The sequence below is a fragment of the Streptomyces sp. NPDC056161 genome, assembly GCF_042268025.1.
Classification (GTDB): domain Bacteria; phylum Actinomycetota; class Actinomycetes; order Streptomycetales; family Streptomycetaceae; genus Streptomyces.
Map to the genome: position 1 here is coordinate 57058 of NZ_JBHJUV010000032.1, position 55508 is coordinate 112565.

General features: G+C 72.6%; 42 protein-coding genes. 35 read left to right on the forward strand and 7 right to left on the reverse strand.

Annotated features, from left to right (window positions below):
• Window positions 1–110: 110 nt before the first annotated feature.
• On the reverse strand, window positions 111–311 hold the full coding sequence (locus ACFC09_RS27300) for a hypothetical protein (protein ID WP_376532972.1): 201 nt from the start codon (window positions 309–311) through the stop codon (window positions 111–113).
• Between the two features lie 198 nt (window positions 312–509).
• On the opposite strand from ACFC09_RS27300, the gene ACFC09_RS27305 reads away from it, so the two are divergent.
• From ACFC09_RS27305 to ACFC09_RS27315, 3 genes are all read left to right on the forward strand, one after another.
• Complete coding sequence (locus ACFC09_RS27305) at window positions 510–1757, forward strand: sensor histidine kinase (protein WP_376533015.1); 1248 nt, start codon at window positions 510–512, stop codon at window positions 1755–1757.
• 168 nt (window positions 1758–1925) lie between these two features.
• Window positions 1926–2636, forward strand: a complete 711-nt coding sequence (locus ACFC09_RS27310) for a response regulator (protein ID WP_376532973.1) — start codon at window positions 1926–1928, stop codon at window positions 2634–2636.
• A 232-nt stretch (window positions 2637–2868) separates the two neighbouring features.
• Complete coding sequence (locus tag ACFC09_RS27315; protein WP_376532974.1) at window positions 2869–4053, forward strand: cytochrome P450; 1185 nt, start codon at window positions 2869–2871, stop codon at window positions 4051–4053.
• A gap of 291 nt (window positions 4054–4344) precedes the next feature.
• On the opposite strand, the gene ACFC09_RS27320 is transcribed toward ACFC09_RS27315, so the two are convergent.
• Complete coding sequence (locus tag ACFC09_RS27320) at window positions 4345–5385, reverse strand: Gfo/Idh/MocA family oxidoreductase (RefSeq protein WP_376532975.1); 1041 nt, start codon at window positions 5383–5385, stop codon at window positions 4345–4347.
• Window positions 5386–5501: 116 nt separating this feature from the next.
• On the opposite strand from ACFC09_RS27320, the gene ACFC09_RS27325 reads away from it, so the two are divergent.
• The 14 genes from ACFC09_RS27325 (at window position 5502) to ACFC09_RS27390 (ending at window position 22692) form a co-directional block, all read left to right on the forward strand.
• Window positions 5502–6251, forward strand: coding sequence for a GntR family transcriptional regulator (locus tag ACFC09_RS27325; protein ID WP_376533016.1), 750 nt, complete (start codon window positions 5502–5504; stop codon window positions 6249–6251).
• Between the two features lie 99 nt (window positions 6252–6350).
• A complete protein-coding gene (locus ACFC09_RS27330) occupies window positions 6351–7487 on the forward strand; it encodes an ROK family glucokinase (RefSeq protein ID WP_376532976.1) in 1137 nt (378 codons plus the stop codon).
• Complete coding sequence (locus ACFC09_RS27335) at window positions 7484–8065, forward strand: sugar kinase (protein WP_376532977.1); 582 nt, start codon at window positions 7484–7486, stop codon at window positions 8063–8065. Before ACFC09_RS27330 ends, ACFC09_RS27335 begins: the two co-directional genes overlap by 4 nt.
• A 176-nt stretch (window positions 8066–8241) precedes the next feature.
• Window positions 8242–11241 carry a DEAD/DEAH box helicase gene (locus ACFC09_RS27340; RefSeq protein ID WP_376532978.1) on the forward strand — a complete coding sequence of 1000 codons (3000 nt, stop codon included), beginning with the start codon at window positions 8242–8244 and terminating at the stop codon, window positions 11239–11241.
• Between the two features lie 1004 nt (window positions 11242–12245).
• Window positions 12246–14225: an SWIM zinc finger family protein gene (locus ACFC09_RS27345; protein WP_376533017.1), complete on the forward strand. Its 1980-nt coding sequence runs from the start codon at window positions 12246–12248 to the stop codon at window positions 14223–14225.
• A gap of 547 nt (window positions 14226–14772) precedes the next feature.
• Window positions 14773–16179 (forward strand): sulfite oxidase, encoded by a 1407-nt coding sequence (locus ACFC09_RS27350; RefSeq protein WP_376532979.1) that lies wholly within the window; start codon window positions 14773–14775, stop codon window positions 16177–16179.
• Window positions 16180–16265: 86 nt separating this feature from the next.
• Window positions 16266–17564, forward strand: a complete 1299-nt coding sequence (pcaC, locus tag ACFC09_RS27355; protein WP_376532980.1) for a 4-carboxymuconolactone decarboxylase — start codon at window positions 16266–16268, stop codon at window positions 17562–17564.
• A gap of 34 nt (window positions 17565–17598) precedes the next feature.
• Window positions 17599–18234, forward strand: a complete 636-nt coding sequence (locus tag ACFC09_RS27360) for an MBL fold metallo-hydrolase (RefSeq protein ID WP_376532981.1) — start codon at window positions 17599–17601, stop codon at window positions 18232–18234.
• A gap of 43 nt (window positions 18235–18277) precedes the next feature.
• Window positions 18278–19057 carry an exodeoxyribonuclease III gene (locus tag ACFC09_RS27365; protein WP_376532982.1) on the forward strand — a complete coding sequence of 260 codons (780 nt, stop codon included), beginning with the start codon at window positions 18278–18280 and terminating at the stop codon, window positions 19055–19057.
• A 58-nt stretch (window positions 19058–19115) separates the two neighbouring features.
• The gene (locus ACFC09_RS27370) at window positions 19116–19535 is read left to right on the forward strand and encodes a DUF6278 family protein (RefSeq protein ID WP_376532983.1); all 420 of its coding nucleotides are present in this window, start codon (window positions 19116–19118) and stop codon (window positions 19533–19535) included.
• Between the two features lie 123 nt (window positions 19536–19658).
• On the forward strand, window positions 19659–20195 hold the full coding sequence (locus tag ACFC09_RS27375) for a hypothetical protein (RefSeq protein ID WP_376532984.1): 537 nt from the start codon (window positions 19659–19661) through the stop codon (window positions 20193–20195).
• Window positions 20196–20213: 18 nt separating this feature from the next.
• Complete coding sequence (locus ACFC09_RS27380) at window positions 20214–21161, forward strand: glutamate ABC transporter substrate-binding protein (protein ID WP_376532985.1); 948 nt, start codon at window positions 20214–20216, stop codon at window positions 21159–21161.
• An 11-nt stretch (window positions 21162–21172) separates the two neighbouring features.
• Window positions 21173–21817 (forward strand): amino acid ABC transporter permease, encoded by a 645-nt coding sequence (locus ACFC09_RS27385; protein ID WP_376532986.1) that lies wholly within the window; start codon window positions 21173–21175, stop codon window positions 21815–21817.
• Window positions 21814–22692 (forward strand): amino acid ABC transporter permease, encoded by an 879-nt coding sequence (locus ACFC09_RS27390; protein WP_376532987.1) that lies wholly within the window; start codon window positions 21814–21816, stop codon window positions 22690–22692. Before ACFC09_RS27385 ends, ACFC09_RS27390 begins: the two co-directional genes overlap by 4 nt.
• 216 nt (window positions 22693–22908) lie before the next feature.
• Here ACFC09_RS27390 and ACFC09_RS27395 read toward each other — a convergent pair whose 3' ends face one another.
• Window positions 22909–23664, reverse strand: a complete 756-nt coding sequence (locus ACFC09_RS27395; protein WP_376532988.1) for a hypothetical protein — start codon at window positions 23662–23664, stop codon at window positions 22909–22911.
• A 105-nt stretch (window positions 23665–23769) separates the two neighbouring features.
• On the opposite strand from ACFC09_RS27395, the gene ggt reads away from it, so the two are divergent.
• From ggt to ACFC09_RS27460, 13 genes are all read left to right on the forward strand, one after another.
• A complete protein-coding gene (ggt, locus tag ACFC09_RS27400; RefSeq protein ID WP_376532989.1) occupies window positions 23770–25569 on the forward strand; it encodes a gamma-glutamyltransferase in 1800 nt (599 codons plus the stop codon).
• A 186-nt stretch (window positions 25570–25755) separates the two neighbouring features.
• The gene (locus ACFC09_RS27405; protein WP_376532990.1) at window positions 25756–26007 is read left to right on the forward strand and encodes a helix-turn-helix domain-containing protein; all 252 of its coding nucleotides are present in this window, start codon (window positions 25756–25758) and stop codon (window positions 26005–26007) included.
• A gap of 149 nt (window positions 26008–26156) precedes the next feature.
• Window positions 26157–27968, forward strand: a complete 1812-nt coding sequence (locus ACFC09_RS27410; protein WP_376532991.1) for a hypothetical protein — start codon at window positions 26157–26159, stop codon at window positions 27966–27968.
• Window positions 27969–28126: 158 nt separating this feature from the next.
• Window positions 28127–28969 (forward strand): nitrilase-related carbon-nitrogen hydrolase, encoded by an 843-nt coding sequence (locus tag ACFC09_RS27415; protein WP_376532992.1) that lies wholly within the window; start codon window positions 28127–28129, stop codon window positions 28967–28969.
• Complete coding sequence (locus ACFC09_RS27420) at window positions 28966–30249, forward strand: aspartate aminotransferase family protein (RefSeq protein WP_376532993.1); 1284 nt, start codon at window positions 28966–28968, stop codon at window positions 30247–30249. The genes ACFC09_RS27415 and ACFC09_RS27420 overlap by 4 nt, the downstream gene beginning before the upstream one ends.
• A gap of 110 nt (window positions 30250–30359) precedes the next feature.
• Window positions 30360–31922, forward strand: a complete 1563-nt coding sequence (locus tag ACFC09_RS27425; RefSeq protein ID WP_376532994.1) for a PucR family transcriptional regulator — start codon at window positions 30360–30362, stop codon at window positions 31920–31922.
• 155 nt (window positions 31923–32077) lie between these two features.
• Entirely contained in the window at window positions 32078–32920 is an 843-nt protein-coding gene (locus ACFC09_RS27430) for a nitrilase-related carbon-nitrogen hydrolase (protein WP_376532995.1), read from the forward strand.
• A gap of 223 nt (window positions 32921–33143) precedes the next feature.
• On the forward strand, window positions 33144–34547 hold the full coding sequence (gene hydA, locus ACFC09_RS27435; RefSeq protein WP_376532996.1) for a dihydropyrimidinase: 1404 nt from the start codon (window positions 33144–33146) through the stop codon (window positions 34545–34547).
• An 11-nt stretch (window positions 34548–34558) separates the two neighbouring features.
• Window positions 34559–35578, forward strand: coding sequence for a TIGR03842 family LLM class F420-dependent oxidoreductase (locus ACFC09_RS27440; RefSeq protein WP_376532997.1), 1020 nt, complete (start codon window positions 34559–34561; stop codon window positions 35576–35578).
• Between the two features lie 101 nt (window positions 35579–35679).
• Window positions 35680–37206: an NCS1 family nucleobase:cation symporter-1 gene (locus tag ACFC09_RS27445; RefSeq protein WP_376532998.1), complete on the forward strand. Its 1527-nt coding sequence runs from the start codon at window positions 35680–35682 to the stop codon at window positions 37204–37206.
• A 206-nt stretch (window positions 37207–37412) separates the two neighbouring features.
• Window positions 37413–38744, forward strand: coding sequence for a crotonyl-CoA carboxylase/reductase (gene ccrA, locus ACFC09_RS27450; RefSeq protein WP_376532999.1), 1332 nt, complete (start codon window positions 37413–37415; stop codon window positions 38742–38744).
• Between the two features lies 1 nt (window position 38745).
• Entirely contained in the window at window positions 38746–39744 is a 999-nt protein-coding gene (locus ACFC09_RS27455; protein WP_376533000.1) for a 3-oxoacyl-ACP synthase III family protein, read from the forward strand.
• Window positions 39741–40628 carry a 3-hydroxybutyryl-CoA dehydrogenase gene (locus ACFC09_RS27460; protein ID WP_376533001.1) on the forward strand — a complete coding sequence of 296 codons (888 nt, stop codon included), beginning with the start codon at window positions 39741–39743 and terminating at the stop codon, window positions 40626–40628. The genes ACFC09_RS27455 and ACFC09_RS27460 overlap by 4 nt, the downstream gene beginning before the upstream one ends.
• Before the next feature lie 303 nt (window positions 40629–40931).
• Here ACFC09_RS27460 and ACFC09_RS27465 read toward each other — a convergent pair whose 3' ends face one another.
• Together ACFC09_RS27465 and ACFC09_RS27470 are read right to left on the reverse strand one after the other, a co-directional pair.
• Window positions 40932–43610 (reverse strand): BTAD domain-containing putative transcriptional regulator, encoded by a 2679-nt coding sequence (locus ACFC09_RS27465; protein WP_376533002.1) that lies wholly within the window; start codon window positions 43608–43610, stop codon window positions 40932–40934.
• A 234-nt stretch (window positions 43611–43844) separates the two neighbouring features.
• On the reverse strand, window positions 43845–44732 hold the full coding sequence (locus tag ACFC09_RS27470; protein ID WP_376533003.1) for an ROK family protein: 888 nt from the start codon (window positions 44730–44732) through the stop codon (window positions 43845–43847).
• Between the two features lie 295 nt (window positions 44733–45027).
• Here ACFC09_RS27470 and ACFC09_RS27475 point away from each other — a divergent pair, with 295 nt between their 5' ends.
• Window positions 45028–46449 (forward strand): FAD-binding oxidoreductase, encoded by a 1422-nt coding sequence (locus ACFC09_RS27475; RefSeq protein ID WP_376533004.1) that lies wholly within the window; start codon window positions 45028–45030, stop codon window positions 46447–46449.
• A 64-nt stretch (window positions 46450–46513) separates the two neighbouring features.
• Here ACFC09_RS27475 and ACFC09_RS27480 read toward each other — a convergent pair whose 3' ends face one another.
• On the reverse strand, window positions 46514–46948 hold the full coding sequence (locus ACFC09_RS27480) for a type II 3-dehydroquinate dehydratase (RefSeq protein ID WP_376533005.1): 435 nt from the start codon (window positions 46946–46948) through the stop codon (window positions 46514–46516).
• A gap of 265 nt (window positions 46949–47213) precedes the next feature.
• On the opposite strand from ACFC09_RS27480, the gene ACFC09_RS27485 reads away from it, so the two are divergent.
• From ACFC09_RS27485 to ACFC09_RS27495, 3 genes are read left to right on the forward strand one after another with little or no spacing between them, the layout of a single operon-like run.
• Window positions 47214–48380 (forward strand): DegT/DnrJ/EryC1/StrS family aminotransferase, encoded by a 1167-nt coding sequence (locus ACFC09_RS27485; RefSeq protein WP_376533006.1) that lies wholly within the window; start codon window positions 47214–47216, stop codon window positions 48378–48380.
• Entirely contained in the window at window positions 48377–49516 is a 1140-nt protein-coding gene (locus tag ACFC09_RS27490; protein WP_376533007.1) for a Gfo/Idh/MocA family protein, read from the forward strand. Before ACFC09_RS27485 ends, ACFC09_RS27490 begins: the two co-directional genes overlap by 4 nt.
• 38 nt (window positions 49517–49554) lie before the next feature.
• Window positions 49555–50253, forward strand: coding sequence for an HAD-IA family hydrolase (locus ACFC09_RS27495; protein WP_376533008.1), 699 nt, complete (start codon window positions 49555–49557; stop codon window positions 50251–50253).
• Window positions 50254–50340: 87 nt separating this feature from the next.
• Here ACFC09_RS27495 and ACFC09_RS27500 read toward each other — a convergent pair whose 3' ends face one another.
• Window positions 50341–51192, reverse strand: coding sequence for a lantibiotic dehydratase C-terminal domain-containing protein (locus tag ACFC09_RS27500; protein ID WP_376533009.1), 852 nt, complete (start codon window positions 51190–51192; stop codon window positions 50341–50343).
• 236 nt (window positions 51193–51428) lie between these two features.
• Between ACFC09_RS27500 and ACFC09_RS27505 the strand changes: the two genes are divergently transcribed.
• Window positions 51429–55508 (forward strand): beta-ketoacyl synthase N-terminal-like domain-containing protein (locus ACFC09_RS27505; protein ID WP_376533010.1); only part of this gene is annotated, 4080 nt, incomplete at its 3' end.

The window sequence follows — 55508 nt, forward strand, 5'->3', positions numbered from 1 at the left end:
CTCAACCGGATCCCGCTCCCGCCCCGGTTCAACCGGATCCCGTTCCTGTCGCGGTTCAACCGGATCCCGTTCCCGTCACGGTTCAACCGGAGCCGCCTCTCCGTCACGGTTCAACCGGATCCCCGGCTCTCCGCCGCGGCGAACAGGGCGACCGCGAGCACGATCAGCGCGATGCTGGCGTAGACCTCGTACCCGTCGAGGAAACCCACCCGCTGGAGGAGTCCGACGTGCCAGTCGGTGAACTCGTGCACCAGCCCCATGACCCCCTGCGCCAGGGCGAGGAATCCGATCAGCTCCAGAAACTGCTTCATGCCACGACCCTCGCGCCCGGCCCGCCGCGGCGCATCGGCCGGGGGGCGCTCCGCACCCGCCGCAAGTCGGCGGTGTCCGCCACCGGGACCGCCGAAAGTATCCGCCGCCCCGACTTTGGTCGCCGGTACCGTGCTCCAAGCGGTCGCCGCCGCCGAACCTGCGTAGATTTGTCGACCGTGAGTGGTACGACGCAGGAGATGGAGCCGCAGCGGGCGGCGCACGGTTTCGCGGGCCGACGGTGGCTGTTCCCGTCGGCCGTGATCCATGAGCTGGACCCGGACGCCGGGCAGGCCGGGCGGCGCCCGCGCCGGACCGCACGCGACTGGCTCGTCGACTTCTCCTGCTTCCTGCTGGCGGTCTTCCTCGGCCTGGCGGGCGCCGAGTCCCTGCGCAACGAGGTCGACCTGCCCCACTCGCTCGCCGTCCTCGACCAGTCGCTGGGCGCCCTGGCCTGCGCCGCAGTCTGGCTGCGCCGCCGGTGGCCGGTCGCGCTCGCCGCCGCCATGGTCCCGGTCAGCCTGCTGTCCACCACGGCGGGCGGCGCCGGCATGGTCGCCCTGTTCACGCTCGCCGTGCACCGGCCCTTCCGGTACGTGGCCTGGATCGGCGCCGCCAACCTCGTCCTGGTCCCGGTCTTCTACTGGCTGCGTCCCGACCCCGAGCTGCCCTATATGGGCGTCGTCGTGTTCGCCACGCTGCTCACCGTCTCCGTCATCGGCTGGGGCATGGTGGCCCGCTCCAAACGCCGGCTCATGCTGAGCCTGCGGGATCGGGCGCGGCGCGCCGAGGCGGAGGCCCGGCTGCGCGCCGAGCGGGCGCAGCGGCTCGCCCGCGAGGCCATCGCGCGGGAGATGCACGACGTGCTCGCCCACCGGCTCACCCTGCTCAGCGTGCACGCGGGCGCCCTGGAGTTCCGGCCCGACGCGCCCCGCGAGGAGGTCGAGCGGGCGGCCGGGGTGATCCGGGAGAGCGCCCACGAGGCACTTCAGGACCTGCGCGAGATCATCGGTGTGCTGCGGACCGGCGACTCCGACGACACCGGGCGCCCGCAGCCGACGCTGGTCACGCTGGAGGCCCTGGTCGCGGAGTCCCGGGCGGCGGGCGCCAAGGTCGGTCTGGACAGCCGGGTCACCGAGCCCGCCGCCGTCCCCGCGTCCATCGGGCGTACCGCCTACCGCATCGCCCAGGAGGGGCTGACCAATGCCCGCAAGCACGCCCCCGGTACCGAGGTCACGGTGACCCTCACCGGCGCCCCCGGGGAGGGACTGACCCTCTCGGTGCGCAACTCCGCCCCCGACGGCGACGTACCGCACGTTCCCGGCTCCGGCCAGGGGCTGATCGGGCTCACCGAACGGGCGACACTGGCCGGCGGCCGCCTCGATCACGGCGCCACCGGGGACGGCGGCTTCGAGGTGCGGTCGTGGCTGCCGTGGGCCGCCGCCTGAGACGTCCCCGGCACCGGGCCCGCCGTGGGCCCGGCGGGCCGCACGTCCGTGAGTCCGCGGGCCGCCGTACACCCATGGGGCCCGTAGGGGCCGTACATCCATGAGGCCCGTAGGGGCCATACGCCCGTGCGGCCGTGGGGGCCGTACACCCGTGATTACGTAGGGGCCATGACTGCGATCAGACTGCTCCTCGTCGACGACGACCCGCTCGTGCGGGCGGGCCTGGCCCTCATGATGGGCGGCGCCGATGACATCGAGATCGTCGGCACCGCCGCCGACGGGAGCGAGGTCGAGGCGCTGGTCGACCGCACCCGTCCGGACGTCGTCCTGATGGACATCCGCATGCCGTCGGTGGACGGGCTCACGGCCACGGAGCGGCTGCGCGATCGCGAGGACGCGCCCCAGGTCGTCGTCCTCACCACCTTCCACGCCGACGAACAGGTGCTGCACGCCCTGCGCGCGGGCGCCGCGGGCTTCGTCCTCAAGGACACCCCGCCCGCCGAGATCGTCGACGCCGTACGCCGGGTCGCGGGCGGCGACCCCGTCCTGTCACCCGCCGTCACCCGCCAGTTGATGGCGCACGCGGCCGGAGCCGCCGCCGAAACCCGCCGCTCACGCGCGCGTGAGCGGCTCGCCGCGCTCAACGACCGCGAACGGGAGGTCGCCGTCGCGGTCGGCCGGGGTCTCGCCAACGCCGAGATCGCCGCCACGCTCTTCATGAGCGTCGCCACCGTCAAGACCCACGTCTCCCGCATCCTCGCCAAGCTCGGCCTCAACAACCGCGTACAGATCGCTCTCCTCGCCTACGACGCGGGACTCCTGGACGACGACACGAACGACACGAGCGACCCGGACGGTGTGAACGGCGTGAACAGCTGAACGGCACGGGCGGCATGAACCGCTCGGGTCGGCTCGGATCAGAGCGGATCGGGGCGGACCAGTGCGGATCGGGGTGGGTCGGGGCGGAGCACGGGTGAAGGGGACGCGGCCGAAGAGGGCCGGCTGCGGTCCGCTGGGCACTTGACGGGGTCGGTGCGCGTTGTCGGGGTGACGGGACGTGCCCGGAACGTGTGCCGGTGGTCACGGGGAGCCGTCCGGAAGGGGGAAAGGCATGGCGGGAGTCATCGATCTGGGGGAGTTCGGGGAGCAACTGCGGACCGACCCGCATCCGGTGTACGCGCGGCTGAGGGAGCGGGGGCCGGTCCACCGGGTGCGGTTGCCGGCGCGCGAGGGGCACCACGTGATGTGGATCGTCGTGGGGCACGAGGAGGCGCGCGCGGCCCTCGCGGACCCCCGGCTGGCCAAGGACGGCAGCAGGATCGGCATGACCTTCCTCGACGAGGAGATGATCGGCAAGTACCTGCTGGTCGCCGACCCGCCCCTGCACACCCGGCTGCGCGGGCTCGTCACCCGCGCGTTCACGATGCGCCGCGTGGAGGAACTGCGGCCCAGGATCCAGGAGATCACCGAGCGACTGCTCGACGAGATGCTGCCACGCGGCCGCGCCGACCTCGTCGACGCCCTCGCCTTCCCGCTGCCCATCACCGTCATCTGCGAACTGCTCGGCGTCCCCGAACTGGACCGCGCCGAGTTCCGGAAGATGTCCACGGAGGCCGTCGCGCCCACCAGCGCGCAGACCGAGTACGACGCCATCGTCCGGCTCGCCGCCTACCTCACGGAGCTGATCGAGGACAAGCGGCGCGCCGGACCGAGCGACGATCTGCTCAGCGACCTGATCCGCACCACCGCCGAGGACGGCGACCGGCTCTCCCCACAGGAACTGCGCGGCATGGCCTTCCTGTTGCTGGTCGCCGGACACGAGACCACCGTCAATCTCATCACCAACGGCATACGCGCCCTGCTCACCCACCCCGCCCAACTCGCCGCCCTGCGCGCCGACATGACCCTCCTGGACGGCATGGTCGAGGAGACACTGCGGTACGAGGGACCGGTGGAGAACGCGACGTTCCGGTATGCGGCCGAGCCCCTGGAGATCGGCGGCACGCCCATCGCCCGGGGCGAGCCCGTGATGATCGGCCTCACCGCGGCCGACCGGGACCCGGGCCGCTACCCCGACCCGGACCGCTTCGACATCCGCCGCGACACCCGGGGCCACCTGGCCTTCGGCCATGGCATCCACTACTGCCTGGGCGCACCCCTGGCCCGCCTGGAGGCTCGTACGGCGATCGGCTCCCTGCTCGCCCGCGCCCCCGGCCTGACCCTGGACGGCCTGCCCGGCGACTGGCTGCCCGGCATGCTGATGCGCGGGACGCGCAGCCTGCCGGTGCGCTGGTGAGCCGGCTCCGCCGGTCGGGCGGCTCCGCCGGTGGTAGGGGTCCGCTGATGGTGCGGCTCCGCCGGTGGTGGCGCGGGGGTGCGCTGGTGGTGCGTGTTCGCCAGTGGCACGGTACGGCGGTCCGCTGAGGGCGGCGAGGCTGTTGCCCCGGCCCCTGCCCCGGCCCCGGCCCCCAGCCCTGGCTCCGGCCCCCCGGCCCCGGCCCCGGCTTCCCGGCTCTGGCCCCGGCTCCGGCTTCCCGGCTCTGGCCCCGGCTCCGGCTTCCCGGCTCCGGCTCCGGCCCCGGGCCCGTCACCCGGCGGCCGGCGAGGGCCCGTCCGGGGCTGCTTCCTCGCCCTGGATCTCCGCCAGCCGCACCGGCCGGTGCTCCCGGCGGGACACCTCGCACGCCTCGGCGATGCGCAGGGCCTGCAACGCCTCACGGCCGTCGCAGGGATTGGGCCGCTCGCCGCGCACCACCTCGACGAAGGCGCGCAGCTCGGCCTCGTAGGCGGGGCCGAACCGTTCCAGGAACCCCGGCCAGGGCTTGTCCGCGGGTGGCGGGCCGGTCGGTTCGGTCGAGGCGATCGGTGTGCGGTCGTCCAGTCCGACCACGACGGTGTCCCGCTCCCCGGCCAGCTCCATGCGGACGTCGTAGCCCGCGCCGTTCAGCCGGGTCGCCGTCGCCGTGGCCAGCGTGCTGTCCTCCAGGGTGAGCACGGCCGCACCCGTGTCGACGTCACCGGCCTCGCGGAACATCGCGGGACCGGCGTCCGACCCGGTCGCGTACACGTCGACCACCTCGCGCCCGGTCACCCAGCGCAGCGCGTCGAAGTCGTGGATCAGGGTGTCCCGGAACAGCCCGCCGGACAGCGGCAGCCACTCGGGCGGGGGAGGGGACTGGTCGCAGGTCATGGCGCGCACCGTGTGCAGCCGCCCGAGCCGCCGGGACCGTACCGCCTCGCGCGCGCCGGCGTATCCCGCGTCGAACCGTCGCTGGAACCCCATCTGCAGGACCGTGCCGGCCGCGTCGACCTCGGCGAGCGCGTGCAGGGTACCCGGCAGATCGAGAGCTATGGGCTTCTCGCAGAAGACAGGGAGCGCGGAGCGTGCCGCGCGGCCGATTAAGTCGGCGTGGGCCGCCGTCGCCGCGGTGATGACCACGGCGTCCACTCCCCAGGTGAAGATCTCGTCCACCCCGGGCGCCGCCGTCTCCCCGAGGCGGTGCGCCAGTTCCTGGGCCCGCGCCGGGTCCGCGTCCGTGAGGATCAGCGAACCGACCTCGCGGTGGCGGCTGAGCGTGTTCGCATGGATGGTGCCGATGCGGCCCGTACCGATGATCCCGATGCGCATGGAAACAAGGTGAGGGCCATCGCGGACCCTGTCAATCACCATGTCCGGACAATCGGACCTCACGACTTCCCGTCAACCGGCCCCGGAGCTACGCTCAGGCCGTGCCGAAACCAGATGTGGATCCGACCGCCGCCCTCGATCTCAGCGTGGACCGCAGCTCGCCGGTCCCCCTGTACTTCCAGTTGTCCCAGCAACTGGAGGCCGCGATCGAACACGGAGCGCTCACGCCCGGCAGCCTGCTCGGCAACGAGATCGAGCTGGCCGGGCGGCTCGGCCTGTCCCGGCCCACCGTCCGCCAGGCCATCCAGTCCCTGGTCGACAAGGGGCTGCTGGTCCGCCGCCGCGGGGTCGGTACCCAGGTCGTGCACAGCCAGGTCAAGCGCCCACTGGAGCTGAGCAGCCTCTACGACGACCTGGAGGCGGCCGGTCAGCGGCCCGCGACCTCGGTCGTCGTCAACACGGTCGTCGCGGCGTCCGCGGCGGTGGCGGCCGCGCTGGACGTGGCCGAGGGCAGCGACGTGCACCGCATCGAGCGGCTGCGGCTGGCGCACGGCGAGCCGATGGCGTACCTGGTCAACCATCTGCCGCCCGGCCTGCTCGACCTGGACACCGCGCAACTGGAGGCCACCGGCCTGTACCGGCTGATGCGTGCCGCCGGGATCACCCTGCACAGCGCCCGGCAGTCCATCGGGGCCCGCGGCGCCAGGGCGGCCGAGGCCGAGCGGCTGGGCGAGGCCGAGGGCGCCCCGCTGCTCACCATGCAGCGCACCACCTTCGACGACACCGGCCGCGCGGTCGAGTTCGGCGACCACATCTACCGGCCGTCGCGCTATTCCTTCGAGTTCCAGTTGCTCGTACGGTCCTGAGCGGTCGGCCGGTCCACCGGATCCGTCATCATGTCCGGACAATACGACCGCCGGGCCGCGACCCCACTCACCCCCCACGGTGAGGCAGAATCGGCCGTGATGAGCACCTACCGCGATCTCACGGCCCCCATCGGATCCCGCAGAGCCCCCGTCCTGCGTACGGTCGGCACGCGGGAACGCCGGTCCCACCTGACCGCCCCCCGAGTCCCCACCGTGGGCATCGACATCGGCGGTACGAAGGTCATGGCGGGCGTCGTCGACGCCGACGGCAACATCCTGGAGCGGCTGCGCACCGAGACCCCGGACAAGTCGAAGAGTCCCAGGGTCGTCGAGGACACCATCGTCGAACTGGTCCTGGACCTGTCCGACCGGCACGACGTGCACGCGGTGGGCATCGGCGCGGCCGGCTGGGTCGACGCCGACCGCAACCGCGTGCTGTTCGCCCCCCACCTGTCCTGGCGCAACGAGCCGCTGCGCGACCGGCTGGCCGGCCGGCTCGCCGTGCCCGTCCTGGTCGACAACGACGCCAACGCCGCCGCCTGGGCGGAGTGGCGGTTCGGCGCCGGGCGCGGCGAGGACCATCTCGTGATGATCACGCTGGGTACCGGTATCGGCGGCGCGATCCTGGAGGACGGCCAGGTCAAGCGGGGTAAGTACGGGGTCGCGGGCGAGTTCGGCCATATGCAGGTCGTGCCCGGTGGGCACCGCTGCCCGTGCGGCAACCGTGGCTGCTGGGAGCAGTACAGCTCGGGCAACGCGCTGGTCCGCGAGGCCAGGGAACTGGCCGCCGCCGACTCCCCGGTGGCGTACGGGATCATCGAGCACGTCAAGGGCAGCATCGGCGACATCACCGGCCCGCTGATCACCGAGCTGGCTCGTGACGGCGACGCGATGTGCATCGAACTGCTCCAGGACATCGGCCAGTGGCTGGGCGTCGGCATCGCCAACCTGGCGGCGGCCCTCGACCCGTCCTGCTTCGTGATCGGCGGGGGTGTCTCGGCCGCCGACGACCTGCTGATCGGCCCCGCGCGGGACGCCTTCAAACGCCACCTCACCGGCCGCGGCTACCGCCCCGAGGCGCGCATCACCCGCGCCCAGCTCGGCCCCGAGGCCGGCATGGTCGGCGCCGCCGACCTGGCCCGGCTGGTCGCCCGCCGCTTCCGCCGGGCCAAGCGGCGCCGGGTGGAGCGCTACGAGCGGTACGTGGCGGCCCGCCGCCCCCGGGACACCGCATGACCGTCTCGCTGCCGCACCAGTCCGAGCCGTCCGAGACACCGGCCCGGCCCGTCGAGAGCCCCGGCCGCAAGGCCCGCCGCCGGGCCCTGACCCTGCTGATCATCGTGCTGCTCATCGGCGTCCCGGCCGGGTACCTGATGATCTCCGCCGACCAGAGCCGGGACAGCGGCAAGGACAAGGAGGCCAAGTACTCGGCGACCGGCCTCACCGAGGGCTGGCCGTCGAAGGTGCAGCGCCGCCTCTACCAGGTGAACGTCCCGCACCCGGCCGACCGGATCGCCTACTACGAGACCAACAACTGGAAGACCAGCCGCCTCTACGTCCAGTTCCGCACCACCGTCGCCGGCCTCGACAGCTTCCTGGAGGCCATGGGCGTGCGGCAGGACGGCCTCAAGGCGAACGACATCGCCATCGCCGACCGGGACCAGAAGATCACCGGCTGGGACTTCACCGGCCCCGGCCCGTGGTCGGGATTCAGCCTCAGGAAGAAGAACCCGGCGCCCAGCCAGGACGTGGTCGTGAACATGTCCGACCCGAAGTTCCCGATGGTGTACGTCGTCGCGCTCACGGTGCCCTGACCGGTCCACCGGATCTGACAGATCCGCGTTTCCGACCGATCCCCGACCCTCACCGACCTGATCCGACCTGATCCGATCTGATCCGGTGCGGGCCGGTCGCCGGGGCCGATTGTCAGACCCCGCCCGTACAGTCGAAGACGTTCGTTCCGACGCACGCGCGGGAGGTGGCAGAACGTATGAGCGGCACGGCTACGACGGCCGGGCGCACGGGGCGACCCCGGGAGACCGAGGGCCCGGTCCCGGTGCGCCTCGCCGCGATCTACCTTCCCGCGCCGCTTCCGCGCGACGGCCGGATCGCCTTCTGGGATCCCGACGGCGGTCCCTTGCCGGCCGTCGGCGACGCGGAACCGCCGCTCACCCCGGAGGAGGAGCCACCTCGGCCCGCCCCCGCCGCCACCGGCGCACCACCGCCACCCGCCGCCACCGTCGCACCACCGCCCCCGTCGGCGCGACCGCGGCCGGTCCCGGACCACGAGCGGCCGCCGGGCGTACGCCGCGACGAGCTGACGGTGGTCCGCCCGCACGGCGCGAGCGTGCGCCGCAGGACCGTGCCCGCGCTGTCGCTGCCGCTCGTCACCGCTCTCCCGCTGCTCGTACGGGCCCGGCGGCACCCGGCCGCCCACCCGGCGACTGCCTGCTGGGGCGCGGCGGCCCTGCACGCGCTGCGGCTGGCGGCCCGCGGCCGACTGCTGCCCGGCCTGACCCGAGCCGGACACGACGCGTGGCGGGCCGGCCCCCTGGAGCCCGACGACATCGCCCACCTGCGTGCCGTGGCGGCCGCACTCCCCGCCGAGGGCCACGCCGTACCGCTGTCCGGCCCGGGTCCGCTCAGGCTGCCCGAGCCGGAGGCACTGGTGCGCTCCTTCCTGGACGCGGTCGCGGACACCCTGCCCCGCACCCCGGCCGCCCCGTACACCGTCGGCGGGCCCTTCGCCGCCCGCGCGCCCCACCTCCTGCCCGACGCCCACGACTGGGCCGCGGAGGTCGCCGCGGGCATGGACACGGGCGTACGGATCTCGCTCCGCCTCGACCTGTCGGCGTACGACCTGTTCGACGAGACCGCGGGCGGTGCCGGGGCACGCGCCGCGGGTGTCGCGATCGTCCAGGTGCACAGCCTCGCCGATCCCACCCTGGTGGCCGACGCCGCCGCCCTGTGGGCGGGGGAGGCCGACGCGGCGTTCGGGCCACGCGCGCGCGTGGACGCGGCCCTCGCCGTCCGCCGGGCGGCGCGTGTGTGGCCGCCGCTGGACCGGCTCGCCGAACAGGACGTGCCCGACGTGCTCGCCCTGTCCGAGGCGGAACTGGGCGATCTGCTCGGTGTGGCCGCCACCCGCCTCACCGCGGCCGGAGTCGCCGTGCACTGGCCCAGGGACCTGGCGCACGACCTGTCGGCGACCGCGGTGGTACGCACCGCGCCCGGCTCGGCGACCGACGGCACCGGCTTCTTCGAGAGCGAGGAACTGCACCAGTTCCGCTGGCAGTTGGCCCTCGGCGATGATCCGCTCAGCGAGGCCGAGATGGACGCGCTCGCCGAGGCGCACCGGCCCCTCGTCCGGCTGCGCGACCGCTGGGTGCTCGTCGACCCCGCGCTGGTCCGCAAGGCCCGCAAGCGCGAACTGGGCCTGCTCGACCCCGTCGACGCCCTGTCCGTGGCGCTCACCGGCGTCGCGGAAGTCGACGGCGAGAGCGTCGAAGCGGTGCCGGTCGGTGCGTTGGCCGCACTCCGCGACCGGCTCACGGCCGGGATCCGCCCCGCCCGGCCGCCCGCCGGGCTGCACGCCACCCTCCGCGAGTACCAGCTCCGCGGACTGGCCTGGCTCGACCTGATGACCTCGCTCGGCCTCGGCGGCTGCCTCGCCGACGACATGGGCCTCGGCAAGACGATCACGGTCATCGCACTGCACCTGAAGCGGGCCCGCCAGGAACCCACCCTGGTGGTCTGCCCGGCGTCGCTGCTCGGCAACTGGCAGCGGGAGATCGCCCGGTTCGCGCCCGGCGTCCCGGTCCGCCGCTTCCATGGCCCGGACCGTACCCTCGACGACCTGGCCGACGGCTTCGTCCTCACCACGTACGGCACCCTGCGCTCGACCGCCCCCCACTTGGCCGAGCAGCCGTGGGGCATGGTCGTCGCGGACGAGGCACAGCACGTCAAGAACCCGTACTCGGCCACGGCCAAGGCCCTGCGGACGCTTCCGACCCCGGCGCGTGTCGCCCTCACCGGGACACCGGTCGAGAACAACCTCTCCGAACTGTGGGCGCTGCTCGACTGGACGACCCCCGGACTCCTCGGACCGCTGAAATCCTTCCGTGCCCGGCACGCGCGCGCCGTGGAGAACGGCGAGGACCCGCAAGCGGCGGACCGGCTGGCCCGCCTGGTCCGGCCCTTCCTGCTGCGTCGCAAGAAGTCCGACCCGGGCATCGTCCCGGAACTGCCGCCCAAGACGGAGACGGACCACCCGGTACCGCTCACCCGCGAACAGGCCGCGCTGTACGAGGCGGTGGTGCGCGAGTCGATGCTGGAGATCGAGACGGCGGAGAACATCACCCGCCGGGGCCTGGTCCTCAAGCTGCTCGGCGCGCTCAAGCAGATCTGCGACCATCCCGCGCTGTATCTCAAGGAGCCGCCGCACGGACCCGGCATGGCGGCCCGCTCCGGCAAACTGGCCCTGCTCGACGAGCTGTTGGACACCGTGCTCGCCGAGGACGGCTCGGGCCTCGTCTTCACGCAGTACGTCGGCATGGCCCGGCTGATCACCGCCCATCTGACCGCCCGCGCGGTCCCCGTGGACCTGCTGCACGGCGGCACACCGGTACCGGAGCGCGAACGCATGGTGGACCGCTTCCAGAGCGGGGCGACCCCGGTCCTCGTACTGTCCCTCAAGGCCGCCGGGACGGGCCTGAACCTCACCCGTGCCGGCCATGTCGTCCACTTCGACCGCTGGTGGAACCCGGCCGTCGAGGAACAGGCCACCGACCGCGCCTACCGCATCGGGCAGACCCAGCCGGTGCAGGTCCACCGCCTGGTCACCGAGGGCACGGTGGAGGACCGCATCGCCCGGATGCTGGAGTCCAAGCGCGCGCTGGCCGACGCGATCCTCGGCTCGGGAGAGTCGGCCCTCACGGAGCTGTCGGACCGTGAGCTGTCGGATCTGGTGTCACTGCGGAGGACGTCATGACGGCCCGGGACTCCGGGGAGGCCAGGGCGGAGCGCCCGGCCGACATCGCCCGGCGCGCACTGCGGGCCGCCCGCGAACGGGCGGGCGCCCAACGGGAAGGCACGGCGCCGATCCGTTCGCGGGCGGAGAAACGGGCTCACGACGTGACTTCGGACACGACGGACGAGCGGCTGGGAGGTGAGGTTTCCGGGGCGTCCGGGGACCGGTCGCCTGGTGGGGGTTCGGACAGGTCCGGGGAGCGGGTGCGCGATGCGGTGTCGGGTGCGGCGGAGACGCAACCGCGAGGGGCGGAGCCGGAGGCGCCGGAGCTGCCAGGGGCGCCGGGATCGCCAGGGACGCCGGGGTTGCCCGGGGCGCAACCGCCGGGGAACGGGCCGGAGTCGGCGGAGGAACCGCTGCGGGAGCCGGTGCGGGACGCCGGGGGCGGAATGCCCTGGGATACGGCGCTGAACGCCGTGGGGGGAATGTCGCGGGGTCGGAAGTGGGCCCCTGCTGCGGCGGGATTCCCGCGGAGTACGGAACGGGAAACCGGGGAGGAACTGCCGCGAGGTACGGCTTCGGGTGCTCATGAGGCGCCCTCGGCAGCCGAGGCGGAGGGCGAGGATCCGCCGGTACGGCGAGCGAGGCCCGGCGACGCGGCACGGGCCGCACTACGGTCGGCCGCCATCGCCGGGCGCGCTGGGCGCGGGGCCCGCCGGACGGCCGCGGACTCCGCTGCCCCTGGTCCGGCAGCTCGGCAGGACGGTCCCGACGGGCCGCGGCCCAAGACGGACGACACATCGGCCAACGCATCGGACAACGCATCGGACAACCTGGCCGGGGCCCCCGCCGACCGAGCCGCTCCACAGACCGCGCCACCGGCCGACGGCGTCGTCCCCACCGTTCCCACCGTCCCCACCGTCCCCACCGTCCCCACCACCACTGTCCCGACCGCCCCCACCGACGCCCGCCCTGGGGCTGGCTCCGGCTCCGGCAGCCGACCCGGCGATGTCGCCCGAGAGGCACTGCGCGCGGCCCGCCGGAAGACACAGAGGACCGGCGAGGAACGCCGGTCCGTCATCCCACCGCGCGCCGCCCACCGCGCTCCGGCACCCCGGGGCACCGGGGCGGCAGCATCGGGGACCACTTCCGGCGTCCCATCGGCGGGTGCCGGGTCCGGGGCTGCCCCGGGTGGAGCCGGCCGGGACGTGCGGCAGTTGCTTGCGGAAGCGCTCCGCCGGCCGCCCTCGGCGGTCGCGGCGGCCAGGGCCGAGCCCGTGGCCCAGGCCGAGACCCGCCCCGACAGCCGTACCGACGCCGGTACCGATGCCGATACCGAGTGGGTCACCACCCCTGCCGACCGGGGAGCTTGGCCCTGGCAGCACCGCGCCGCACAGGCCGGCCCGCATCCGGACGCACAGGCCGGCCCGCGTCCGGAGGTTCAGTCCGAGACCAACTCGCATCCGGCGGTACAGCCGGACGTACGGACCGACTTGCGTCCCGCCGCACATGACGGCCGGCGTTCGGACGCCCGGGTCGGCCGGACCCCGCACACACCCGCCGTCCCGCGTCGGGACGCGTCGGGAACCGGCCCGGTCCATGAAGGGCCACCGGCGGACAGCCTCGATTCCGATTCCGATTCCGGCTCCGATTCCGGCTCCGGCTCCGGCTCCGGCTCCGGCTCCAATTCAGGTTCGGGTTCCGGATCTGTTCCGTCGCGTGGGCCCTGGACCATGGGCGCCCCGCACCGGGACGGCGAACTGCGCCGTACTTTTCCGCCGTTTCCCGGTCGGTCGGCCACCGGCGGCGCCGAGAAGCCCTTCGCCGCGACCTGGTGGGGCAACGCCTGGGTGTCCGCCCTGGAACAGGGCGCGCTGGACGCCAAGCGGCTGGCACGCGGACGCGGATACGCCGAGCAGGGGCAGGTGGACGCGATCACCGTCACACCGGGGCTGGTGCTGGCGTACGTACGCGGCAGCCGCCCGCGGCCCTACCTGGTGCAGGTGCGGCTGCGTACGTTCGACGACGCCGACTGGGAGCGGTTCCTGGACGCCGCCGCCGAACGGCCCGGCCGCATCGCCGCGCTGCTCGACCGGCAGCTGCCCGAGTCGCTGGCCGACAGCGGCGCCGCGTTGCTGCCCGGCCCCGGCGACCTGGATCCGCGGTGCAACTGCCCCGACTCCGGCCACCCCTGCAAGCACGCCGCCGCCCTCTGCTACCAGACGGCCCGGCTGCTCGACGCCGACCCCTTCGTCCTGCTCCTGCTGCGCGGCCGGGGCGAGCGCCGGCTCCTCGACGCGCTGTCCCGCCGCAGCGCCACCGCCGAGGCCCGCGCCGCGCAGCACCGGCGACCGGAACCGCTGCCCGGTGTACGGGCCGCCGAGGCACTTGCCGCACGCGAACTCCCGCCGCTTCCAGTCCCGTTGCCCCCGCCCGCGCACCCCGAACAGCCCCCGGTGTACCCGGCGGCACCGGGCGGCCCCGACCCGTTCGCCCTGGACCAGTTGGCGACGGACGCCGCCGCCCGCGCGCACCTGCTGCTGTCCACCGGCCGGGACCCGGTCGGCGAACTGACCCTGTGGCAGGACGCGGTGCGCCTGGCCGCCGCGCGCCCCGGTTCCGGCCTGACCGCCGCCACCCGGGCGCTCTACTCCTCCCTGGCAGCAGCCGCGGACCGCACCCCGGCCGACCTGGCGCGGGCGGTCGCCGCCTGGCGGCAGGGCGGACTCGACGGGCTCGCCGTCCTGGAGGAGCCCTGGGACCCACCGGCGGGCCGCTTCGACCGGGCCCGCCCCCTGCTGCTCGCGGCCGACCTCCCCGCGTTCCGTCCCTGGCGCAACCACCTCACCCACCCCCGGGGGCACGTTCAACTCCGCCTCGGCCGCGACGGCTTGTGGTACGCCTACGAATCGGAACCGGGCCGCGAGGACTGGTGGCCCCGTGGCACTTCGGACCCGGACCCGGTCGGCGCGTTGACCGGTTTGGACTCGCTGGGCGACAGCTGACCGTGCGGAGGCCGGGTGCCGCAGGCGAGGCGGTGGTTCCCGGGTCGGTCGGCGGGCGGCGCCGTTCCGACTTGCTTCCGCCGTCATTCCGCCGGATTCCCTGCCCGCGCTGCCCGTCCCCTCGTACCATGGCCCCATGATCAGCAGCCGACGCCGCCCAGCCGCCCCGCGGTTCCGCGCGTTCGCGTTCCCTCGCTGTTGTTGTTGATCGTCATCGACTGACGGCCTCTCACCACCGGCCCTCCCACTTCCGGCTCGGCCGGCCATTCCGGCCCGCACCGGTCCGCCTCGCGGCACCGGGGCCGGCACCGGGGCCCGGTCACCGCGTCCCCGCAGCTCGTGCCCCGTGCCCCGTGCCCCGCGGCTCGTGACCCCTGGCACATGGCTTCGGCTTCCGGTTCGAGGGCCACCGCCTGCGTACCGCCGTCCGCGCCCCCCATACACACACCGTCCGTCCGCGCACCGTCCGTCCGCGCATCACCCGCCCGCACTCCCGGCACACACCCTCCACCCGCGCACCGCCCCGTCCGAAAGGCAGGCCCGCACGATGCGCACCTCCGAATCCGTCTCCGAATCCGCCCCAGAATCCACCCCAGAATTCGCCCCCGAATCAACCCGATCCACCGCTGCCCACACCGCCGACCGTGCCTCCGGCCGTACCCGCCACTCCACCGGCGAATCCGCCTACGACCGGCTTCGCCTGCGGCAATGGCTGGCCGGTGCGGCCCGCGCGGACGGGGTCTCCCGGCGGGACATGCTCAGGCTCCTGGCGGCAGCCGCCCTCGGAGCCGCCGCCACCCCAGCCTTCGCCACCCCAGCCCTCGGCGCATCCACCCCCGACGTGCCCACCCCCGTCATGCCCGTTCCGGCCGCCGGTGGCATCGTCAAGGCCCTCCCCGACGAGTGGTTCACGGTGCGCGGCACCAACGCCGAGACCAGGTTCGCCTCCCTCTCCGGTACCGGCTACCACACCCCGGTCGACCACTTCTTCGTCCGCAACCACACCGTCACCCCCGTCCTGGACGCCGCCGACTGGACCCTCACCGTCCGGGGCGACGGCCTCGTCCACGACCGGACCGTCGAGTTCTCCCTCGACGACCTCAAACGTCTGCCCGCCGTCACCCGCACCGCATTCGTGGAGTGCGCGGGCAACGGGCGCAGCTTCTTCACCAGTCAGCAGGGCGAGATCGTGTCCGGCACGGCCTGGACGCTCGGCGCGATCGGCACCGCCCGCTGGACCGGCGTCCGGCTGGCCGACGTCCTGCGCCGGGCCGGGCTCGGCGCCCACGCGGTCGACGTCATGCCCCGCGGCCTCGACCCCGACTACGTCACGGCCGACGGCACCGACCTCGGCCGGGTGCGCCGCCCCCTGCCGCTGTCCAAGGCCCTGGACGACGTACTGCTCGCCTACGAGATGAACGGCGAGCCGCTGCCGTACGACCACGGCCACCCGGTACGCGTCGTGGTGCCCTCCTGGGCGGGCATCGCCTCGATCAAGTGGGTCGGCGACATCGAGGTGTCGGCACAGCCGCTCTACTCGCCGTGGAACACCGACTTCTACCGGCTGTTCGGCGACGCCTATCCGCAGGGCGGCAGCGCGCCGCTGACCCGGCAGACGGTCAAGAGCGCCTGGGAACTGGACTGGGGCGCGAGCCTCGACGCCACCGGACACCGGCTCACCGGCCGCTCCTGGTCCGGCGCCGGGGGCGTCGTCCGGGTCGACGTCAGCACCGACGGCGGCACGACCTGGCGGCGGGCCCGGCTGCACGACGCGCCGCGCCGGGCGGGCTGGGTCCGCTGGTCCACCGACTGGCGTCCGCCGGCCCCGGGCGGGTACGTCCTGCTGGCCCGCGCCACCGACGCCGCGGGCCGCACTCAGCCCGACATCACCACGCCGAACACACAGGGTTACCTCTTCGATGCAATAGTTCGCCATCCGGTGAATGTTGCGTGATAATTCTCCGATGATCTTAGGGAACCCGGTGTGGAGAGTGGGGGGCCAGGGACCCGATGGAGGGAACCGGCGGTTAGCGTGGAACGGTGAGTGAGACGACGACCCCTGCCCTCCAGTACCGCTTCGACGGCCCCGAAGATGCTCCGGTCCTCATCCTCGGCCCCTCGCTCGGCACGACTTGGCACATGTGGGATCGCCAGGTCCCCGAACTGACCAGACAGTGGCGTGTCTTCCGGTTCGACCTGCCGGGGCACGGCGGCGCGCCCGCCCATCCGGCCGGCTCCGTCACCGAACTGTCCGACCGGCTGCTCGCCACGCTCGACGCGCTCGGCGTGCAGCGCTTCGGCTACGCGGGCTGTGCGCTGGGCGGTGCGATCGGCATGGAACTGGCCCTGCGCCACCCGGAGCGGGTCGCCTCGCTCGCGCTGGTCGCCACCTCGCCGAGGTTCGGCACGCCCGACGAGTTCCGGCAGCGCGGCGTGATCGTGCGGACGAACGGGCTCGACCCGATCGCCCGCGTCTCGCCCGACCGCTGGTTCACCGGCGGTTTCGCCGCCGCGCAGCCCGCGATCACCGAGTGGGCCGTGCAGATGGTGCGCACCACCGACCCGGGCTGCTACATCGCCGCCTGCGAGGCGCTGGCCACCTTCGACGTACGTCCTGAGCTGGGCCGCGTCGGAGTGCCCACGCTGGTGCTGGTCGGCTCGGACGACCAGGTCACCGGCCCGGCCGAGGCGCGCACCCTGGTCGCCGGGATACCGGACGCCCGGCTCGCGGTGGTTCCCGGCGCCTCCCACCTGGTCCCGGTGGAGCAGCCGGGCGCCGTCACCGACCTGCTGGTGCGGCACTTCTCCAGTGCCTGGCAGCCGGCCTTCGACTCGACGACCGGCCAGATGGCCGCCATCGTGGCGCCCCCCGTCAAGCCGGTCCTGGTCGCCGCCCCGCCGCAGACCGCGCCCATAGCCGAGATAGCCCCGCCCGTCGTACCCGCCCAGCCGGCCGGGCGGCCCGACTCGTACGAGACGGGTCTCAAGGTCCGCCGTGAGGTGCTGGGCGACGCCCATGTCGACCGGGCGCTGGCGCAGTCCGACGACTTCTCCGGGGACTTCCAGGAGTTCATCACCCGGTACGCGTGGGGCGAGATCTGGAACCGGCCCGGACTCGACCGCCGCTCGCGCAGCTGCGTCACGCTCACCGCGCTGGTCGCGGGCGGTCATCTGGAGGAGCTGGCCTTTCACACCAGGGCGGCGCTGCGCAACGGCCTGACCCCAGACGAGATAAAGGAAGTGCTGCTACAGGCGGGCGTGTACTGCGGCGTACCCGCGGCGAACAGCGCGTTCAGGGTGGCCCAGCGGGTCATCCGGGAAGAGACCACGCCGGAGTGAGCGCACGGCACGGGGGAGGGGGAGGATGGGCTGCATGAAGCTCACGAAGAAGTCCCACTCCTGCGTCCGGCTGGAGCAGGACGGGCGGACGCTCGTCCTCGATCCCGGTGGTTTCAGCGAGGCCGACGCCGCTGTCGGCGCGGACGCGATCCTGATCACGCACGAGCACCCGGACCACTTCGACGAGGGACGGCTGCGGGCCGCCATGGAGGCGAACCCGGCGGCCGAGGTCTGGACCCTGAAATCGGTCGCCGACCAGATCGCGGCGGCTTTCCCGGGCCGGGTGCACACGGTCGGCCACGGTGACGCGTTCACCGCCGCGGGCTTCGACGTCCAGGTCCACGGCGAATGGCACGCGGTGATCCACCCGGACATCCCGCGGATCACCAACGTCGGCTACCTGATCGACGGCGGCCGAGTCTTCCACCCCGGTGACGCGCTCACCGTTCCCGACCGCCCCGTCGAGACGCTGATGCTCCCGGTGATGGCTCCCTGGAACAAGATCTCCGAGGTCATCGACTACGTCCGCGAGGTCGGACCGCAGCGCGCCTACGACATCCACGACGCCCTGCTCACGGACCTCGCCCGGCCGATCTACGACCGGCAGATCGGCGCCCTCGGCGGCTCGGACCACCAGCGGCTCGCGGCCGGAGCCAGCGCCGAGGTCTGAGCGCGGGCGGGCGTTGTCAGTGCCGCCGGGTAGGTTGTGAAGCATGCGCATCGCGACCTGGAACGTGAACTCGATCACCGCCCGCCTGCCGAGGCTGCTGGCCTGGCTGGAGAGCAGTGGCACGGACGTGCTGTGCCTCCAGGAGGCCAAGGTCGCCGAGGACCAGTTCCCCCGGGACCAGTTGCGCGAGCTGGGCTACGAGGCGGCGGTCAACGCGACCGGCCGGTGGAACGGCGTGGCGGTGCTCTCCCGCGTCGGCCTGGCGGACGTCGTCAAGGGCCTGCCCGGCGACCCCGGCTACGAGGGCGCGGTGGAGCCCCGGGCGATCTCCGCGACCTGCGGCCCGGTCCGCGTCTGCTCGGTGTACGTGCCCAACGGCCGCGAGGTCGACCACCCGCACTACACCTACAAGCTCCAGTGGTTCGAGGCGCTGCGGGCCGCCGTCGCCGGCGACGCGTCGGGTGGCCGGCCGTTCGCGGTCCTCGGTGACTACAACGTGGCGCCGGCCGACGAGGACGTCTATGACGTGGCCGCCTTCGAGGGACTCACCCACGTCACCCCGGCCGAGCGCGCCGCCCTGGCCGCGCTGCGCGAGACGGGCCTGTCGGACGTCGTCCCCCGCCCCCTCAAGTACGACCGGCCCTACACCTACTGGGACTACCGCCAGCTCGCCTTCCCCAAGAACCGGGGCATGCGCATCGACCTGGTCTACGGCAACGGGCCGTTCACCGAAGCCGTCAAGGACGCGTACGTCGACCGCGAGGAGCGCAAGGGCAAGGGCGCCTCGGACCACGCCCCGGTGGTGGCGGACCTGGACGTCTAGGACGACACCCGCGCCCGCCCTGTGGTGCCCCCGACCCGGTCGGTGCCACGCTGGGCGTATGAACATCCCCTTCCTGGGCAATCGGCACAGAAGAAGCGCTGCCCCGGTGCTGCCCCTCGATCCCGAGGGTCTCGCCGAGTTGCTGTCCGAGTGCGATCTGCTGCGCTCCCAGGCGTTGCGGGAGGAGGTCCGGCTCGACGACTCCGTGGCCTCGCTGGAAGCGCTCGACCAGGTGCTGCCCCGCTGGCGCGACGACCCGGAGGCCCTGCCCTGGCTGGGCAATGACGCGGGGCTGTATCTGGGCACGGTCCTCGTGCGCACCGTGCCCGGCGCGCACTGGGTGATCCGGCCCGGCGGGCAGCCCGTCGTCCGGCTCGCGTCCGGGCGCGAGTTCGATGTCGTCGCGGACGGCCAGGAGTGGGCGGCGAGCGGCGTTCCCGAGCTGTCGCAGCTGTACGCGGAGGTCGCCGAAGCCTGAATGAGGGAGATGAAGCACAGTAAATACGGCTAATGTCCGAAAGTGCGTGTCGTGTATTAAGTCCACCTTTGTCTGGATAGTTTTCGGCAACCACGACACAGCTGAGAGTGAGTAGGGCTGCGTATGGCCGTCGATCCCTTGATCGAGCTGAGTGACGTCAACAGGTACTACGGCGAGCCGCATGTGCTGCGGGACATCGGCCTCACCGTCGGCAAGGGAGAGGTGGTCGTCGTCCTCGGCCCGTCGGGATCCGGGACATCGACGCCGGGCAGGACGGTCGACCGGCTGGACGACGCCCGTTCGGGAACGGCCGGACCCGACGGCCGCCCGCGGCCCGCGACGGACCGGACACCGGCGCGGCCGGGCAGGGAGCGGTCGGGCAGGGGCCGGCAGGGCAGGGCGCGCGGGCACCGGCGGGAGGAGGCCGACCACCGTTCCCCCGAACCCCTTCAGTCCCCTGAACCCCACGCCCGAGCCGCCCGAGCCGCCCGAGCCGCCCGAGCCGCCCGAGCCGCCCGAGCCGCCCGAGCCGGGCGGCCGGTCCGGCCCGGCATCAGGACCGACGGCCGCGTCGCCGAGGACCGCGTCCCGGAGGAGGGCTCCACCAGCCCGGACAGCGGCCAGGCCAGGGACTCCCTGCCCAAGATCCTCACGCACTGAGCCGGGGGAGTGCCACCCATGTTCCGTACCAGACGTGTGCACCTGGGCCGTGTCGCGACGCGACATCCGCACCTCACCCTGGCCCTGGCCGCGCTCGCCGCGCTGCTCGCCGCCGGGTGCGGCAAGGCCGGCAGCCCGCCCGGCAAGGGCCCCGCGGCCTCGGCGCTTCCCCGCTACCAGGTGGCCCGGGGCTTCCGGCTCCCCGACTCCCCGACCTGGACCAGGGCCAAGCAGCGCGGCCACGTCGTCGTCGGGGCCAAGGAGGACCAGCCCTACCTCGGCGAGCGGGACCCGGCGACCGGAACCTACTCCGGCTTCGACATCGAGATCGCCCGCATGATGTCCGCCTCGCTCGGTCTGCCGCCGGAATCGATCGACTTCAGGACCATCGCCTCCGCCAACCGCGAAACCGCCCTGCGGAACGGCCAGATCGACTACTACGTCGGCACCTACACCATCAACGCGGGCCGCAAGAAGCTGGTCGGCTTCGCCGGGCCCTACTTCCTGGCCGGGCAGTCGCTGCTGGTCCGCAGGGGCCAGAAGCACATCCACGGCCCCGAGGACCTGGCGGGCAGACGCGTGTGCTCGGCGGCCGGCTCCACCCCCTACCAGCGCATCCTGGCCGACTATCCGCAAGCGATCCTGGTCTCCTACGACGCCTACTCGGTGTGCGTCGACAACCTGCTCACCTACCAGGTCGACGCCGTCACCACCGACGACGCGATCCTCCTCGGCTACGTGGCCAAGGCCCCCCGCGAACTCAAGCTCGCCGGCGAGCCGTTCTCCGAGGAGCCGTACGGCATCGGCGTACCGCGCGGCGACAACGCCCTGCGCTTCGCACTCAACGACGCGTTGGAGGCACATGAGAGGAACGGCGACTGGAAGAAGGCGTACGAGGCGACGCTCGGCCTGTCCGGCGTGCCGGCGCCCCGCCCACCCGCGATCGACCGCTACCCGGCGAGCTGAGCGAGGACGGCTTGAACGTACTGACAGACAACTTCCCCACCTACCTCCGGGGTTTCCTCGGCACTGTCGAACTCACCGTCTACGCCTCGGTGCTGGCCCTCCTCCTGGGCTTCCTCATGGCGTCCTTCCGGGTGGCGCCGGTCGCGTCGCTGCGGGCGATCGGCACCGCCTGGGTCACCGTCCTGCGCAACACCCCGCTGACCCTGCTGTTCTTCGCGGTGCTGCTCGGACTTCCCCGGTTCGGACTCGTCCTGCCGTTCCAGGTGTTCGCGGTCATCGCGCTCGGCTGCTACACCTCCGCGTTCATCTGCGAGGCACTGCGCTCCGGCATCAACACCGTGCCCAAGGGGCAGGGCGAGGCGGCCCGCAGCCTCGGCATGACCTTCGGGCAGACCCTCAACCTGGTGATCCTTCCCCAGGCGTTCCGGTCCGTCATCCCGCCGGTCGGCTCCACCCTCATCGCGCTCGCCAAGAACTCGGCCATCGCGGGCGCGTTCAGCGTCACCGAACTGCTCGGCACATACAGGACCCTCGGCGAACTCGGCTACGACATCGTCTGGACGTTCGTCTGGATCGCCGTCGGCTACCTGATCGTCACGCTCGCCATCAGCGCCCTGTTCCACCTGCTGGAGCGGAAGTGGGGGGTGGTCCGATGAGCCAGGCCGGCGCCCTCTACGACATCCCCGGGCCGCGCACCGTCCAGCGGCACCGCGTCTACGGAGTGCTGTCCGTCGCGGTGATCCTCGCCCTGCTCGGCTGGATCGTCTCCCTCCTGCTCACCACCGGCCAGTTCGCCTACCGCAAGTGGATGCCCTTCGAGTACCAGGGCATCCAGGAGCTGCTGCTGCGCGGCCTAGGCAACACCCTCAAGGCGTTCGCGCTGGCGGCCGTCCTGTCGCTGGCGCTGGGCGGGGCGCTGGCCGCCGGGCGGCTGTCGGACCACCGGGCGGTGCGCCTGGGGGCGACGGCCGTCGTCGAGTTCTTCCGCGCGATGCCCGTACTGGTGATGATCTTCTTCATCTTCGTGGCGCTCAGGGTGCAGCCACTGCCCGCCCTGGTCGCCGGGCTCGCCCTCTACAACGGGTCCGTGCTCGCCGAGGTGTTCCGCTCCGGCGTGAACGCCGTCGAACGAGGCCAGAAGGAAGCCGCGTTCGCGCTCGGCATGTACAAGACCCAGGTGATGGCGTACGTACTCGTGCCCCAGGCGGTGCGGGCGATGCTGCCCGCCATCATCAGCCAGTTGGTGGTGGCCCTGAAGGACACCTCGCTGGGCTATCTGATCACCTATGAGGAGTTCCTCCATGCCGGGAAGCTGATCGCGTCCAACCTCGACTACGATTTGCCGTTCATCCCCGTGGTGATGGTGATCTCACCGATCTACATCGGGATGTGCATGCTGCTCTCGTGGTTCGCCGGCTGGGTGGCCCGGCGTGAGCAGCGCAGTCCCAAGACCGAGGCCGTCGACGTCGTCGCGGCCGGACCGGAGAAGCTGCTGCCCGGAGGGGGCCCACCCACCGCCCCGCGACCGTAGGGGGCAGCGGCTCACGGGGCCAGGCCCGCCCGGCGGCAGCCGGAGATCACTGCTCGCGCGGTGGCAGGGACCCGCAGGACGGGTCGTCCGCCGGTGAGGAGAAGGTCAGCTGCGCGCCGGACGGGTTGCGCCCGTTGTGGACCGCCCGCACCCGTTCCCGGGCGACCGCCGCGCGGAGCGCCCGTCGGGACGCCCGGGTCCGCTGGGCGGAATGGCTCAGGACGCCCGGTGCGAGCGCGGTGCCTCCGTCGTCGGCAGCGGTGCCTGCGCGGCCCGCGTCACATCGCCGACCAGTTCGACCACGTCCGGTCCGTACGCCTGCGAATTGACCACCTTCAGCAGCAGCACGAAGGAGCCGGTGCCGTGTTTGCGCGCCAGCCGCTCGTGGTTGCGGGCGAGATAGCGGGTCGCGGCCTGGTTGGTGATCGCACGCTGGCCGCAGAACAGGAACACCGGCCGTGCCTCGCGCCGCTCGCCCGCGGTCAGCCGGGCCAGCAGCACGTACTCCGTGACGCCCGACTCCAGGCGGTAGCGCTCGCTGCCGATCTGGAAGGCGGCTCGGTCCGGGCCCGGCTCCGGGTCGATGTTCACCCGTACCCCGGGTAGCATCGCGGTCATGTGGGCCAGCATGCGCCGGTTCGACCCCGGGCCGCCCACGCAGAACTCGGTGCGCTCGCCGAAGCTCTGCTGGACGTTGTCCTGGGTCACCATCTGCGGATGCGCGCCGCACTCCTTGATCAGCCCGGCCAGTTCCAGAAGGGCGAAGACGTCGAAGCGGTGGACCGCGGGCTCGGAGGTCGCGGGGTCGCGGTTGACGACGAGCAGCGACTCCGAGTTCTCCGGAAGCCCGAAGAACGCCTGCTTGCGCCGCAGCCTGCGCCTCCACAAGGTGGTGCGGGCCAGCCAGCCGAGCCCGGCGCTGATGCCGGCCGCCACCACGCCCAGGATGATGTTGCGTACGTCGTCACTCATGGGCGCGCATGGTAGCGGGCCGAGACAAACCGGTGTTCGAGACGGGCCTGACGGGGACATGGCATTGGGTTAAGCTGCGCGAGAGATCACTCGGTGGAGGTGCGGATGCGTCGCCCTGTCGCGCGAAAACTGTCGGTCCTGACGGTCTCGGCCGCCGTCGTGTGTGTGGGGGCGGCAGCGCCGCCCGGTGCCGCGGGCACCACCCCGAAGAAGGCCCCCGTGGCCGTCGGCTACGGCGGCGCGGTCGCCAGTGTCGACGCGGACGCCTCGGCCGCGGGCATCGAGGTCCTGAAGAAGGGCGGCAACGCGGTCGACGCCGCCGTCGCCACGGCCGCCGCCCTCGGGGTCACCGAGCCGTACTCCTCCGGCGTCGGCGGGGGCGGATACTTCGTCTACTACGACGCCAGGACCCGGACCGTGCACTCCCTCGACGGGCGGGAGACCGCGCCGCTCAGCGCCGACTCCGGCCTGTTCACGGAGAACGGCAAACCCCTCGCCTTCGCCGACGCCGTCAGCAGCGGCCTCAGCGTCGGGACCCCGGGCACGCCCGCCACCTGGCAGACGGCCCTGCGGAACTGGGGCAGCCGGAACCTGGCGACGGTCCTCAAGCCGGCCGAACGGCTCGCCCGCGACGGCTTCACCGTCGACGACACCTTCCGCTCGCAGACGGCCGCCAACGAGACCAGGTTCCGCTACTTCCCGGACACCGCCGAACTGTTCCTGCCGAACGGGCAGCTGCCGGTCGTCGGCTCCACCTTCAAGAACCCCGATCTGGCCCGCACCTACGAGGAGTTGGCCCGCAAGGGCGTCGACACCATCTACCACGGGGACCTCGGCAAGGACATCGTCGCCACCGTCAACCACCCGCCGGTGGACCCGGCCTCGGGCTGGAACGCGCGCCCCGGCGACCTGTCCGAGAAGGACCTCGCCGCCTACCGGACCAAGCTCCAGGCGCCCACGAAGACCTCGTACCGCGGGCTCGACGTCTACTCGATCGCGCCGTCCTCCTCCGGTGGCACCACGGTCGGCGAGGCCCTCAACATCCTGGAGAAGACCGACCTCTCGAAGGCGACCGAGACGCAGTACCTGCACCGCTACATCGAGGCGAGCCGGATCGCGTTCGCGGACCGCGGGCGCTGGGTCGGCGACCCGGCCTTCGAGGACGTACCGACCAAACAGCTCCTGTCGCAGTCGTACGCCGACTCGCGGGCCTGCCTGATCAAGGACGACACGGTGCTGACCAGCCCGGTCGCGCCCGGCGACCCGCGCCACCCCGTGCCCTGCGGCGCCGGGGGCACGGCGGCGCCGACGACGTACGAGGGGGAGAACACCACCCACCTCACGGTCGCCGACAAGTGGGGCAACGTCGTCTCCTACACCCTCACCATCGAGCAGACCGGCGGCAGCGCGATCACCGTGCCGGGCCGCGGGTTCCTCCTCAACAACGAGCTGACGGACTTCTCCTTCGCCCCGGCCAATCCGGCCGTGCACGACCCGAACCTGCCCGGTCCCGGCAAGCGTCCGCGGTCGTCGATCGCGCCGACGATCGTGCTCGACCGGCACGGCAAGCCGGTGGTGGCGCTGGGCTCACCCGGCGGCGCGACCATCATCACGACCGTGCTGCAGACCCTGACCGAGTTCCTGGACCGGCACCTGCCGCTGGTGGACGCCATCGCCGCGCCGCGCGCCAGCCAGCGCAACGCGGCCACGACCGAACTCGAACCCGGCCTCTACAACAGCAATCTCCGGACCCGGCTCGAAGCCGTCGGACACGCCTTCTCGCTCAACCCCGAGATCGGCGCCGCGACCGGCGTGCAGCGCCTGCCGAACGGCAAGTGGCTGGCGGCGGCGGAGACGGTCCGCAGGGGCGGCGGCTCGGCCATGGTGGTAAACCCGACCCGGTGATCCCCCCCGTCCGCCCCCGGCTCCGGACACGTCCACAGCCGGGGGCGGACGACTGCCGGGCCTCCCGCGCATGCGACGATCCGCCCGCCGCGTGCAACGATCCGCCCGCCGCGTGCGTCGCGTCGATCGACGAGTCCGTCTTGAACTCCATCACGCCAATTTCTATACCGGTATTAGAATGGCCGTATGGTGCGCACCCCTCTCACCCCAGAAGAACGCGAGCGCGGCGAGCGGCTCGGGCGGCTGCTGCGCGAGGCACGTGGCGGTCGGAGCATGACGGAGGTCGCCGCCGAGGCGGGCATCTCCGCCGAGACGCTCCGCAAGATCGAGACCGGCCGGGCGCCGACCCCGGCCTTCTTCACCGTCGCCGCACTGGTCCGGGCGCTCGGGCTGTCCATGGACGACCTGGCGCAGGGCTGCGTACTGGTCGACGTGTGAGTCCGGAGAACGCCGGGGCCTCTTGGCGGCCACGGCGGGCGGGCCGTCCGCGGCGGTCGCACGCGCCCGGAAAACTCCCTGTAGCCGGGGCGTAACACGGTTGGTGTTCTCTGTCGGCCTGAGTGCTCCGGTCCGTCAGGAGTTGGGCGATGGCAGTGGATCAACTCCCCGGACAGGTGCGGGAGTTCGCGAACTACTTGAACGGTCTGCTGGCGCGCCTCGACGGGCACGACGGCTGGTGCGCGGTCTTCTGGCAGCGGGACCCGGACGGCATGCGGGCCTGTCTGGACGGCCGGGAGATCCCGCCGTGGGACGTGGTGGAGGCGCTGCTTCAGGACCTGGCGGCGGGCCACGGCCCCGGCGTCGCCGCCGCGCAGCGGGACCACGCCCGGCCGCTGCACTCGGCCGCGCTCACCGCGTACGACACCCGGCCGGGCGCCCGGGACGAGCTGACCGACCGCCTCGACGCGATGTTCCAGGAGCGGCGCCACGCCGCCGAACGGCACCGGGAACCGGAGCGGCTGCTGGCCTCGGCCACCACCTCCGAAGCGGCCCGCGCCCTGCGTCACGACCTCGCCTGGGCCCGCGACGACCACCGACGGGCGACCGCCCGCTGCGAGGAGCTGCGCACACGGCTGGCCGAGTCGGACCGCCGGGAGGCCGCGGGCCGGGCCCGGGACGCCCGGCCGATCCGGCGCGGCGCCGACGGGAACGCGGTCCCGGGCGGCTACGACCTCCCCGCGGGGCCGCGGGACGGTGCGGCACCGGGGGCCGCGGGCTCGTCGCCCCGCCTCCCGGCCGGGGTCCCGGCGCCGCGGGACCGTCCGGGCGCGCGCCCCGGGGCGCCGTCGGCCGACGGACGGCTCCCGGCGGCCGAGGGGTTCGGAGAGGGGATCGGACACGGGGCGGCGGCCGGTGGCGACGCGCGAGGGGACGGCCGGTATCCGGGTGCGCCTGATGCCGTACGGGACGGCGGCCCGGCCGTCGGGGCGCACCCGGTGGACCGCGCCACCGAGTCCCCGCACGGCGACCCCCTGCGCCCAGCGGGCCCGCGTGCCCGGGAACACGGCCACGACGTTCCGGCCGACGGCCACCGCGCCGCCCCTGCCACATCACCCGGGGCGGCCGGTGCCCGTACTGGCCCTGGCGATGTCCGGGCCACTGCGGCCACTGCGGGCACCGCGGCCACGCCGCCCGGAGCGGCCGAGGCCGCCCCACCCGTCGAGCGACCCAGTCGCCGGCGCCGCGGCAGTGCGCGGTTCGCCGGGGCCGGGGAGGACGACGGCGGCCCCGTCCCCGTGCCCCCGGTGTCCGGCCCGGTGCCGCCCGTGGCGGCGGTCGCCGCCGGGCGTCGTGCCCCGCTCGGCGCCCGGTTCGCCGGGGCCGTGGCGGCGGCCGAGCCGTCGCAGCCACGGGCGGAGCCGCCCGACACCGCAGCGGCCCTTGCCGTCGCGGACGCCGTACGGGCGCTGGCGCGGCTGCGCGGTGCGGGCCGCACCGGCGAGGCGCACGCCCTGCTGGTCGAGGCCGCGCAGTGGCCGCCCGCCCGGCTCCCACTGCTCGCCGCCGAACTGCACCGCGCCGGGCTCGGCGCCGACTGGGCCACCCTGCTGTGGGAGGCCGCCTCGCTCCCGGCCGGCCGGCTGGTCGCCGCGGCCGACGCGCTCGTCGCGGCGGGGCGCGCCGCCGACGGGGAGCGGATCCTGCGCCAGGGCGTGGCCCGGCCCGCCGGGGAGATCGGCGCGGCGGTGCTCGGGCTGGCGCACGAGGGGCGCGCCCGCGAGGTGCGGGCCCTGCTCGACGCGTACGTGCGCGTCCGCACCCCGCAGGAGGCGGCCCGCAGCGCCGCCGCCGACCCGCAGCGTCTCGTGCCGCTCCTGCTGGAAGCCGCGCGGAATGTCTCCGATGAGCGACACTGGGACCTGGTGCACGCCCTCCGGGTGGCCGGATTCGCCGCCTGACCTGCCCGGCGGCTCGCCCACTGGAGTGTGAAACATGATCGACTCCGCGGGGTTGACGACGATGGTCTTGGCAAGCCCGTCCCGGAGGCTTACGTTCATCCCCCTACAACCGTGTCTACAGGCGTAGAGGCTCTGACGTCCCGTCGAAGGAGCAGCTCATGGCCCATGTCGTACGTGCCGCTCTGGTCCAGGCCCTCTGGACCGGCGACACCGAGTCCATGGTCGCGAAACACGAGGAGCACGCCCGCGAGGCGGCCCGTCAGGGCGCCCGGGTCATCGGCTTCCAGGAGGTCTTCAACGCCCCCTACTTCTGCCAGGTCCAGGAGCCGGAGCACTACCGCTGGGCCGAGCGGGTGCCGGACGGGCCGACCGTGCGCCGGATGCAGGAGCTGGCCCGGGAGACCGGCATGGTGATCGTCGTACCGGTCTTCGAGGTCGAGCAGTCCGGCTTCTACTACAACACCGCGGCCGTGATCGACGCGGACGGCTCGTACCTCGGCAAGTACCGCAAGCATCACATCCCGCAGCTCAAGGGCTTCTGGGAGAAGTACTACTTCAAGCCCGGCAACGCCGGCTGGCCGGTCTTCGACACCGCCGTCGGCAGGGTCGGCGTCTACATCTGCTACGACCGGCACTTCCCCGAGGGCTGGCGTCAACTCGGCCTGAACGGCGCCCAGTTGGTGTACAACCCGTCGGCCACCTCGCGCGGCCTGTCCGCCTACCTGTGGCAGCTGGAGCAGCCCGCGGCGGCGGTCGCCAACGAGTACTTCATCGCCGCCATCAACCGGGTGGGGCAGGAGGAGTACGGGGACAACGACTTCTACGGGACGAGCTACTTCGTCGACCCCCGCGGACAGTTCGTCGGCGACGTCGCCGGCGACAAGGACGAGGAGCTTCTCGTCCGCGACCTCGACTTCGACCTCATCGACGAGGTGCGGCAGCAGTGGGCGTTCTACCGCGACCGCCGCCCCGACGCATACGAAGGGCTGATGCAGCCGTGAACGACCTCTACGCCCGCCACCGCGCCGTCCTCCCCGACTGGCTCGCGCTCTACTACGAGGACCCGCTGGAGATCACCCACGGCGAGGGGCGCCACGTCTGGGACGCGCACGGCAACCGGTACCTGGACTTCTTCGGCGGCATCCTCACCACGATGACCGCCCACGCCCTGCCCGAGGTGACCAAGGCGGTCAGCGAGCAGGCCGGACGGATCATCCACTCCTCGACCCTGTACCTCAACCGGCCGATGGTCGAACTCGCCGAGCGGATCGCCGAGGTCTCGCAGATCCCCGACGCCCGGGTGTTCTTCACCACCTCCGGCACCGAGGCCAACGACACCGCCCTGCTGCTCGCGACCGCCCACCGGCGCAGCAACACGATCCTGGCGATGCGCAACAGCTACCACGGCCGTTCCTTCAGCGCGGTCGGCATCACCGGCAACCGCGGCTGGTCCCCGACCTCGCTGTCCCCGCTCCAGACCCTGTACGTGCACGGCGGCGTCCGCACCCGCGGCCCCTACGCCGCACTGAGCGACGCCGAGTTCACCGCCGCCTGCGTCGAGGACCTGAAGGACCTGCTCGGCCACACCCGGGCGCCCGCCGCCCTGATCGCCGAGCCCGTCCAGGGCGTCGGCGGCTTCACCTCGCCGCCGGACGGCCTGTACGCCGCCTTCCGCGAGGTGCTCAAGGAACACGGCATCCTCTGGATCGCCGACGAGGTGCAGACCGGCTGGGGCCGCACCGGCGACCACTTCTGGGGCTGGCAGGCGCACGCCCGCAGCGGCCCGCCGGACATCGTCACCTTCGCCAAGGGCATCGGCAACGGCATGTCCGTCGGCGGCGTCGTGGCCCGCGCCGAGATCATGAACTGCCTCGACTCCAACAGCATCTCGACCTTCGGCGGTACCCAGGTCACCATGGCGGCCGCCCTGGCGAACCTCACCTACCTGCTGGAACACGATCTCCAGGGCAACGCCCGGCGGGTCGGCGGACTGCTCATCGACCGGTTGCGGACGGCCACCGCGCAGCTGCCCGGCGTACGGGAGGTGCGCGGGCGCGGGCTGATGATCGGCGTCGAGCTGGTGCGACCGGGAACCGACGAGGCCGACCCCGGCGCGGCCTCCGCCGTCCTGGAGGCGGCCCGCGAGGGCGGGCTGCTGATCGGCAAGGGCGGCGGCCACAACACCAGCGCGCTGCGCATCGCGCCACCGCTGTCACTGACCGCCGCGGAGGCCGAGGAGGGCGCCGACATCCTCGAACGCGCCCTCCGCGGCGCGCAGTAACACCCGGGCCCGGCCGCGGCCGGGCACGGCCGGGCGGCCCGGCACGGCATCCCGCGCCCCGAAGGAGAGGCGAGCAGCACGAGCAGGCGGAGAAGAAGGAGGAGCGTGCCATGACCACCGCCCCGGAGCACCCGGAACCCGTTCTGTCGGTCCGTCAGGTCCTCGCCCTGGAACGGGTGCTGGCCGGGGAGCCCGAGGTGGTGGCCGGCGCGGCCCAGCTCGACCGGCCGGTGCGCTGGGTGCACGTGGCCGAGGCCGCCGACGTCGGCGTGATGCTCAGCGGCGGCGAGATGGTGCTCACCACCGGGGTGCTGCTCGCCGGTGACGAGGACAAGCAGGCCGAGTACATCCAGTCCATGGACCGCGCCGAGGCCGCCGCCGTCGTGCTGGGCCTCGGCCGGGCGTTCCCGGCCCCGCCCGACACCATGCGCCGGGTCGCCGAGCGCTGCGGCCTGCCGCTGGTCGTGCTGCACCGGCCGTTCCCCTTCGCCGAGCTGACCGAGGAGGTGCAGTGCCGGCTGGTGCGCCGCAAGTTCGCCGCGGTCAGCCTCTCGGAGACCGTACGGACCGCGCTCACCGCCCTGATCACGGCGGGTGCGCCACTCCAGAGCCTGCTCGACGAGGTCGCCTCGCACAGCGCCTGCCCCGTCGTCGTCACCAACCTCGCCCACCGGGTGCTGGCCACGGCGGGGGAGCGGCCGGCGGTGGACGACGTGCTGCGCGACTGGGAACGCATCGCCCGCCAGGCGGGCGGCGGCGAGGGCGACGACTGGATCCGGGCCGAACTGGGCGGGCGCGGGGAGCGCTGGGGCCAGATCGTGCTGTGCGGGTACCGCGGCGACACGGCCGCGGGCCGGCTGCTCGCCGACCGGGCCGCCGAGGCACTGGTGCTGCACCGCATGCTCGGCGGCGCGGCCCACTCCTGGGAGGAGCAGTCCGCGCTCGGCCTGCTGACCGACCTGGTCTCCGGAGCCGTACCGGCGCGGCAGTTGCTGCCGCGGGCCCGCGCGGCCGGGCTGCCGGTCAACCGGCGGACCTTCGTCCCGCTGGTGGTGCGGGACGCCGAACCCGCGGGAGTCGACCGGGTGCTGCGGATGCTGGGTCTTGCCGGGCTGGCCGCCGAGGTCGCCGACGGCGTCACCGCCACGCTGCTCAGCCTGCCCCGGGACCAGGACGCGGACGCCCTCACGGCGCACTTCGCGACCCGGCTGCGGACCGAGTCGGGCCCGGCCCGGACCGTGGTCGCCGCGGCCGGGCCGCGGACCGCCTGGGACGAGGTGCCCGCCGGGCTCCGCGAGGCCCAGCACGTCGCCGACGCCGTGACCGACTCCGCCGCCGCCCTCGACCTCCCGGCCGTCGTCCGGCTCAGGGACGTCCATCTGCGCGGCCTGGTCCGGCTGCTGCGGGACGACCCGCAGGTGCAGTCCTTCGCGGAGCGCGAGCTGGACGGGCTGCTGTGCGGCGCCGACCAGGACCTGCTGAACGTACTGCGGACCTACCTCGCCACCGGCCGCAACAAGTCCCGCACCGCCCAGTTGCACCATGTCTCCCGGCCCGCGCTCTACCGGCGCCTGGAGGCGATACAGGCCCGGCTCGGTGTCGACCTCGACGACTTCGAACAGGCCGCGTCGGTGCACATCGCGCTCCTCGCGCACGACGCGCAACAGCGGTGAAACATACAACGACCTGCGAAAACGGTGGTGAAACATGGCGTGGAGCGGGTGTGACACGGTGGCACGCCACACCCTCGCAGACGTGACACACTGCCACTCAAACCGCATCCCCGGACTTCTTAGGCTCACCGCACACCGAGCGACCGGAGGTCCCGATGAGCAGAGTGATCCGTGCCGCCCTCTTCCAGACCGCCTGGACCGGCGACAAGGAATCGATGATCCAGGTCCACGAGCAGGCGGTCCGCGACGCGGCCGCGCAGGGTGCCCGAGTCCTGTGCTTCCAGGAACTCTTCTACGGCCCCTACTTCTGCCAGGTCCAGGACAAGGCGTTCTACGAGTACGCCGAGCAGATCCCCGAGGGCCCGACCGTACGCCGTTTCCAGTCCCTGGCCCGGGAGGCGGGCATCGTCCTCGTCCTGCCCATGTACGAGGAGGAGCAACCCGGCGTCCTCTACAACACCGCGGCCGTGATCGACGCGGACGGCTCGTACCTCGGCAAGTACCGCAAGACCCACATCCCGCAGGTCGACGGCTTCTGGGAGAAGTTCTACTTCCGTCCGGGCAACAGCGGCTGGCCGGTGTTCGAGACGGCGGTCGGCCGGATCGGCGTCTACATCTGCTACGACCGGCACTTCCCCGAGGGCTGGCGGGCCCTGGGCCTGGCCGGCGCCGAGATCGTCTTCAACCCGTCGGCCACCTCGCGCGGCCTGTCCCGCTACCTGTGGCAGCTGGAACAGCCGGCCGCGGCGGTGGCCAACGAGTACTTCGTCGGCGCGATCAACCGGGTCGGCGTCGAGGACCTGGGCGACAACGACTTCTACGGCACGACGTACTTCGTCGACCCGGAGGCCCAGTTCGTCGGCGAGCCGGCGAGCGACAAGGAGACCGAACTCGTCGTGCGCGACCTGGACCTGGCCAAGCTGCGGGAGGTCCGCGACCGCTGGCAGTTCTACCGCGACCGCGCACCGGGCGCGTACGGACCGCTGACCGCTCCGTGACGAGCGGCTGGTTCCCCGGCGCCCGGTCCGGGGCGCGGGACCACGCCGGGACGGAGGCCCGGGACGCTGCCTGCCGTTCGGCGGCCCTGGCCCCGGCGCCGGGCGACCGCCCGGCCACCGGCGCGCCGCGCCCCGCCGGCCGTCCGGCCACCCGCGCGCGTGCCGGACCCACCGCCCATGACCTGCGTTTTCCACGACCGCCGTCAACGCGAGGAGAGGGAACATGAGCAGCCGTACCGTCATCCGCGGTGGACTCGTCGTCACCGCGTCCGACGAGATCCACGCCGACGTCCTGATCGAGGACGGCCGCGTCGCCGCCCTCGCGGCCTCCGGCACCGCGGCGGCCGATGCCTTCACCGCCGACCGGACCGTCGACGCCACCGGGAAGTACGTCATCCCGGGCGGCGTCGACGGCCACACCCACATGGAGATGCCGTTCGGCGGCACCTACGCCTCGGACACCTTCGAGACCGGCACCCGGGCCGCCGCCTGGGGCGGTACGACGACCGTCGTCGACTTCGCCATCCAGAGCGTCGGCGGCTCCCTGCGCGAGGGCCTGGACGCCTGGCACGCCAAGGCGGAGGGCAACTGCGCCATCGACTACGGCTTCCACATGATCGTCTCCGATGTGCACCCGGAGACGCTGAAAGAGATGGATCTGCTGGTGGAGGAGGGTGTGACCTCCTTCAAACAGTTCATGGCGTACCCGGGCGTCTTCTACAGCGACGACGGCCAGATCCTGCGCGCCATGCAGCGCGCCGCCGACAACGGCGGGCTGATCATGATGCACGCCGAGAACGGCATCGCGATCGACGTCCTGGTCGAGCAGGCCCTGGCGCGCGGCGAGACCGACCCCCGCTACCACGGCGAGGTCCGCAAGGCCCTGCTGGAGGCCGAGGCCACCCACCGCGCCATCCGGCTCGCCCAGGTCGCCGGGGCCCCGCTGTACGTCGTGCACGTCTCCGCCGAGGAGGCGGTGGCCGAACTGACCAGGGCCCGCGACGCCGGTCTGAACGTCTTCGGCGAGACCTGCCCCCAGTACCTGTTCCTGTCGACCGACAACCTCGCCGAACCCGGCTTCGAGGGCGCCAAGTACGTCTGCTCCACCCCGCTGCGACCGCGCGAGCACCAAGCGGCGCTGTGGCGGGGCCTGCGCACCAACGACCTCCAGGTGGTCTCCACCGACCACTGCCCCTTCTGCTTCACGGGCCAGAAGGAGTTGGGCCGCGGCGACTTCTCCAAGATCCCCAACGGTCTGCCGGGCGTCGAGAACCGCATGGACCTGCTGCACCAGGCCGTCGTGGACGGACACATCTCCCGCCGCCGCTGGATCGAGATCGCCTGCGCCACCCCGGCGCGGATGTTCGGCCTCTACCCGAAGAAGGGCACCATCGCGCCCGGCGCCGACGCCGACATCGTCGTCTACGACCCGCACGCCGAGCAGGTCGTCTCCGCCGCGACGCACCACATGAACGTCGACTACTCGGCCTACGAGGGCAGGCGGCTCACCGGCCGGGTCGAGACCGTGTTCTCGCGCGGCGAGGCCGTCATCACCGAGCGGGAGTACACCGGACACGCCGGCCACGGCGTCTACACCCCGCGCTCCACCTGTCAGTACCTCACCTAGGAGTGGCGCTCATGGACTTCGGACTCGTCCTGCAGACCGACCCGCCGGCCTCCCGTGTCATCAGCCTGATGCAGCGGGCCGAGAGCAACGGCTTCACCTACGGCTGGACCTTCGACTCCGCCGTGCTGTGGCAGGAACCCTTCGTCATCTACAGCCAGATCCTGTCGAACACCACGAAACTGACCATCGGCCCGATGGTCACCAACCCGGGCACCCGCACCTGGGAGGTCACCGCCTCCACCTTCGCCACCCTCAACGACATGTTCGGCAACCGCACCGTCTGCGGCATCGGCCGCGGCGACTCGGCGATGCGGGTGGCGGGCCGCAAGCCCAACACCCTGGCCCGGATCAGCGAGGCCATGAAGGTCATCCGGGCGCTGGGCCGGGGCGAGGAGGCCGACCTCGGCGGCACCGCCGTCCGGTTCCCGTGGATCAGGCCGGGCACCGAACTCCCCGTGTGGATGGCGGCGTACGGGCCGAAGGCCCTGAAGATGGCCGGGGAGCAGGCCGACGGGTTCATCCTGCAACTCGCCGACCTCTACCTCACCGAGTACATGGTCAAGGCCGTCAAGGACGCCGCCGTCGCCGCCGGACGCGACCCCGCCGAGGTGACGATCTGCGTCGCCGCCCCGGCCTACGTCACCGCGGACGACTCGCCCGAGGCACTCGCCCACGCGCGCGAGCAGTGCCGCTGGTTCGGCGGAATGGTCGGCAACCACGTCGCCGACCTGGTGGCCAAGTACGGCGAGCACTCGGCCCAGGTCCCCGACGAACTCACCGACTACATCAAGGCCCGCCAGGGCTACGACTACGCCCACCACGGGCGCAGCGGCAATCCCGACACCCGGTTCGTACCCGACGAGATCGTCGACCGGTTCTGCCTGGTCGGCCCGGCCGATGCGCACGTCGAAAAGCTGCGGGCGCTGCGGGAACTGGGCGTGGACCAGTTCGCGGTGTACGCGATGCACGACGCGCAGGAGCAGGTCGTCGACCGCTACGGGCAGGACGTCATCCCCGCGCTGAACGCATGACCGACGACCGTCCCGTCGTCGCACCACCCCGACCGGAAAGGGCAGTCGACGGCACCCGCAGGGCCACCTTCCCCCGTCCCCCTCCGTAGAACGGAGTGCCCATGACCGACACCGCTCCGCCCCCCGCCATACCCTCGGGCGCCGTCGAGCTGACCGCCGACACCTACCCGGCCGGGAGCCGTTACGCCAACGACGACCTGCGCCCGGTCCCGCTCGCCGAACGCCGCTGGACCACCTACAACTTCGTGGCCCTGTGGATCGGCATGGCCCACTGCATCCCGTCCTGGACGCTCGCCTCAGGGCTCGTCGCCCTGGGCATGGACTGGAAGCAGGCGGTACTCACCATCGCCCTGGCGAACGTGATCGTGCTGCTGCCGATGCTGCTGACCGGCCATGCGGGCCCGAAGTACGGCATACCCTTCCCGGTCCTGGCCCGCGCCAGCTTCGGCGTACGGGGCGCGAACCTGCCGGCCGTCGTGCGCGCGGCGGTGGCGTGCTGCTGGTTCGGCATCCAGACGTGGATCGGCGGCCAGGGCATCTTCGTGCTGCTGGGCAAGATCTTCGGTGGCTGGGCGGACGCCGCGAAGGTCGGCGGCTACCCGTGGACGCTGTGGCTGTGCTTCGTCGTCTTCTGGCTGATCGAACTGGCCATCATCTACCGGGGGATGGACACCCTGCGCCGCTTCGAGAACTGGGCGGCGCCGTTCGTACTGGTCGGTGCGGTGGTGCTGCTGATCTGGATCGCGCACAAGGCGGGCGGCTTCGGCCCGCTGCTGCACGAGCGGTCGACGCTCGGCTGGGGCGCGGGCTTCTGGAAGGTCTTCTTCCCGGGTCTGATGGGGATGATCGGTTTCTGGTCGACGCTGTCGCTGAACATCCCGGACTTCACCCGGTTCGGCAAGGGGCAGCGGGCCCAGATGTGGGGCCAGACGCTGGGCCTGCCGACCACGATGACGCTGTTCGCGCTGATGTCGGTGCTGGTCACGGCCGGTTCGCAGCAGGTGTACGGGGTGGCGATCTGGGACCCGGTGGAGCTGGCCGGCAAGACGGACAACGTCTTCGGGCTGCTGTTCGCGCTGATCACGGTGTTCGTGGCGACGATCTCGGTGAACGTCGCGGCGAACGTCGTCTCCCCCGCGTACGACCTGTCGCACCTGGCGCCCAAACTGATCAGCTTCCGTACCGGCGCCATCATCACGGGCATCGTGGGCGTACTGGTCATGCCGTGGAAGCTGACGTCGACGCCCGAGCTGTACATCTTCACCTGGCTCGGGGTGGTCGGCGGGCTGCTCGGCACGGTCGCCGGGATCCTGATCGCCGACTACTGGATCGTGCGCCGGACCGTGCTGCACCTGGCCGACCTGTACGTCGCCGGGGGCCGGTACTGGTACGCGGCGGGATGGAACTGGCGGGCCGTCGTCGCCTTCGTGACCGGCGGGGTGCTGGCCGTCGGCGGGTCGTACTCCACGCTGGACGGGAAGGGGAAGAAGGCCGGGCCGTTCCCGGTCGACGGGATCATTCCGTTCCTCAGGCCGCTCGCCGATTACGGGTGGGCCGTCGGGCTCGCGGCCTCCCTCATCGTGTATGTCGCGCTGATGGCGGGCAAGCAGCGAGACATGACGATGTGACGGAGAACCGAACCTTCCCGCCACTCGGTTCGGTTTTGTTCGGCCGTTCGGAACCCCCCGCGGCCGTATACCTTTTCCCCGCATTGGAGAGGGCGGATAGGGGGCTAGTAAGGGTAGGCGGCACGTAACGGGTCCCGTAGCGTGTTGCTGGCTCGGGCGGTGGCCTCTGATTCCGTCGGCGCGTTCTTCATGGTGGAGGGGAAGACATGGATTCTTTGGCCGAGGCGCTGTATGCGAATGCCGGCCCGGCAGAACTGGAGCGCGCGCCACTGCCCGAAGAATATCTGGCCGCCCATCTGCGCGCGGCGGATGTCGGGATGTTCGACGACGTCGCCGACAAAGACGTCCGTAAGTCGATACACGTCGACCGGGTACCCATGCCGGACATCGCGCCGGACGAAGTCGTCGTGGCGGTGATGGCCAGTTCCATCAACTACAACACGGTCTGGTCGGCGACCTTCGAACCGGTGCCGACCTTCGACTTCCTCGAACGCAACGCCCGCCAGGGAGGGTTCGCGGCCCGTCATGACCTGCCGCACCACGTGGTGGGCTCGGACGCGGCCGGCGTCGTGGTACGGGTCGGCGCGGGCGTACGCCGCTGGCGGGTCGGCGACCACGTCGTGGTGAGCTGCGTCCAGGTCGACGAGGAGGAGCCGGCCACCCACGCCGACGCCATGCTCGGCGCCCAGCAGCGGATCTGGGGCTTCGAGACGAACTTCGGCGGGCTCGCCCACTACGCGGTGGCGCGGGCGAGCCAACTGCTCCCGAAGCCGGCCCATTTGACCTGGGAGGAGGCGGCCGGGATCCTGCTCACCGCCGCCACCTCCTACCGCATGCTGGTCAGCGACCGTGGAGCGCGCGTCAAGCAGGGCGACATCGTCCTCATCTGGGGTGCCACCGGCGGCCTGGGCGCGTTCGCCGTGCAGATGGTGAAGAACGGCGGCGGCATCCCGATCGGCGTGGTCGGCTCCGAACACCGGGCCCGGGTACTGCGCAGGCTCGGCTGCGACGTGGTCATCAACCGGAACGACATCGGTCTCGGCGACGACGTCCCGCGCACCCCGGAAAACACCATCGAACTCGGCAAACGACTGGGCCGCGAGATACGCAGGCAGGTGGGCGAGGATCCGCACATCGTCTTCGACTACATAGGCCGGGCCACATTCGGAATATCCGTCTTCGTCGTGCGCAAGGGCGGTGCCGTGGTGACCTGTGGATCCAGCACCGGATTCAACCACCAATTCGACAACCGCTATCTCTGGATGAACCTGAAAAGAATCATCGGCAGCCACGCCGCGAATCTCCAGGAACAGGCGGAATGCATTCGGCTGTTCCAGCTCGGACATCTTGTGCCGACCCTTTCCAAGGTTTATCCGTTGACCGAGGTCGCCGAGGCGACGCGCCTGGTGCAGCAGAACCGCCACATCGGAAAAGTCGGCGTGCTGTGTCTGGCACCTGAGGAGGGTCTGGGCGTGACCGACCCCGAAATGCGCGCCCGGCTCGGCGTGCGGCGGATCAATCCGCTGCGGGAGGACTGAGATGGCGAGGGCACGCACCGGTATCCTCTCGACCGGGTCGTACGTGCCGAAGAACGAGGTCGGCAACGACGAAGTGGCCGGGCGGGTCGGCGTCACCCCGGACTGGATCGAGCGCAAGACCCAGATCCGCTCCCGGCGCTACGCCGCCCCGCACGAGGCGACCTCCGACCTGGCCGTCCGGGCGGGCGCCGCCGCCCTCGCCCAGGCAGGGCTGACCGCGGACCGGCTCGACTACATCATCGTCGCGACCTCCACCGGTGACTTCCCGCAGCCGCCCACCTCCTGCCTGGTCCAGGACGGACTGGACGCCCGGTCGGCCGCCTGCTTCGACATCAACGCCGTATGCAGCGGCTTCGTCTACGCGCTCGCGCTCGCGGACAGCCTGGTCACGGTCCGGCCCGACGCCCTGGCCCTCGTCATCGGCGCCGACGTCTACTCCCGGATCCTCGATTTCGACGACCGCAGGACCGCCGTGCTGTTCGCCGACGGAGCGGGCGCCGCGATCGTCGGCGCGGTACCGGCCCCGTACGGGATCGTCGGTGTCGAACTCGCCAGCCGAGGCGACGCCCACCAGCTCATCCGGGTCGAGGCCGGCGGCAGCCGCACCCCGGCGTCCGCCGAGACCGTCGCGACGGGCGGGCACTTCTTCCGGATGGACGGCCGCGGCGTCCGCGACTTCGTCGCCGACCAGGTGCCGCGGGCCTTGTCCGGACTGGCGGAACGCGTCGGCGTGCCGCTCGACCAGGTGCGGCACTTCGTCCCGCACCAGGCCAACGGGGTCATGCTGGACGACCTCGTGGTCCGCGCCGGACTCGGCAACGCGACCACGCACCGCACCCTGCACAAGTACGGGAACATGGGCAGCGCCTCCGTGCCCGTCGCGCTCGACGAGGCCAACCGGGACGGGGCGCTCCACCCGGGTGACCTCGTGCTGCTCACCGGGTTCGGGGGCGGCATGTCGATCGGAGCGTCACTGCTGACCTGGGGAGCCGCCGCATGACCGGCACGAGCAGCGACCGGCACGAGGAGACCGTCAGCCGGATCGGAGTCGTCGGCAGCGGCGTCATGGGCATGGGCATCGCCCAGGTGTGCGCCGCCGCCGGACTCGACGTCGTCGTCACCGTCTCCTCCGACGCCTCGCTGGAGTCGGGCCCCGGACGGCTGACCGCCGTACTCGACCGCGCCGTCGCCAAGGGGAAGATCAGCGAGGAGGCGCGTCAGACGACGCTCGACCGGGTCCGGTTCACCCGCGACCTGGGCGAACTCGCCGACCGTCAGCTGGTGATCGAGGCGGTGACGGAGAACGAAGCCGTCAAACGCGAGCTGTTCACCACCCTGGACAAGATCGTGCGGAGCCCGGAGGCCCTGCTCGCGTCCAACACCTCGTCCATCCCCATCGTGCGGCTGGCCCGAGCCACCGAGCGACCGGACCACGTGGTCGGGATACATTTCTTCAACCCGGCTCCGGTGCTGCCGCTGGTCGAGATCATCCCCTCGGTGCTGACGGCGGACCCGGTCGCGCGGCGGGCCACCCGGTTCGTCACCGACGTACTCGGGAAACAGCCGGTCAACGCCCCCGACCGGGCCGGCTTCATCGTCAACGCGCTGCTGTTCCCCTACCTGCTGTCCGCCATCAGGATGCTCGACGCCGGACTGGCCACCGCCGAGGTGATCGACCAGAGCATGGTCCAGGGCTGCTCGCACCCGCTCGGCCCGCTGCGCCTCGCCGACCTGATCGGACTCGACACCACGGTCTCGATCGCCGAGGCCATGTACGAGGAGTTCAAGGAACCCCTGTACGCGCCGCCCGCCCTGCTGCTGCGGATGGTCGAAGGCGGCCTCCTCGGCCGCAAGTCCGGCCAGGGCTTCTACGCGTACGCCTGACACGAGCCGCTCAAGGCCGTGCACCGTCCGACGCAACGGCACGGCACTGCCCAGGCCGGGCCGTGCCGTGCCGAGCCCGTCGGACGACCGCGATCGGACGACCGCGATCGGACGACCGCGATCGGACGACCGCGATCGGACGACCGCGAGGGGATGACCACGATCGGACGATCGCTGGGGGACGACCCCCAGCGGGCCCCCGCGACCGGCGACCGGCGACCGGCGACCGTGACCGCGTCCTGGCCGGTCGCGTATTTCCCCGCGCCCTTCCGGGGCGTCCGCCGCGCGGCGGACGCGGCCCGCTCAGTACGCGCTCGCGCTGCCGTTCGGTACCCCCGTGGACCTGCGGCCCGGTCGGCCCGTGGGCCCGGCGGGACGATGGGCCGTCACCTCGTTGAGCCAGTCGTCGGCGAGATGACGTTTCACCGCCCGGGTGGTGCGCGGCAGTTGGGAGTACGCGACCTCGCGCACCAGCAGCTGCCGGAACGCGTATTCGACCTCACCCGGGATCGCGGTCCGCCGGCGCCGGTGCAGGAAGTGCCTGCGCTCCAGGTGCGCGAGATGGCGGGCCACCTCCTCCCGGTCGCGGTCGCCGAGCGCGGCCACCGCCCCCACCCACACGGTGTCGCCGAGCACCGAGGCGTCCAGCAGTACGGCCTTCTGCACCGGCAGCAGCGTGTCGAGCCGGGCCGCTATCACCGTCTGCACCACGTCGGGCAGCGGCACCAGTTCCGTACCGATGTCCGCGCTCAGCGCCTGGACGTACTCCTTGGCGAACAGCGGGTTGCCGCCCACCCGGGCGATCAGCTCCGCGTCCGCCGTGCTGCCGAGACCGCTCATCAGCCGTGCGATCACCTGGTCCGGCAGCGGATCCAGGGTCATGACCACGGAGTCCCGTTTGCCGCAGGTCCACCGCGGACGTGCCTGGAGCAACTCGGGCCGGGCCGTGGCCAGTAGCATCAGCGGCACCGGCGCCAACTGCTCCACGAACTCCGAGACGGCGTCCATCAACTCCTCCGCCGCCAGGTGCATGTCCTCCAGGACCACCAGCAGCGGCCGCCGCGCGGCGATCTCCTCGACGAGCTGCCGCCAGGCCCGGAAGAACCGCCGGAACGCGTCCGGGGCGAGCGGATCGCCGCCCTGGCGCCTCGACAGACAGGGGCGCACCGCGCACAGCAGTTCGGTGCCCGTCGCGCCGTCGCCGACCAGGTCCTGCACCATCTGTTCCAGCTTGCGGTCCGCGACGCCGGGACTGTCGCCGGGCTCGATCCCCGCGTACGTCCGGATCACCGACACCAGCGGCGCCGCCGAGGTGCCTTCGCCGAAGGACGAGACACGGCCGCTGAGCACGGTGGGCGCGATGCGCGGGACGTCGGGACGGTGCGTGCCCGGCCCGGCTGCGCGCGTACGCAGGAACTCGGCGACGAGCCTGCTCTTGCCCAGGCCCGGTTCCCCGATCACCGTCACCAGATGCGGCCGTTGCCGGCGCAGCATGTCCCCGAGCAGCCCGCTCAGGACCTCGATCTCGCGCTCCCGGCCGAGGAACGGCGAGGCCGGCTCGGCCGGCGCACCGCGCGGCGCGGGGCTCCCCAGCCCCCAGGTGTCCCCGCCGCCGGCGCAGGCTTCGCCGACGATCCGCACCGTGCACTCGCAGACCTTCAGCTCGCCCGGCTCGGCGGAGTCCAGCAACCGCTGGCAGCGGTCGAGGACCTGGCCGGTCACCTCCGTGGGCTCGGTGTGGTTCTCCGACTCGAAGGTGACGATCATCTCGCCGGTGGAGACGGCCAGCCGGCAGACGCACGGTGCCTGGGCCACCCGGTCCCGGATCGCGAGGGCGGCGCGCACGGCACGCTCCGGATCGTTCTCGTGCAACTGCGGTACGCCGAACAGAGCGAGCCAGGTGCCGCCCACGGCGGAGCGCAGTATCCCGCCGAACCGCTGCACCTCGCTGCGAACGACCCAGGTCAGCGCCTTGTGCACGGCGTCCGCCTGCTCGGGGTCCTCGGGCCCCGCGAGCTGGGGGCGTTGCGCGCGCATCAACAGCACCGATACCCGCTTGCGTTCGATCATCACGGGCATCCGGGCGACGGGTTCGAGCGTGCCGAAGTGGCCGGGGACCGACGGCGTGACGAGTCTGTGCGACGTCCTGGCGGCCCGGGGCGGACCGTCCGACGGTTCCGCGGCCCGCGGATAGGAGCTGAGCAGCCGCAGGTTGGAGGGAGCGGGGACCGACTCGTCCACGGGGTGGCCGCCGGGCAGGGCGAGTTCCGGGGCGTGGGTCAGTATGGCCCGCTCCATGTCGAGGAGTTCGGGACCCGGGTCGAGCCCGAACTCGTCGGCCAGCGCCGCCCGGGTGCGCTGGTAGGCGGCGAGCGCTTCGGGCTGCCGGCCGCACCGGTACAGCGCCAGCATCAGCTGGCCGCTCAGCCGCTCCCGTACGGGGGTGCAGGAGGAGGCGCGCTCCAGCTCGCCCACCAGGTCCCAGTGCTTGCCGAGCGCCAGCTCCGCCTCGGCGCAGTCCTCCAGGGCGGTCAGCCGCTCGTTGCGGACGACTTCCTGTTCGGGCCAGGCGATGCCCGCCTCCGTCAGGTCCGCGAGGACCGGGCCGTGCCACAGGGCGAGGGCCTTGCGCAACGCCGTGGAGGCGGCCTGCCACTCCTCGGCCGCGAGATGCCGGCGCCCCTGGTCGGCGAGGATCTGGAACATCGACAGATCGACATGCCGTGGATTGACCGTGAGCAGATAGCCGGGCGAGCGGGTCTGGAGCGAGACGTCGGGGGCGGTGGCGAGGATCCGGCGCAGCCCGGCGACCGCGTTCTGCACCATCTTGCGACAGGTACGGGGGGCGTCGTGGCCCCAGACGGCACGGATGATGCTGCTGGTGGCGACTACCTTGTTGGCGTTGAGAAGCAGGTAGCCCAGAACGGCCCGTTGGTTGAGCCCGCCCAGTTGGACAGGCCCGTCGACGCCCGTGATCTCCATCGGGCCTAGGATCTGGAACCGCACAGCAACCCCCGTCCACTCGTTCCGCAGTGGATTCAGGTGAGTAGTCGACTCGGTCCGAATCCGGATGAACGGCCTCATCGCCGCTCCCGGTGAAGCCGAGACAATCAGACAGCACCGTACCTCTGTCAACATCCCTTCGGACCGGGGGCTTGACAGACGGCCTGAAATCGCCCCCCGCCGAGTCCGCGTGACGCCGGTGCGTGCCGTCCGCTACCCCTCGCGGGCCAGCAGCAGTGCCCCGTACAGCGAGGAGAGGCCGCCCAGGGCGGCGCCTGTGATCACCGGGCGCGGCCCGCCCGGACGGGCCAGCTCCGCCGCGCGGGCGGCCACCTCGGGGACCAGGCCGGGCAGACCGTCGGCGAACCCCCCGCCGATCACCACGAGTTCGGGGTGGGCCAGTTCCGCCAGGCTCACCACCGCCGCGGCCAGCGCCGAGCAGGTCTCGCGCAGCGCGGCCGCCGCCCAGGGCCACCGCCCCGCCACGGCCTCCCGCAGATCCGCGAATCCCACCTCCCGGCCGACGAGTCCGGCGGCCCGGCCGAGGGTGGCGGGCCCGGACGCGAGCGCCTGTAGACAACCGAGTCGTCCGCACGCGCACCTTGGCCCGAATCGATCGACCGTCATGTGACCGATTTCGCATGAGCCCACGGCGGGTCCCGGGAACGGACGACCGTCGTGCACGATGCCCCCGCCGATCCCGGTGCCCACCCCGAGGTAGACCACGTTCCGGCAGCCCGCCGCGTCCGCCTCGGCGAGCGCCGCGAGGTCGCCGTCGTCCGCCATCCGGACCGCCGTGCCCGGGAACAACGCGTCGAACGCGCCCCGCAGATCGAGGCCCTGCCAGGCCGGCCGCCCCGGCCAGGCCGAGACCCGCCCCGCCTCGTCCACCGTGGCGGGCATGGCGATCCCCACCGAGGCGACCGGCCGCCGCCACCGGCGGAGCAACGCGTCCGTGTGCCGGCGCAGTTCGGCGACGTCCGCGTCGGCGGACGGCGCGCGCTGCGGCCAGCGGAAGACCGACTCCGCCGGATCCTGCCCGTCCGCTTCCAGTCGCAGCGCCACCTTGGTGCCCCCGACGTCGATCCCCAGATAGCCCATGGCCCCCTCCGCCGCCCGCACAGCCGGACGGTCCGGCCTCGCGACGGCTGCAGGATAAGTCGCCCCCGAAGCCGCAGGTTGGCTGTTCACGGCAGTGTCCTCGCAGGTCAGGGGAGGCATAGGGGTTCCAGTCGGGATGCCTTGGTTCATAGCTTCGAACCGTCCTGCAGAGCGAGCAGAGAGGCAGCAACGCGTGATCACCCGACGATCAGTTCTCCAGCTGGGCGGTGCTCTGGCAGTGGCCGGCAGCATGGGCGCGGCGCCCGCCGCGGCCGGACGCAGGAGTTCCACTGCCGTGCCCTGGGACCAGCTCCGCGCCCAGTTGCAGGGCGATGTCGTCCTGCCCGCGGACAGCGGCTACGACGTCGCCAAGCAACTGGCCGTCGCCGAGTACGACGCGATCCACCCGCAGGGCATCGCCTACTGCGAGACCCCCGGCGACGTGGCCACCGCCGTGCGGTTCGCCCAGGACAACGCGATACCGGCCCGCACCCGCAGCGGCGGCCACAACTTCGCCGGCTGGTCCACCGGCGAGGGCATCGTCATCGACGTGTCCCGGATCAAGCACGTCCAGGTCACCGGCTCCACCGTCCGGGTCGGCCCCGGCGCGATGTCGGTCGAGGCGCTGGCCGCGCTCAAGCCGTACAACAAGCAGATCGTCACCGGCACCTGTCCGACGGTCTGTCCCGGCGGGTTTCTGACCGGCGGCGGCATCGGGTACCAGACCGCCAAGTTCGGGCTGGGCAGCGACCGGCTGGTGTCCGCCCGTGCCGTGCTCGCCGACGGCAGCCTGGTGACCGCGTCCGCCACCCGGGAGCCCGACCTCTACTGGGCGCTGCGCGGCGGTGGCGGCGGCAACTTCGGCATCCTGGTCGACTTCGAGGTGCGGCCGATCGACCAGCCGCGCGGCGTCTACTTCGCCACGACCTGGCCCTGGGACAAGGCGAAGGACCTGCTTGAGGCATGGCAGCAGTGGAGCCTGGCCGACGCGGGCAACCTGGGCTCCTCGCTGGGCGTCCTCCTGCCCGACGCGGCGCCGGGCACCACGCCGATGGTCACGCTCAACGGAGGCTACTGGGGCGCCCAGGCGGATCTTGAGGCCGGCCTCGCCGCCCTGGTGTCCGCGACCGGCGCCCAGCCGCTGAGCCGGTCCGTCACGGAACTGCCGTACGACGAGGTGATGATGCACGTCTACGGCTGCGACCAGATCACCGTGAAGCAGTGCCACCGCGTCGGACAGAACGACGAGGGCACCATCCCGCGCGGCGGCGCCCTGCGCGAACGGCACCGGCTGTTCGCCAAGCCGCTCACGGGTTCGGCCCTCGCGGCCACCCTGGCCGCCTTCGACGCCGACCGGTACGCCGGCCACACCCGCTTCCTCGGCTTCAACCACCTCGGCGGCGCCGCGACCCAGCCCGGCCGCACCGACACGGCCTTCTGGCACCGCGACACCCAGTTCCTCGTCGGCATCGGGGCCGCCCTGCCCAGCCCCACCCCGTCCGCCGAGGACGAGGCGGTCACCCGGACCTGGGTCGACCGCGGCTACGGCATCATCGACCCGCTGTCCACGGGCCACTCGTACATCAACTTCCCCGACGAGCGGCTGACGGACTGGCAACAGGCGTACTACGGCGGCAACTACGACCGCCTGGTCTGCGTGAAGAACGCCTACGACCCGGACAACTTCTTCAACCACCCGCAGAGCATCGGCAGCTGACGCGGGCCGACGCCACGCGGCCCGGCCCCCTGGGAGAGGGGCCGGGCCACATGGTGTGCGGTGGTCAGGAGGGGACGGTCTCCACCAGGGCGCGGGCCGCCAGACGGTAGCCGAACGAGCCGAGGCCCACGATCACCCCTGCGGCCAGCGGCGCCAGCACCGATTCGTGCCGGAACGTCTCGCGGGCCCACACGTTCGAGATGTGCACCTCCACGAACGGACGCGGATAGGCGGCCAGCGCGTCCCGCAGGCTCCAGCCCGCGATCATCAGCGCACCCGGATTCACCACGGCACCCACGGTGTCCTGACTGTCGTTCACCGCCCGGACGAGTGCGCCCTCCGCATCGTCCTGGACGGAACGCACCTTCCAGCCGCGGGACTCGATTTCCGCGGCAACGGCCTCCTCGATATCGGCCAGCGTATCGGTTCCGTATATCTCCGGTTCCCGGCGGCCGAGAATGCCCAGGTTCGGCCCGTTCAGCAGGAGTACGCTGCTCAAGATTCACCTCGTTCGTAGAGCCGGTCGGCCCGTGTGATCGATGACGGAACGAGCCTATCCAGCGCCTCCGGAACCCTTGCACCTGATCGTTCGCAGAATTCCTGGACAAGGGGGCTGTAGGGGTGAACATAGGGGAGATGACAAGGCTGTTCGGTGTTCGCTAGCGTGCTGGCAGTCGTCCGGTCCCGCAATGGCCCAATTCTGTGCGCCATGGATCCGGATGCTTCCCGGAACGGTTTTCCTCCGATGAAAAGACGGTGAATTGATGAGCGGGAATCCGCTGCAGGCCCCGGAATTCCCCGACTGGCCCCAGTACAGCGACGAGGAGCGGATCGGTCTGATCCGGGCCCTGGAGCAGGGGCAGTGGTGGCGGATGGGCGGCGGCGAAGTCGACTCCTTCGAGCGCGAGTTCGCCGACCACCACGGCTCCGCACACGCCCTGGCCGTCACCAACGGCACCCACGCACTCGAACTCGCACTGCAGGTGCTCGGTGTGGGCCCCGGTACCGAGGTCATCGTGCCGGCCTTCACCTTCATCTCCTCCTCCCAGGCCGCCCAGCGCCTCGGCGCGGTGGCCGTCCCGGTCGACGTCGACCCCGGCACCTACAACATCGACCCCGAGGCCGCGGCCGCCGCCGTCACCTCCCGGACGGCCGCCATCATGCCGGTCCACATGGCCGGGCACTTCGCCGACATGGACGCGCTGGCCAAGCTCTCCGCCGACGCCGGCGTGCCGCTCATCCAGGACGCCGCGCACGCCCACGGCGCCCAGTGGAACGGCAAGAAGGTGGGCGAACTCGGCTCGATCGCCGCGTTCAGCTTCCAGAACGGCAAGCTGATGACCGCCGGCGAGGGCGGCGCCGTGCTCTTCCCCGACGCGGAGTCCCACCAGACCGCCTTCCTGCGGCACAGCTGCGGCAGGCCGCCGACCGACCGTCACTACTTCCACCAGACCTCCGGCTCCAACTTCCGCCTCAACGAGTTCTCCGCGTCCGTACTGCGGGCCCAGCTCCGCCGCCTGGACGAACAGATCACCACCCGGGAGGCACGCTGGCCGCTGCTGGCCGGCCAACTCGCCGCCATCACGGGCGTCGTCCCGCAGAGCCGGGACGACCGCAACGACCGCATTCCGCACTACATGGCCATGTTCCGGGTGCCCGGCATCGGCGAGGAGCGCCGCAACGCCGTCGTCGACGCCCTGGTGGCCCGCGGACTGCCCGCCTTCGCGGCCTTCCGCGCCATCTACCGCACCCCCGGCTTCTGGGAGACCGGCGCACCCAAGGAGAGCGTCGAGGCCATCGCCGCCCGCTGCCCGAACTCCGAGGCCATCAGCGGCGACGCGATCTGGCTGCACCACCGGACCCTGCTCGCGGACGAGGAGCAGGTGGGCCGGATAGCCGGCATCGTCGAGCACGTCCTGGCCACCACATGAGCCCCGTCCGGCCTGCTGTCACGCACTCCGGCCCGCCCCTGCGGGTGGCCGTGGTCGGCCTGGGCTGGGCCGGGCGCACCCTCTGGCTGCCCCGGCTGCGCCGACACCCCGCCTTCGAGGTGACCGCCGTCGTGGATCCCAGCGAACCGGCCCGCGCCGAGGCACTGGCGCAGGTGCCCGGCGCCCGGTCGCTGGCCACCCTCGACGAACTGTCCGCGACGACGGTGGACCTCGCCGTCGTCGCGGTCCCCAACCACCTGCACGCCGAGGTCGCCGCCCGGCTGCTCACCGAGAACACCTCGGTCTTCGTGGAGAAACCCGTCTGCCTGGACTCGGCCGAGGCCGAGCTGCTGGCCCGCGCCGAACGGTCCGCCGACGCGGTCCTGCTGTCCGGCAGCGCCGCCCGCCACCGGGCGGACGTACGGGCCCTGGGCGAACTGGCCGCCGGCCTCGGGCCCGTCCGGCACATCGACGTCTCCTGGGTCCGGGCACGCGGAGTGCCCGACGCGGGGGGCTGGTTCACCCACCGCACCCTCGCCGGCGGCGGCGCCCTGGTCGACCTGGGCTGGCACCTGCTCGACACGGCCATGCCGCTGATCGGCCCGGGAATCGGCTTCGACCAGGTCGTGGGCACCCTCTCCGACGACTTCCTCGGCAGCGCGAGGGCCGGGGCGACGTGGCGGGGCACCCGGCCCGGGGACCCGGCCGTGGACGGCGCGGGCGACGTGGAGGACACCGCACGGGGCTTCCTCGTCGCCGCCAACGGGGTCTCGGTGGCGCTCCGCGCCAGCTGGGCCTCGCACGAGCAGTACGACGTCACCCGCATCACGGTCGAGGGCGCGGCCGGCACCGCCGCACTGCGCTGCACGTTCGGCTTCAGCCCCAACCGGGCGGGCGGCTCCCGGCTGACCCTCACCCGGGACGGCCGTACCGAGCCGGTGCCCGTACCCGACGAGCCCATCGGCGCCGAGTACCTGCGCCAACTGGACGAACTGCCCCGGATGCTGGCCGACCCGGCGGCCCGCGGCCGGGCCGCCACCGAGACCCGGCTGACCATCGGCGCGATCGAACGCCTCTACCACTCGGCCCGACGCGCCGGCCGGCCGGCCGTGCCGGCCGGACAGGGCGCCCCTTGATTCCGCCACCCGGTGGCCGCACGGAGTGAGGAGACCTCATGGAGGACGACAACAACCCTGCCCGGCCCGGCGGCCCGCTGCTCGACGAGCGGCACGGACCCCTGGCCGTGGTGTTCGACATGGACGGCGTCCTCGTGGACAGCTTCGCGGTCATGCGCGAGGCGTTCACGGTGGCGTACGCCGAGGTGGTGGGGGACGGCCCGGCCCCCTTCGACGAGTACAACCGGCATCTCGGGCGCTACTTCCCCGACATCATGCGCATCATGGGGCTGCCCCTGGAGATGGAGGAACCGTTCGTGCGCGAGAGCTACCGGCTCGCCCACGAGGTCACCATGTTCGACGGCATACCGGACCTGCTGGCCGGCCTGCGCGGCCGCGGCGTCGGACTCGCCGTCGCCACCGGCAAGAGCGGTGTGCGGGCCCGGTCGCTGCTGGACCGGCTCGGCATTCTGCCGCTGTTCGACCACGTCATCGGCGGGGACGAGGTACCGCGCGCGAAACCCGCCCCCGACATGGTCCGGCGGGCGCTCGACCTGCTGCACGTGCCGCCCGGCAACGCGCTGATGATCGGCGACGCCGTCACCGACCTGCAGAGCGCCCGCGCCGCCGGCGTGTACGCGGTCGCCGCGCTGTGGGGCGAGACCGTCGAGGCGGACCTGCTCGCCGAACAGCCCGACGCCGTGCTGCGCAGCCCGGCGGAACTGCACGCGCTGCTGCCCCGGGTACCGGTGCACTGACCGGCCGGCCCGGCCGGGCAGCAGCGAGGGGCCCGCTCGTCCTCGACGAGCGGGCCCCTCGCTGCGTTGCCCGTGCGGGCCGGCCGGTCAGACCGGCTGAGGGGTCCGGGCGAGCAGGGCGGAGACGGGCTCGGGCAGCGCCACCCCGGTGCGCAGCGCCGTCCGCAGGGCGTGCGCGGCCAGTGCCTCGTCGGCGACGTCGACCCCCAGCCGCCGATGCGTCAGATGGGCGTGGTCGAACAGCAGGTAACTCACCGGCGCCGACGCCGTGCACCCCTCGACCAGCGAGCGCACCGTGCGCGCGTAACGCTCCCAGTGCCCGGCGTACTCGGCTCCGGCCCAGCGCAGCCCCGCCAGTTGCCGCAGAGCGCGTTCCAGCGCCGACCGGCGCCGTACGGACAGCTCCGCGCGGCGCTGCGCCGGCAGCTCGTTCGACCAGTGCTGCCAGCACTGGAACAGGAACGGGACCCCTTCCTCCGGCGCGAGCAACCCGGTGAGCTGCGCCAGATGCAGAAACGGAACGCTGATACCGGAGACCGATTCCAGCGGCCCGCACGCCGAGCGGGCCCGCAGCAGACCGAGCGTCAGATCGCTGGACGCCGTGGCCAGCCGGGCGGCGAGATCCACCGTGGCGTGATCGAGATATTTCGACATGGGTGGTTCATAGTGGTCAAAGACCACCGAACGGCCGCGTTCCGCGGCGGCCCGGTCCAGGTCCCTCCTGGCGTCCTGGAGAATCCCGGGCCGGGAATACAGCCAGAGCCCGAGGTGCGGACCCGGTCGGCCCTCCAGGGGTTCGAAGTACCAACGTGCGTCGGTGTCCGCGGAACGCACCTGGTCGACCAGTTCGGAAACGAGCGACGGGAATAACGCTCTCTCCGCACCCGGCGCCGAGGCGGGGTGTTCGAGAAGGCGGACGAACAACCAATTGCGCGTCATGGGCCCGAGCCTAGTGTCGGTGTCACTCTCATTCCACGCGCCCCGGACGAAAGACCAGCCGCCCAGGAATTTAGGGATGCCGTAGGGGGTGGCACAGGGGTCATAGGGGCGGAATGCCGATCCAGACTCTTCAGTGGCACGCACGGCCGCGGAGGAAAGCTTCCCGTTCGGCCCGCACCGTTATCGGCCGGGCCCCCGACACATGATGTCTGCCCGCAGACAGAGGATGTGGTGACATGCTGCGCACCGAACTCATTCGGCCACTGCCCGAGCTGCTACGCTCGCACGCCGAAACCCACGGGGACAAGGTCGCCTTCCACGACGCGCGGCGCAGCGTCACGTACGCCGAACTCGAACTGCGCACCCGCCGGATCGCCGGACACCTGGCCGACCTGCGGCTGCAACCCGGCGACCGGGCCGCCATCCTGCTCGGCAACCGGGTGGAGACGGTCGAGAGCTATCTGTCCGTCGTGCGCGCGAGCGCGGTCGGCGTACCGCTCAACCCGCGGGCCACCGACGCCGAACTCGGCTACCTCCTCGACGACAGCGGCGCCCAGGTGATCATCACCGACGAGGCACACGCCCCGCAGCTGGCCCGGCTGGTCGCCGACCGGCCGGGGCTGCGGGTCGTCGTCACCGCCGAGACGGGCATACCGGACGACGCGCCACTCGGCACGGTGTCCTACGAGACCATGGCCGCCACCGAACCCCTCGCCCAGGCCCGTGACGACCTCGGCCTCGACGACATCGCGTGGACCCTCTACACGTCCGGGACCACCGGCCGCCCCAAGGGCGTGATGTCCACCCAGCGCAACTGCCTGTGGTCCGTGGCCGCCTGCTACGTCCCCATCCCCGGGCTGTCCGCCGCGGACCGGGTGGTGTGGCCGCTGCCCCTCTTCCACAGCCTGTCGCACATCGCCTGTGTCCTCGGCGTCACCGCCGTCGGCGCCACCGCCCACATCCTCGACGGCTTCGCCGCGGACGAGGTGCTGGACGCGTTGCGCGCCGACTCCGCCACGTTCCTCGCCGGCGTGCCGACCATGTACCACTATCTCGTCCAGGCCGCCCGCGAGAGCGGCTTCCAGGCACCCGCCCTGCGGATGTGCCTCGTCGGCGGCGCGATCACCACCGCCGAACTGCGCCGCTCCTTCGAGGAGTCCTTCGGCGCACCGCTGCTGGACGCCTACGGCTCCACCGAGACCTGCGGCTCCATCACCATCAACTGGCCGGTCGGCGCCCGCGTCGAAGGCTCCTGCGGGCTGCCCGTGCCCGGACTCGGCGTGCGCCTCGTCGACACCACCACCGGTGTCGACGCCGCGGCCGGGGCCGAGGGCGAGGTGTGGGTGCGCGGCCCCAGCGTCATGGCCGGCTACCACAACCAGCCCGAGGCGACCGCCGACGCCTTCAAGGACGGCTGGTACCGCACCGGTGACCTGGCCCGCCGCGACGCGGACGGCTACTTCGTCATCACCGGCAGGATCAAGGAACTCATCATCCGCGGCGGTGAGAACATCCACCCCGTCGAGGTGGAGGAGGTCCTGCGCACCGTCCCCGGCGTCGCCGACGCCGCCGTGGTCGGCAAACCGCACGACGTGCTCGGCGAGGTACCCGTCGCCTTCCTGGTCGCCGGACCCGAGGGCCTCGACCCCGAACAACTGCTGGCCACCTGCCGGGAACGGCTCTCGTACTACAAGGTCCCCGAGGAGCTGTACGAGATCGACCGCATCCCCCGCACCGCCTCCGGCAAGACCACCCGGCACGTCCTGCTCGACCTGCCCGCCCGGCTGCGTGCCGTCGGGGCCGGGCGCTACGAGTCGCTGTTCCGGCTCGACTGGGTCCCGCTGCCCTCCGTACCGGTACCCAGCGCCCCGGCCCCGGGACGCTGGGCCCTGCTCGGCGCCGACCCCTTCGCGGTCGCCGACGCGCTCCGTGCGGCCGGCCTGCCGGTCGAAGCCGGCACGAGCACGAGCACTAGCACCAACACGAGCACCGGCACTGACACCGACGCGGCGGAGGTCACCCTCCTGTCCTCCGACATACGGCCGTTCGCCACCGCGGGGGACGCCGACCAGGACAGCGGGCAGGCGGCGGACGCCGTACGGACCGCGGTCGACGCGCTCCGGCGCGGCATCGAGGACTGGCTCGCCGCCGACCGCCGGTCCACCGACCGGCTCGTCGTGCTGACGCGCGGCGCGGTCGCCATCGGCGGCGCCGAGGAGAGCCAGGAACCGGGCGGCCTGCCCGCCTGGGGCCTGGTGCGCTCCCTCCAGGCCGAGCACCCCGACCGCCTGATCCTGGTGGACGTCGACACCGCGGACACCTCAGCCGCTGCCCTGCCGGCGGCCGTCGCCTCCGGTGAACCCCAACTCGCCGTCCGCGACGGAGTGTTCCTGCGACCGCGGCTGATCCGGGTGACCGCCGAGGCCGAACCCCAGCCGTCCGACCCCGCGGCCTTCGCGGGCGCCACCCTGGTGACCGGCGCCGACGGAACCGCCGCCGCCACGGTCACCCGCCACCTGGTGACGGCGCACCGCGCCCGCCGACTGCTCCTGCTGAGCCCGCAGGGCACCGCCGACCCCACCGCCGCGGAGCTGGCCGGTGAACTGCGGGCCGCGGGCGCCGAGGTGACCCTCGCCGCCGGCGACCCGGCCGATCCCGACACACTCGCCGCAGCGCTCACCGCGTACGAACACCCGCTCACCGCGGTCGTGCACACGACCGGCGCCGCCCCCACGACCGACCTCGGGCGGGCCGTCGAGGGCGCCCTCAACCTGCACCACCGCACCGCCTCGGCGGCGCTGTCCGCGTTCCTCGTCCTCACCGCGTCCCACGGGCTGCTCGGCACGGTGGGACGCGGCACCGAGGCCGCCGCGGACGCCTTCCTCGACGCCCTGGTACGCCACCGGACCGCCCGTGCCCTGCCCGCGCTGTCCCTCGCGTGGGGCCCCTGGGACAGCAGCGAACTGCCCGCGCCCTCCGGCGTCGGCATGCTGCCGCAGTCGGAGAGCCTGGCCATGTTCGACGCGGCGCTCGCCACCGGCGGCGCGCACCTGGCCGTACTCCACCCCGAGCCGGCGTCCCTCGGCGCCGCCGCCGTGCCGGCCCCGCTGCTGGGCCTCATCGACGCCCAGCCCAGGTCGGCCCGGCCCGACGCCGCCGTCACCACCGATCTCGGCCGCAGGCTCGCCACCCTGTCCAGGTCCGAACAGGACCGCACGCTCCTGGACCTGGTGCGGGCCGCCGCCGCCGAGGTGCATCCGGACGCGACCGCGGTGACCGCGCCCGAACGGGCCTTCAAGGAACTCGGCTTCACCTCCGTGACCGCCGTCGCGCTGCGCAACCGCCTCACCGCCGAGACGGGGCTCGCCCTGCCCGCCACCCTGGCCTTCGACCACCCCACCCCCGCCGCCGTCGCCCGCCAACTGCGGGTGCGCCTGCTCGGCGGCGAGAAGACCACGGTCGCCACCCGCCCGCGTCCCCTCGTATCCGACGAGCCGATCGCGATCGTGGGGATGGCGTGCCGGCTGCCGGGTGGTGTCACCTCGCCGGAGGAGCTGTGGGAGCTGGTGGCCGAGGGGCGGGAGGGTCTGGTGGACTTCCCGGCCGACCGCGGGTGGGACCTGGACAACCTGTTCGACGCGGACCCCGACCGGACGGGCACCTCGTACGTCCGCAAGGGCGGATTCCTGGACGGCGTCGGTGACTTCGACGCCGACCTGTTCGGGATCTCGCCGCGGGAGGCGTTGGCCATGGATCCGCAGCAGCGGTTGCTGCTGGAGGTGTCGTGGGAGGCGCTGGAGCGGGCCGGTCTGGATCCGACCTCGCTCAAGGGCCGGGATGTGGGTGTCTTCTCGGGTGTGATGTACCACGACTACGCGAACAAGCTCGACGAGGTCCCGGAGGGTCTTGAGGGTTTTCTCGGTACGGGCAACTCGGGCAGTGTGGCCTCCGGCCGGGTGTCGTACACGCTGGGGCTCGAAGGTCCCGCGGTCACGGTGGACACCGCCTGCTCCTCCTCGCTCGTGGCGATGCACCTGGCCGCGCAGGCCCTCCACAACGGGGAGTGCTCCCTCGCCCTGGCCGGCGGTGTGGCCGTCATGGCCCAGCCCACCTCGTTCGTGGAGTTCTCGCGGCAGCGGGGGTTGGCGTCTGATGGGCGGTGCAAGGCGTTCGCGGACGCGGCGGACGGTACGGGGTGGGCCGAGGGTGTGGGTGTGGTGTTGTTGGAGCGGTTGTCGGATGCGCGGCGTCATGGGCGTCGGGTGTTGGCGGTGGTGCGTGGTTCGGCGGTGAATCAGGATGGTGCGTCGAACGGG

Bases quoted from the DNA above. Each gene is read 5' to 3' on its own strand.
- ACFC09_RS27375 (WP_376532984.1), top strand. From the start codon at position 19,659: ATGGCCGTCGATCCCTTGATCGAGCTGAGTGACGTCAACAGGTACTAC.
- ACFC09_RS27485 (WP_376533006.1), top strand. From the start codon at position 47,214: ATGAGCGGGAATCCGCTGCAGGCCCCGGAATTCCCCGACTGGCCCCAG.
- ACFC09_RS27500 (WP_376533009.1), bottom strand. From the start codon at position 51,192: ATGACGCGCAATTGGTTGTTCGTCCGCCTTCTCGAACACCCCGCCTCG.
- ACFC09_RS27470 (WP_376533003.1), bottom strand. From the start codon at position 44,732: ATGGGCTATCTGGGGATCGACGTCGGGGGCACCAAGGTGGCGCTGCGA.
- ACFC09_RS27340 (WP_376532978.1), top strand. From the start codon at position 8,242: ATGAGCGGCACGGCTACGACGGCCGGGCGCACGGGGCGACCCCGGGAG.
- ACFC09_RS27365 (WP_376532982.1), top strand. From the start codon at position 18,278: ATGCGCATCGCGACCTGGAACGTGAACTCGATCACCGCCCGCCTGCCG.
- ggt (WP_376532989.1), top strand. From the start codon at position 23,770: ATGCGTCGCCCTGTCGCGCGAAAACTGTCGGTCCTGACGGTCTCGGCC.
- ACFC09_RS27405 (WP_376532990.1), top strand. From the start codon at position 25,756: ATGGTGCGCACCCCTCTCACCCCAGAAGAACGCGAGCGCGGCGAGCGG.
- ACFC09_RS27430 (WP_376532995.1), top strand. From the start codon at position 32,078: ATGAGCAGAGTGATCCGTGCCGCCCTCTTCCAGACCGCCTGGACCGGC.
- ACFC09_RS27490 (WP_376533007.1), top strand. From the start codon at position 48,377: ATGAGCCCCGTCCGGCCTGCTGTCACGCACTCCGGCCCGCCCCTGCGG.
- ACFC09_RS27305 (WP_376533015.1), top strand. From the start codon at position 510: ATGGAGCCGCAGCGGGCGGCGCACGGTTTCGCGGGCCGACGGTGGCTG.
- ACFC09_RS27315 (WP_376532974.1), top strand. From the start codon at position 2,869: ATGGCGGGAGTCATCGATCTGGGGGAGTTCGGGGAGCAACTGCGGACC.
- ACFC09_RS27495 (WP_376533008.1), top strand. From the start codon at position 49,555: ATGGAGGACGACAACAACCCTGCCCGGCCCGGCGGCCCGCTGCTCGAC.
- ACFC09_RS27425 (WP_376532994.1), top strand. From the start codon at position 30,360: ATGACCACCGCCCCGGAGCACCCGGAACCCGTTCTGTCGGTCCGTCAG.
- ACFC09_RS27460 (WP_376533001.1), top strand. From the start codon at position 39,741: ATGACCGGCACGAGCAGCGACCGGCACGAGGAGACCGTCAGCCGGATC.
- ACFC09_RS27440 (WP_376532997.1), top strand. From the start codon at position 34,559: ATGGACTTCGGACTCGTCCTGCAGACCGACCCGCCGGCCTCCCGTGTC.
- ACFC09_RS27465 (WP_376533002.1), bottom strand. From the start codon at position 43,610: ATGGAGATCACGGGCGTCGACGGGCCTGTCCAACTGGGCGGGCTCAAC.
- ACFC09_RS27320 (WP_376532975.1), bottom strand. From the start codon at position 5,385: ATGCGCATCGGGATCATCGGTACGGGCCGCATCGGCACCATCCATGCG.
- ACFC09_RS27360 (WP_376532981.1), top strand. From the start codon at position 17,599: ATGAAGCTCACGAAGAAGTCCCACTCCTGCGTCCGGCTGGAGCAGGAC.
- ACFC09_RS27300 (WP_376532972.1), bottom strand. From the start codon at position 311: ATGAAGCAGTTTCTGGAGCTGATCGGATTCCTCGCCCTGGCGCAGGGG.
- ACFC09_RS27390 (WP_376532987.1), top strand. From the start codon at position 21,814: ATGAGCCAGGCCGGCGCCCTCTACGACATCCCCGGGCCGCGCACCGTC.
- hydA (WP_376532996.1), top strand. From the start codon at position 33,144: ATGAGCAGCCGTACCGTCATCCGCGGTGGACTCGTCGTCACCGCGTCC.
- ACFC09_RS27445 (WP_376532998.1), top strand. From the start codon at position 35,680: ATGACCGACACCGCTCCGCCCCCCGCCATACCCTCGGGCGCCGTCGAG.
- ACFC09_RS27395 (WP_376532988.1), bottom strand. From the start codon at position 23,664: ATGAGTGACGACGTACGCAACATCATCCTGGGCGTGGTGGCGGCCGGC.
- ACFC09_RS27380 (WP_376532985.1), top strand. From the start codon at position 20,214: ATGTTCCGTACCAGACGTGTGCACCTGGGCCGTGTCGCGACGCGACAT.
- ACFC09_RS27350 (WP_376532979.1), top strand. From the start codon at position 14,773: ATGCGCACCTCCGAATCCGTCTCCGAATCCGCCCCAGAATCCACCCCA.
- ACFC09_RS27455 (WP_376533000.1), top strand. From the start codon at position 38,746: ATGGCGAGGGCACGCACCGGTATCCTCTCGACCGGGTCGTACGTGCCG.
- ACFC09_RS27410 (WP_376532991.1), top strand. From the start codon at position 26,157: ATGGCAGTGGATCAACTCCCCGGACAGGTGCGGGAGTTCGCGAACTAC.
- ACFC09_RS27310 (WP_376532973.1), top strand. From the start codon at position 1,926: ATGACTGCGATCAGACTGCTCCTCGTCGACGACGACCCGCTCGTGCGG.
- ACFC09_RS27370 (WP_376532983.1), top strand. From the start codon at position 19,116: ATGAACATCCCCTTCCTGGGCAATCGGCACAGAAGAAGCGCTGCCCCG.
- ACFC09_RS27330 (WP_376532976.1), top strand. From the start codon at position 6,351: ATGAGCACCTACCGCGATCTCACGGCCCCCATCGGATCCCGCAGAGCC.
- ACFC09_RS27335 (WP_376532977.1), top strand. From the start codon at position 7,484: ATGACCGTCTCGCTGCCGCACCAGTCCGAGCCGTCCGAGACACCGGCC.
- ccrA (WP_376532999.1), top strand. From the start codon at position 37,413: ATGGATTCTTTGGCCGAGGCGCTGTATGCGAATGCCGGCCCGGCAGAA.
- ACFC09_RS27415 (WP_376532992.1), top strand. From the start codon at position 28,127: ATGGCCCATGTCGTACGTGCCGCTCTGGTCCAGGCCCTCTGGACCGGC.